General features: G+C 69.1%; 54 protein-coding genes (2 of these 54 cut by a window edge). 30 read left to right on the forward strand and 24 right to left on the reverse strand.

Features of this window, described 5'->3' with window-relative positions; translation table 11 throughout:
• Both etfA and etfB read left to right on the forward strand, forming a co-directional pair.
• On the forward strand, positions 1-710 hold the 3' portion of the coding sequence (gene etfA, locus PVZ77_RS02890; protein WP_273805393.1) for an electron transfer flavoprotein subunit alpha. The gene continues 526 nt to the left of window position 1, outside the view; the window shows 710 of its 1,236 coding nt (coding positions 527-1,236); its start codon lies beyond the left edge, outside the window; its stop codon occupies positions 708-710.
• Positions 700-1,500, forward strand: coding sequence for an electron transfer flavoprotein subunit beta (gene etfB / locus PVZ77_RS02895; protein WP_443218021.1), 801 nt, complete (start codon positions 700-702; stop codon positions 1,498-1,500). The genes etfA and etfB overlap by 11 nt, the downstream gene beginning before the upstream one ends.
• 320 nt (positions 1,501-1,820) lie before the next feature.
• On the opposite strand, the gene polA is transcribed toward etfB, so the two are convergent.
• A complete protein-coding gene (polA, locus tag PVZ77_RS02900; protein ID WP_273805392.1) occupies positions 1,821-4,568 on the reverse strand; it encodes a DNA polymerase I in 2,748 nt (915 codons plus the stop codon).
• 254 nt (positions 4,569-4,822) lie between these two features.
• Here polA and PVZ77_RS02905 point away from each other — a divergent pair, with 254 nt between their 5' ends.
• Both PVZ77_RS02905 and PVZ77_RS02910 read left to right on the forward strand, forming a co-directional pair.
• A complete protein-coding gene (locus PVZ77_RS02905; protein ID WP_027597317.1) occupies positions 4,823-5,113 on the forward strand; it encodes a DUF2782 domain-containing protein in 291 nt (96 codons plus the stop codon).
• 62 nt (positions 5,114-5,175) lie between these two features.
• Complete coding sequence (locus PVZ77_RS02910) at positions 5,176-6,129, forward strand: homoserine kinase (RefSeq protein ID WP_273805391.1); 954 nt, start codon at positions 5,176-5,178, stop codon at positions 6,127-6,129.
• A 31-nt stretch (positions 6,130-6,160) separates the two neighbouring features.
• Here the strand turns inward: PVZ77_RS02910 and PVZ77_RS02915 are convergent, their stop codons facing one another.
• From PVZ77_RS02915 to PVZ77_RS02960, 10 genes are all read right to left on the reverse strand, one after another.
• Entirely contained in the window at positions 6,161-6,493 is a 333-nt protein-coding gene (locus PVZ77_RS02915) for a hypothetical protein (RefSeq protein ID WP_273805390.1), read from the reverse strand.
• Complete coding sequence (locus PVZ77_RS02920) at positions 6,490-7,410, reverse strand: hypothetical protein (RefSeq protein WP_273805389.1); 921 nt, start codon at positions 7,408-7,410, stop codon at positions 6,490-6,492. The genes PVZ77_RS02915 and PVZ77_RS02920 overlap by 4 nt, the downstream gene beginning before the upstream one ends.
• A gap of 23 nt (positions 7,411-7,433) precedes the next feature.
• On the reverse strand, positions 7,434-7,880 hold the full coding sequence (locus PVZ77_RS02925) for a curli fiber surface-exposed nucleator CsgB (RefSeq protein WP_273805388.1): 447 nt from the start codon (positions 7,878-7,880) through the stop codon (positions 7,434-7,436).
• Positions 7,881-7,988: 108 nt separating this feature from the next.
• Positions 7,989-8,828 carry a CsgG/HfaB family protein gene (locus PVZ77_RS02930; RefSeq protein ID WP_017641598.1) on the reverse strand — a complete coding sequence of 280 codons (840 nt, stop codon included), beginning with the start codon at positions 8,826-8,828 and terminating at the stop codon, positions 7,989-7,991.
• A gap of 15 nt (positions 8,829-8,843) precedes the next feature.
• A complete protein-coding gene (locus tag PVZ77_RS02935) occupies positions 8,844-9,251 on the reverse strand; it encodes a curli assembly protein CsgF (RefSeq protein ID WP_273805387.1) in 408 nt (135 codons plus the stop codon).
• Complete coding sequence (gene csgE, locus PVZ77_RS02940; RefSeq protein WP_133860331.1) at positions 9,248-9,631, reverse strand: curli production assembly/transport protein CsgE; 384 nt, start codon at positions 9,629-9,631, stop codon at positions 9,248-9,250. Before csgE ends, PVZ77_RS02935 begins: the two co-directional genes overlap by 4 nt.
• Positions 9,628-10,248: a helix-turn-helix transcriptional regulator gene (locus PVZ77_RS02945; protein WP_273805386.1), complete on the reverse strand. Its 621-nt coding sequence runs from the start codon at positions 10,246-10,248 to the stop codon at positions 9,628-9,630. The genes csgE and PVZ77_RS02945 overlap by 4 nt, the downstream gene beginning before the upstream one ends.
• Positions 10,249-10,475: 227 nt before the next feature.
• The gene (locus PVZ77_RS02950) at positions 10,476-11,486 is read right to left on the reverse strand and encodes an SIS domain-containing protein (RefSeq protein WP_273805812.1); all 1,011 of its coding nucleotides are present in this window, start codon (positions 11,484-11,486) and stop codon (positions 10,476-10,478) included.
• A 114-nt stretch (positions 11,487-11,600) separates the two neighbouring features.
• On the reverse strand, positions 11,601-13,037 hold the full coding sequence (locus PVZ77_RS02955) for a sigma-54-dependent transcriptional regulator (RefSeq protein WP_273805385.1): 1,437 nt from the start codon (positions 13,035-13,037) through the stop codon (positions 11,601-11,603).
• A gap of 31 nt (positions 13,038-13,068) precedes the next feature.
• On the reverse strand, positions 13,069-14,883 hold the full coding sequence (locus PVZ77_RS02960) for a sensor histidine kinase (protein ID WP_133860335.1): 1,815 nt from the start codon (positions 14,881-14,883) through the stop codon (positions 13,069-13,071).
• A 198-nt stretch (positions 14,884-15,081) separates the two neighbouring features.
• Here PVZ77_RS02960 and PVZ77_RS02965 point away from each other — a divergent pair, with 198 nt between their 5' ends.
• The 4 genes from PVZ77_RS02965 to PVZ77_RS02980 all read left to right on the forward strand — a co-directional run bounded on the left by PVZ77_RS02965 (position 15,082) and on the right by PVZ77_RS02980 (position 17,549).
• The gene (locus tag PVZ77_RS02965; RefSeq protein WP_273805384.1) at positions 15,082-15,279 is read left to right on the forward strand and encodes a hypothetical protein; all 198 of its coding nucleotides are present in this window, start codon (positions 15,082-15,084) and stop codon (positions 15,277-15,279) included.
• 70 nt (positions 15,280-15,349) lie between these two features.
• Positions 15,350-15,598: a hypothetical protein gene (locus PVZ77_RS02970; RefSeq protein ID WP_273805383.1), complete on the forward strand. Its 249-nt coding sequence runs from the start codon at positions 15,350-15,352 to the stop codon at positions 15,596-15,598.
• A 108-nt stretch (positions 15,599-15,706) separates the two neighbouring features.
• A complete protein-coding gene (gene hglS, locus PVZ77_RS02975) occupies positions 15,707-17,038 on the forward strand; it encodes a 2-oxoadipate dioxygenase/decarboxylase HglS (protein ID WP_273805382.1) in 1,332 nt (443 codons plus the stop codon).
• A 61-nt stretch (positions 17,039-17,099) separates the two neighbouring features.
• Positions 17,100-17,549, forward strand: coding sequence for an Lrp/AsnC family transcriptional regulator (locus PVZ77_RS02980; protein WP_273805381.1), 450 nt, complete (start codon positions 17,100-17,102; stop codon positions 17,547-17,549).
• Between the two features lie 46 nt (positions 17,550-17,595).
• Here PVZ77_RS02980 and PVZ77_RS02985 read toward each other — a convergent pair whose 3' ends face one another.
• The 3 genes from PVZ77_RS02985 to PVZ77_RS02995 all read right to left on the reverse strand — a co-directional run bounded on the left by PVZ77_RS02985 (position 17,596) and on the right by PVZ77_RS02995 (position 19,715).
• The gene (locus PVZ77_RS02985; protein WP_273805380.1) at positions 17,596-18,129 is read right to left on the reverse strand and encodes a DUF924 family protein; all 534 of its coding nucleotides are present in this window, start codon (positions 18,127-18,129) and stop codon (positions 17,596-17,598) included.
• A 39-nt stretch (positions 18,130-18,168) separates the two neighbouring features.
• On the reverse strand, positions 18,169-18,927 hold the full coding sequence (locus PVZ77_RS02990; protein WP_273805379.1) for an SDR family oxidoreductase: 759 nt from the start codon (positions 18,925-18,927) through the stop codon (positions 18,169-18,171).
• Between the two features lie 158 nt (positions 18,928-19,085).
• The gene (locus tag PVZ77_RS02995) at positions 19,086-19,715 is read right to left on the reverse strand and encodes a glutathione S-transferase family protein (RefSeq protein WP_273805378.1); all 630 of its coding nucleotides are present in this window, start codon (positions 19,713-19,715) and stop codon (positions 19,086-19,088) included.
• A gap of 76 nt (positions 19,716-19,791) precedes the next feature.
• Between PVZ77_RS02995 and PVZ77_RS03000 the strand changes: the two genes are divergently transcribed.
• Entirely contained in the window at positions 19,792-20,382 is a 591-nt protein-coding gene (locus tag PVZ77_RS03000) for a TetR/AcrR family transcriptional regulator (protein WP_273805377.1), read from the forward strand.
• Between the two features lie 37 nt (positions 20,383-20,419).
• A complete protein-coding gene (locus PVZ77_RS03005) occupies positions 20,420-20,908 on the forward strand; it encodes a GNAT family N-acetyltransferase (RefSeq protein ID WP_273805376.1) in 489 nt (162 codons plus the stop codon).
• Here PVZ77_RS03005 and PVZ77_RS03010 read toward each other — a convergent pair.
• The gene (locus PVZ77_RS03010; RefSeq protein WP_273805375.1) at positions 20,905-21,801 is read right to left on the reverse strand and encodes an alpha/beta hydrolase; all 897 of its coding nucleotides are present in this window, start codon (positions 21,799-21,801) and stop codon (positions 20,905-20,907) included. The two genes, PVZ77_RS03005 and PVZ77_RS03010, sit on opposite strands and share 4 nt — an antisense overlap.
• 97 nt (positions 21,802-21,898) lie before the next feature.
• Between PVZ77_RS03010 and PVZ77_RS03015 the strand changes: the two genes are divergently transcribed.
• Positions 21,899-22,546 (forward strand): HAD hydrolase-like protein, encoded by a 648-nt coding sequence (locus PVZ77_RS03015; RefSeq protein WP_273805374.1) that lies wholly within the window; start codon positions 21,899-21,901, stop codon positions 22,544-22,546.
• Positions 22,547-22,601: 55 nt separating this feature from the next.
• Here PVZ77_RS03015 and PVZ77_RS03020 read toward each other — a convergent pair whose 3' ends face one another.
• Positions 22,602-22,937 carry an I78 family peptidase inhibitor gene (locus PVZ77_RS03020; RefSeq protein WP_027598593.1) on the reverse strand — a complete coding sequence of 112 codons (336 nt, stop codon included), beginning with the start codon at positions 22,935-22,937 and terminating at the stop codon, positions 22,602-22,604.
• 392 nt (positions 22,938-23,329) lie between these two features.
• Here PVZ77_RS03020 and PVZ77_RS03025 point away from each other — a divergent pair, with 392 nt between their 5' ends.
• From PVZ77_RS03025 to PVZ77_RS03035, 3 genes are read left to right on the forward strand one after another with little or no spacing between them, the layout of a single operon-like run.
• Positions 23,330-24,793: an alginate export family protein gene (locus PVZ77_RS03025; RefSeq protein WP_273805373.1), complete on the forward strand. Its 1,464-nt coding sequence runs from the start codon at positions 23,330-23,332 to the stop codon at positions 24,791-24,793.
• 10 nt (positions 24,794-24,803) lie between these two features.
• The gene (gene mhpT / locus PVZ77_RS03030; RefSeq protein ID WP_273805372.1) at positions 24,804-26,036 is read left to right on the forward strand and encodes a 3-(3-hydroxy-phenyl)propionate transporter MhpT; all 1,233 of its coding nucleotides are present in this window, start codon (positions 24,804-24,806) and stop codon (positions 26,034-26,036) included.
• Positions 26,029-27,270 (forward strand): thiolase family protein, encoded by a 1,242-nt coding sequence (locus PVZ77_RS03035; RefSeq protein WP_273805371.1) that lies wholly within the window; start codon positions 26,029-26,031, stop codon positions 27,268-27,270. Before mhpT ends, PVZ77_RS03035 begins: the two co-directional genes overlap by 8 nt.
• A gap of 182 nt (positions 27,271-27,452) precedes the next feature.
• On the opposite strand, the gene PVZ77_RS03040 is transcribed toward PVZ77_RS03035, so the two are convergent.
• The 5 genes from PVZ77_RS03040 to PVZ77_RS03060 all read right to left on the reverse strand — a co-directional run bounded on the left by PVZ77_RS03040 (position 27,453) and on the right by PVZ77_RS03060 (position 31,238).
• Complete coding sequence (locus PVZ77_RS03040) at positions 27,453-28,847, reverse strand: sensor histidine kinase (protein ID WP_273805370.1); 1,395 nt, start codon at positions 28,845-28,847, stop codon at positions 27,453-27,455.
• A complete protein-coding gene (locus PVZ77_RS03045; protein WP_273805369.1) occupies positions 28,844-29,521 on the reverse strand; it encodes a response regulator transcription factor in 678 nt (225 codons plus the stop codon). Before PVZ77_RS03045 ends, PVZ77_RS03040 begins: the two co-directional genes overlap by 4 nt.
• Before the next feature lie 58 nt (positions 29,522-29,579).
• The gene (locus PVZ77_RS03050; RefSeq protein WP_273805368.1) at positions 29,580-30,131 is read right to left on the reverse strand and encodes a chorismate mutase; all 552 of its coding nucleotides are present in this window, start codon (positions 30,129-30,131) and stop codon (positions 29,580-29,582) included.
• Between the two features lie 544 nt (positions 30,132-30,675).
• On the reverse strand, positions 30,676-30,966 hold the full coding sequence (zapA, locus tag PVZ77_RS03055) for a cell division protein ZapA (RefSeq protein ID WP_273805367.1): 291 nt from the start codon (positions 30,964-30,966) through the stop codon (positions 30,676-30,678).
• A complete protein-coding gene (locus PVZ77_RS03060; RefSeq protein WP_273805366.1) occupies positions 30,963-31,238 on the reverse strand; it encodes a hypothetical protein in 276 nt (91 codons plus the stop codon). Before PVZ77_RS03060 ends, zapA begins: the two co-directional genes overlap by 4 nt.
• A 300-nt stretch (positions 31,239-31,538) precedes the next feature.
• Between PVZ77_RS03060 and arnB the strand changes: the two genes are divergently transcribed.
• The 9 genes from arnB to PVZ77_RS03105 are packed head-to-tail and all read left to right on the forward strand — an operon-like array spanning position 31,539 to position 42,012.
• On the forward strand, positions 31,539-32,687 hold the full coding sequence (gene arnB / locus PVZ77_RS03065; protein ID WP_273805811.1) for a UDP-4-amino-4-deoxy-L-arabinose aminotransferase: 1,149 nt from the start codon (positions 31,539-31,541) through the stop codon (positions 32,685-32,687).
• Entirely contained in the window at positions 32,684-33,673 is a 990-nt protein-coding gene (gene arnC, locus PVZ77_RS03070) for an undecaprenyl-phosphate 4-deoxy-4-formamido-L-arabinose transferase (protein WP_068384540.1), read from the forward strand. Before arnB ends, arnC begins: the two co-directional genes overlap by 4 nt.
• Positions 33,674-33,687: 14 nt before the next feature.
• Positions 33,688-35,667: a bifunctional UDP-4-amino-4-deoxy-L-arabinose formyltransferase/UDP-glucuronic acid oxidase ArnA gene (gene arnA / locus PVZ77_RS03075; RefSeq protein WP_443218022.1), complete on the forward strand. Its 1,980-nt coding sequence runs from the start codon at positions 33,688-33,690 to the stop codon at positions 35,665-35,667.
• 11 nt (positions 35,668-35,678) lie between these two features.
• Positions 35,679-36,560, forward strand: a complete 882-nt coding sequence (gene arnD / locus PVZ77_RS03080) for a 4-deoxy-4-formamido-L-arabinose-phosphoundecaprenol deformylase (protein WP_273805809.1) — start codon at positions 35,679-35,681, stop codon at positions 36,558-36,560.
• The gene (gene arnT, locus PVZ77_RS03085; protein ID WP_273805365.1) at positions 36,557-38,200 is read left to right on the forward strand and encodes a lipid IV(A) 4-amino-4-deoxy-L-arabinosyltransferase; all 1,644 of its coding nucleotides are present in this window, start codon (positions 36,557-36,559) and stop codon (positions 38,198-38,200) included. The genes arnD and arnT overlap by 4 nt, the downstream gene beginning before the upstream one ends.
• A complete protein-coding gene (locus PVZ77_RS03090; protein WP_160922093.1) occupies positions 38,197-38,538 on the forward strand; it encodes an EamA family transporter in 342 nt (113 codons plus the stop codon). Before arnT ends, PVZ77_RS03090 begins: the two co-directional genes overlap by 4 nt.
• On the forward strand, positions 38,535-38,936 hold the full coding sequence (gene arnF, locus PVZ77_RS03095; RefSeq protein ID WP_273805364.1) for a 4-amino-4-deoxy-L-arabinose-phosphoundecaprenol flippase subunit ArnF: 402 nt from the start codon (positions 38,535-38,537) through the stop codon (positions 38,934-38,936). The genes PVZ77_RS03090 and arnF overlap by 4 nt, the downstream gene beginning before the upstream one ends.
• Entirely contained in the window at positions 38,933-40,330 is a 1,398-nt protein-coding gene (locus PVZ77_RS03100; protein WP_133860355.1) for a UDP-glucose dehydrogenase family protein, read from the forward strand. Before arnF ends, PVZ77_RS03100 begins: the two co-directional genes overlap by 4 nt.
• Complete coding sequence (locus PVZ77_RS03105; protein ID WP_273805363.1) at positions 40,330-42,012, forward strand: glycosyltransferase family 39 protein; 1,683 nt, start codon at positions 40,330-40,332, stop codon at positions 42,010-42,012. The genes PVZ77_RS03100 and PVZ77_RS03105 overlap by 1 nt, the downstream gene beginning before the upstream one ends.
• Before the next feature lie 20 nt (positions 42,013-42,032).
• On the opposite strand, the gene PVZ77_RS03110 is transcribed toward PVZ77_RS03105, so the two are convergent.
• The 3 genes from PVZ77_RS03110 to PVZ77_RS03120 all read right to left on the reverse strand — a co-directional run bounded on the left by PVZ77_RS03110 (position 42,033) and on the right by PVZ77_RS03120 (position 45,501).
• Positions 42,033-42,899 carry a hypothetical protein gene (locus PVZ77_RS03110; RefSeq protein ID WP_273805362.1) on the reverse strand — a complete coding sequence of 289 codons (867 nt, stop codon included), beginning with the start codon at positions 42,897-42,899 and terminating at the stop codon, positions 42,033-42,035.
• Positions 42,900-43,000: 101 nt separating this feature from the next.
• Positions 43,001-44,182 (reverse strand): M20 aminoacylase family protein, encoded by a 1,182-nt coding sequence (locus tag PVZ77_RS03115; RefSeq protein ID WP_273805361.1) that lies wholly within the window; start codon positions 44,180-44,182, stop codon positions 43,001-43,003.
• Positions 44,183-44,193: 11 nt separating this feature from the next.
• Positions 44,194-45,501: an MFS transporter gene (locus tag PVZ77_RS03120; protein ID WP_273805360.1), complete on the reverse strand. Its 1,308-nt coding sequence runs from the start codon at positions 45,499-45,501 to the stop codon at positions 44,194-44,196.
• 266 nt (positions 45,502-45,767) lie between these two features.
• Between PVZ77_RS03120 and PVZ77_RS03125 the strand changes: the two genes are divergently transcribed.
• The 7 genes from PVZ77_RS03125 to PVZ77_RS03155 form a co-directional block, all read left to right on the forward strand.
• A complete protein-coding gene (locus PVZ77_RS03125) occupies positions 45,768-46,739 on the forward strand; it encodes a PstS family phosphate ABC transporter substrate-binding protein (protein ID WP_273805359.1) in 972 nt (323 codons plus the stop codon).
• 94 nt (positions 46,740-46,833) lie between these two features.
• Positions 46,834-49,119, forward strand: coding sequence for an ABC transporter permease subunit (locus PVZ77_RS03130; protein ID WP_273805358.1), 2,286 nt, complete (start codon positions 46,834-46,836; stop codon positions 49,117-49,119).
• The gene (gene pstA, locus PVZ77_RS03135) at positions 49,106-50,818 is read left to right on the forward strand and encodes a phosphate ABC transporter permease PstA (protein WP_273805357.1); all 1,713 of its coding nucleotides are present in this window, start codon (positions 49,106-49,108) and stop codon (positions 50,816-50,818) included. The genes PVZ77_RS03130 and pstA overlap by 14 nt, the downstream gene beginning before the upstream one ends.
• 15 nt (positions 50,819-50,833) lie before the next feature.
• The gene (gene pstB, locus PVZ77_RS03140) at positions 50,834-51,661 is read left to right on the forward strand and encodes a phosphate ABC transporter ATP-binding protein PstB (protein WP_133860362.1); all 828 of its coding nucleotides are present in this window, start codon (positions 50,834-50,836) and stop codon (positions 51,659-51,661) included.
• 58 nt (positions 51,662-51,719) lie between these two features.
• Complete coding sequence (gene phoU / locus PVZ77_RS03145; RefSeq protein ID WP_007161478.1) at positions 51,720-52,445, forward strand: phosphate signaling complex protein PhoU; 726 nt, start codon at positions 51,720-51,722, stop codon at positions 52,443-52,445.
• Between the two features lie 72 nt (positions 52,446-52,517).
• Entirely contained in the window at positions 52,518-53,438 is a 921-nt protein-coding gene (locus PVZ77_RS03150; RefSeq protein ID WP_273805356.1) for a response regulator, read from the forward strand.
• A gap of 76 nt (positions 53,439-53,514) precedes the next feature.
• A protein-coding gene (locus PVZ77_RS03155; RefSeq protein WP_273805808.1) for a peptidoglycan DD-metalloendopeptidase family protein crosses the window boundary here: on the forward strand, positions 53,515-54,330 show its 5' portion. It continues 81 nt past the right edge of the window; only the first 816 of its 897 coding nucleotides appear in the window; its start codon is at positions 53,515-53,517; its stop codon lies off the right edge, out of view.

A 54,330-nucleotide genomic window follows, 5' to 3' on the forward strand; every position in this document is an offset into this window, starting at 1 on the left:
TGCAGCCGCGTCACTGGCTGCTGCCCGACAGCCGCAGTGGTGGCGGCGAACTGGGCCGGCGCCTGGGAGCCGCCTTGCATGAGCGGCCGGCCACCCGTGTCTGGCAGGTCAAGGACGGCCTGGTCACCGGCCGCGCCGGTGCCGGTCGCCAGGATCTGCAGCAGCCGCTGCCGCGCCTGGTCCTGGCTCTGCCGGAATGCGCGGAGCCGGTCGGCGAAACCCGTCACGAGGTCCTGCCGGTAACCCTGAGCGGCAATATCGCCCGGCATCTGCCGCGTATCGAGGACCTCGGTCCGGTCGCTGTCGATCCCATGCAGATTCCCCTGGCCGAGGCCGAATTCATCCTTTCCGGTGGCAACGGCATCCGCGACTGGGATCTATTCCACAGCACCGCCGCGCTGCTGGGTGCCACCGAGGGCGCCTCGCGGGTGGCGGTGGACGACGGCCATATGCCGCGCAACCGCCAGGTCGGCGCCACCGGTACCTGGGTCACCGCCCGGGTCTATCTGGCCGTGGGCATCTCCGGCGCCGTGCAGCACCTGCAGGGCATCGCCAGCTGCGACAAGGTCATCGCCATAAACACCAATCCGGGTTGCGACATGGTCAAGCGCGCCGATCTGTCGGTGATCGGCAACGGTGACGCCATCCTGGCTGCCCTGGCGCGGCTGGTCGAACAACAGCGAGCAGGGGAGTTGCAGGATGTCGCCTGAGCAGAAGCTGCCGTCGCTGGACGGCGTCAAAATCGTGGCCCTGGTGTCCGTTGGCGCCCATCCCACCTCCGGGCGGGCCCGGCGGGCGGAACAGGATGCCCGAGCCGTCGAACTCGGCCTACGCCTGGTGGGCGACAAGCTGCGCGTCCTGCACGCCGGTGATCCCGCCGAAGAGGCCCTGCGCGGCTATCTGGGCATGGGCGTGCCGGCCCTCCACGTACTGGAACAACCGGCGGGTGCCGATGCCCTGCCGGCCCTCGGCGATACCCTGCGCGAGGTCGGTGCCGGCCTGGTACTGACCGGCAGCCAGGCGGAAACCGGCGAGGGTTCGGGTCTGCTGCCCTATCTGCTGGCCGAGACCCTCGGTTGGCCTTTGGTGGTCGGCCTTGCCGCGGTGGAAGCCGTGGAAGGTGGCCAGGCGACCGTGCTCCAGGCCCTGCCGCGCGGTCAGCGACGGCGGCTGCGGGTGCGCCTGCCCTTTGTCGCCAGCGTCGACAGCGCCGCCCCCGCGCCGCGACAAAGCGCCTTCGGCCCGGCCCGGCGGGGCGAGCTGCAGGTCGAGACCATCGAGGTGGTGCAGGACAGTCTGTTCGAAGACGGCGAATTGCAACCGGCCAAGGCACGCCCCAAGCGCCTCAAGGTGATCAAGGCCAAGACCGCCGCCGACCGCTTCAAGGCCGCCACGGCCAAGGCCTCCGGCGATGGCGGCCAGGTGCTCAAGGACCTGACTCCCGAAGCCGCAGCGGCCGCCATCTTCAAGGTATTGCGCGAGGAAGGCGTGGTGCGCTGAGGCTGTGACCCCCTTTCCCTCGGTGAGAGGACCGGGGTGAGGGTGCCCTTGGCACCTGAGTTTCAAGTGGAAAAGGCTGCGCCGTTTTCCACGCTACGGTGCCGAAGCCACACTCCAAACCATTCCCTCTCCCTCTGGGAGAGGGCGGGGTGAGGGAAACCCCCGGCACCTAAGCCTAAGGTGGAAAAGGCTGCGCCGTTTTCCACACTACGGTGCCTATATCGCGGCCATGGCCGTTCGCCGATGCGGTCGCTCCTATAGGTACCTCGAACCGCTGTAGGAGCGGCCCATGGCCGCAATCAAGCTCAGGCGGGCGATCGTCAGTGCGCCTCATCCCAATTGCCACCCACCCCAGACTCCACCAGCAGCGGCACGTCCAGTTCGCCGGCGCCGCTCATCAGCGGTAGCAGGCCTTCGCGCAGGCGCTCCACCTGGTCCTCACGTACCTCCAGCACCAGTTCGTCGTGTACCTGCAGGATCACCCGGGCGTCCAGGTCCGGTGTGGACTGTAGCCAGGCGTCCACGGCGATCATGGCGCGCTTGATGATGTCCGCCGCGGTGCCCTGCATGGGCGCGTTGATCGCTGCCCGCTCGGCTGCCCGCCGCAGACCCTGGTTCTTGGAGTGGATGTCCGGCAGGTATAGTCGACGCCCATAGAGGGTCTCCACGTAGCCCTGGTCCACCACCTGGGCGCGGGTGCGCTCCATGTAGGCCAGCACGCCGGGATAGCGCTGGAAATAGCGATCGATATAGGCCTGGGCCTCGGCCCGGCCGACGCCGATCTGCTTGGCCAGGCCGAAGGCGCTCATGCCATAGATCAGGCCGAAGTTGATGGCCTTGGCGCGGCGGCGATCCTCGTTGCTGACCTCTTCCAGCGGCACCCCCATCACCTCGGCAGCCGTGGCGCGGTGCACGTCCAGGTCGTTCTGGAAGGCATGCAGCAGGCCTTCGTCCTGGGCCAGGTGAGCCATGATGCGCAGCTCGATCTGCGAATAGTCCGCCGCCAGCAGGCGATAGCCTTTTGGCGCGACGAAGGCCTGGCGGATGCGCCGGCCCTCGGCGGTACGGATCGGGATGTTCTGCAGATTCGGGTCGCTGGAAGACAGCCGGCCGGTCGCCGTCACCGCCTGGTGGTAGCTGGTATGGATACGGCCGGTACGCGGATTGATCTGCTGCGGCAGCTTGTCGGTGTAGGTGCTCTTGAGCTTGCTCATCTGCCGGTACTGCATCAGCACTTTGGGCAGCGGGAAATCCTGGTCGGCCAGTTCCTGCAGCACCGCCTCGGCGGTGGAGGGCTGGCCGGAGGCGGTCTTGCTGACCACCGGCAGACCCAGCTTGACGAAGAGGATCTCGCCCAGCTGCTTGGGCGAGCCCAGGTTGAATTCCTGGCCGGCCAGTTCATAGGCCTCCTTTTCCAGGGCGATCATCTTCTCTCCCAGCTCTCGGCTCTGCACCCCGAGCAGCGCCGAATCCACCAGGGCGCCGTTGCGCTCGATGCGCGCCAGCGCCGGCACCAGCGGCATCTCGATGTCGCGCAGGACCCCGGCCAGGCCGGGCACGGCTTCCAGCCTGGGCCAGAGCGTCTCGTGCAGGCGCAGGGTGACGTCGGCATCCTCGGCGGCATAGGGTCCGGCCTGCTCGATGGCGATCTGGTCGAAGGTCAGCTGCTTGGCGCCCTTGCCGGCGATGTCCTCGAACCGGATGGTGCTGTGGCCCAGGTACTTGAGCGCCAGACTGTCCATGTCGTGACGGGTGGCGGTGGCGTCCAGCACATAGGATTCGAGCATGGTGTCGAAGGCGATGCCCTGGATCGTGATGTCGTAGCGGGTCAGCACATTGAGATCGTACTTGCCGTGCTGCATGACCTTGAGCTTGGCCGGGTCTTCCAGCAGCGGCTTCAGCGCGGCCAGCACCGGCTCCAGCGCGAGCTGGGTCGGCGCGCCCATGTAGCTGTGGGCCAGGGGCACATAGGCGGCCTGGCCCGGCGCCACGGCAAAGGACAGCCCCACCAGTTCGGCGCGCTGGGCATCGATGCTGGTGGTCTCGGTATCGAAGGCGAATTGTTCGGCGGTCTGCAGGCGCGCCAGCCAGGCGTCGAAGTCGGCCTGTTCCAGCACGGTGTCGTAGTGGGTTTCCACCTGGGTGGTGGCGGCATCCTCGGCCAGCGGCAGGGGGGCGCCCTGGCGCTTGGTGTCGCGGATCAGGTCATCCAGCCAGGATTTGAATTCCAGCTCCTGGTAGAGCGCCATCAGGGCTTCCACATGGGGCTCGCCGACGGTGAGCTCGTCGAAGGTCAGCTCCAGCGGCACGTCCAGCTTGATGGTGGCCAGCTGGTAGGACAGATAGGCCTGCTCGCGATGTTGGTCCAGCTTGGCGGCCAGCGACTTGGCGCCGCGCAGGGGCAGGGCGGCTACCGCGTCGAGGTTGGCGTAGAGGGTATCCAGGCCGCCACCGATGCCGTTGAGCAGGCCGGCGGCGGTCTTCTCGCCCACCCCGGGCACCCCGGGGATGTTGTCGATCTTGTCGCCCATCAGCGCCAGGTAGTCGATGATCAGCTCGGGGCCCACGCCGAACTTGGTCCTGACCCCTTCCACGTCCAGCACGCTGCCGCTCATGGTGTTGACCAGGGTGACATAGGGGCAGACCAGCTGGGCCATGTCCTTGTCGCCGGTGGAGATCACCACCGGCCGCTCGGCGCTGGCGCAATGACGGGCGAGGGTGCCGATGACGTCGTCGGCTTCCACCCCTTCGACGGCCAGCAGCGGCAGGCCCAGCGCGCGGATGCAGGCGTGCAGCGGCTCGACCTGGCCGCGCAGGTCGTCGGGCATGGCCGGGCGCTGGGCCTTGTAGTCGGCGAAGAGCTCGTCGCGGAAGGTCGGCCCCTTGGCGTCGAAGACCACCGCGAAGAGGCTGTCCGGATACTGGCGGCGCAACGAGAGCAGCATGTTGAGCACGCCCTTCACCGCGCCGGTCGGCTTGCCGGTGGAGGTCATCAGCGGCGGCAGGGCATGGAAGGCGCGATAGAGATAGGAGGAACCGTCCACCAGGACGAGAGGGGCGTGGCTCATGGTCTGGACCTTTGTCGTGGCGTGTGCGGCGTCTGTCCGGCTAGTCTCGACGACTGCAAAACCGGGTTCTAGGCTCTGTACGAAAGGTGTCTGCGCTCGGTGATGCTTCGTTGAAAAAGCCTTCGGAATGCTCATTTACCACTCGTAAACTCCGCTTCCTCAGTCTTTTTCGCCTCGCCTGACCTTCGCTCGACGACTTTTCGTACAAAGCCTAGAATCGACCACTCGCTCCGTTCAAAAGGTCAAAGGTTACCATGGGTGCTCGTCGCTTCCTCTTCGCCGCGTTGCTGCTGGCGCCGCTGGTCCAGGCCGCGGAACCGCTGCCACCGGGGGAAAAGCCCCTGCCTGACGAGATCAAGGTGATCCGCTACCAGGCCGGTGACCAGACCATCGAGGAGACGCGCATCCGCGGGGTGCTGCAATCCACCCGGGTCATCCCCAAGCATGGCGCGCCCTACGAGCTGGTGCCCGCCGATGGCAGCAGCACCGCCGCCAACGACAAGCCGACCCTGCACGTCCCCAGCTGGCGCCTGTTCAGCTGGTAGGCGCAAGGCGCCTGGACCGGTAAACTGCGCGCCGCTCGCACATTCCTCCGCCAGGCCCTGTCATGTCCGTCTTCACGCCCCTCGATCGTCCCACCCTCGAAGCCTTTCTCGCGCCCTATGGCCTGGGGCGGCTGCGGGATTTCCGGGGCATCGCCGAGGGCTCGGAAAACACCAACTACTTCATCAGCCTGGAAGGCGGCGAATTCGTGCTGACCCTGGTGGAGCGCGGTCCGGTGGCGGAGATGCCGTTCTTCATCGAATTGCTCGACGTCCTCCACGACGCCGATCTGCCGGTGCCCTATGCGGTACGCACCCAGGATGACCAGGCCCTGCGCGAACTGGCCGGCAAGCCGGCGCTGCTGCAACCGCGCCTGGCCGGCCGCCACGAGCGTGCGCCCAATCCCCATCATTGCGGCGAAGTCGGCCACCTGCTGGGCCATCTGCACCGGGCCACCGCCGGCGAGCGGCGCATCGAGCGCGCCAGTGATCGCGGCCTGGCCTGGATGCTGGCCGAAGGCGAGCGCCTGGCGCCGACCCTGGACGCGACCGCCCGACCGCTGCTGGAGCGCACCCTGGGGGAAATCCGCAACCTGCTGGCCGAGCAGCCACCGTTGCCCGAAGCCAACCTGCACGGCGATCTGTTCCGCGACAACGTGATGTTCGACGGCCCCCGGCTGTCGGGCGTCATCGACTTCTACAACGCCAGTTCCGGCTGGATGCTCTATGACCTCGCCATCACGGTGAACGACTGGTGCTCCACCGAGAGCGGCGCGCTGGACCTGCCGCGCGCCCGGGCGCTGCTGGCGGCCTATGCCGCCGATCGCCACTTCACGCCGCGCGAAGCCGAGCTGTGGCCGGTGCTCCTGCGCGTCGCCTGCGTGCGTTTCTGGCTGTCACGGCTGATCGCCGCCCAGGCCTTTGCCGGCCAGGACGTGCTGATCCATGATCCGGCCGAATTCCAGCAACGCCTGGCGGAGCGGCAGCAGACCCCGCTGGAACTGCCGCTGACCCTGTAGCCACGGTTCCACGTGGAACCTCTGCGCTGAGCTACAGCTGCAGGCGTCGCTCGATGACGGGCTGCGCCTGGCCCTGTCGCTGCCAACTCAGCTTCGCCTCGACCAGACTGCCCGGTGCGGCGCCCAGGCGCGTGGTGACCGGGCAGCCGTCACCCCTGGCCTCGCCGGCCTGACGGGTGCGGGCGACGCCCCCCGGCCCGTGCAATTCGATGATGAGTTCGTAGCGCAGGGACGTGTCTTCGCCGGTAAAGCACAGCTGTACCTGAGCGCCCGCCGGTTGTGGCTGAACTTCCAGGCGGGCGCTGGCCGCGGCGCCGCCCGCCAGGGGCAGGAGGGCCGCGAGCAGCCAGGCGGCACGTTTCATCGCTGGTTGATGGTGGCGCTGTTGCCGAAGCCGCTCTGCGAGATCTGCGCGCTGTCGTTGAAGCCGTTGAAGTTGGCCGAGGTCTGCAGGATGCTCGCGCGGTTGCTGTCGCCGACCTGGCTGATGCTGGCCGTGCTGATGGCGCTGGTGACGTCGAGGCGCGCCTCGTTGCCGTTGCCGCTCTGGACGATGCTGGTCTGGTTGCTGTCGCCCTGGACGGTGACGCTGGCCAGGTTGTCGTCGCCGGTGGAGCTGCCGCTGAAGCGATTGCCGCGGCCGGCCTGGTCGACGTTCAGGGTGTTGCGACTGCCATCCTGGGTGAAGGTCAGTTCGTTGAACTTGCCGGAGGAGAGCACCGTGGCGACATTGGCCTGGCCACGCTGGGTCAGCTCCACGGTGTCGACCGAGTAGCCCTGCTGGGTCAGGTCGATGCGGTTGTCGGTGCCGGACTGGGCGAGGGTCGCCGTCACGGCATCGCCGCTCTGGTCGACGCGCACCTGGTTGTTGTCGCCGTTCTGCTCTAGGGTCAGCTGGGCACTGGAGGCCGACTGGACCAGGGTACCGCTGTTGCTACCCACGGAGGTGATGGTGGCCTGGTTGCCGAAGCCGTCCTGGGCCAGGCTATGGACGCTGCTGCCGCCTTCCTGGCGCAGGGTCGCCACATTGCCCTGGGCGTAGCCGTAGATATCGCCGCCCTGGGTGATGGTGGCGCTGCTGGCGCCGGTCTGGACCACGCTGATCGCGTTGCCTTCGCCCTGCAGTTGATAGAGGGCCGCGCTGTTGCCGGCGCCGCTCTGGTCCAGGGTGAGGGTGCCGCTGTTGCCGTCCTGCTGGACGATGGCGGTGCTGTTCTGGGCGAGGGCGTTGGTGGCCACGAGGGCCAGCGTCAGGGCGGCCAGGGGCCTGAGTAGAAACATCTGTCTGATCTCCATGAGTGCCATCAGCGGTACTGACGTATCACCGTGTTCTGGTTGCTTCCGTACTGGACGATGCGGCTGGACAGGCCCGATCCGTGCTGTTCGATGCGGGCGTTGCCCTGGACGCCGACTTGCAGGATGTCGGCCTGGTTGCCGCTGCCGACCTGCTCGATGCTTGCGACGTTGCCGTAGCCGCCCTGGAGGATGACCGCGCTCAGCTCCGTGCCGTCCTGCAGGATGCGGGCTTCCTGGGCGGCGCCGCTCTGGGCGACCTGAGCGCGTAGCGCGGTGCCACGCTGGTCGATGAGCGCCTGGTTGCCTACGCCGAGCTGGCGGATGGCTGCATCGCGCCCGGCTGCGGGCGCCTGACCCAGGTCGCCGGTCTCCATGAGATCGGCGGCCGACGCCAGGGCGTCCAGGCCGAATGTCAGGGCAAGGACCATGGCCAGGCCGCGGGTTGGGCTGCGCATCTCTGTCACCGTCATTGCCTAAGATTCTCCGCTTGGCATTGTCCGGAGCCGCCTGGCGCATCGCTATCGCTCCAGGGAGCGAATCCCGCGGGGCCGGCGGCTTAATCCCTAGCGCCGGGTCGGCTCCAGGTACTTGGTCAGCGCCGGGTCCCGCGGATCGCGGCCGTCGGCCACCAGCCACAGGCGCCGCTCCACGCCCTGGGCGACCAGATGGGCGACCGCCGCCTCGATGGCCGAGAGCACGCAGAGCTGCGCCGGCTCGTTGGTGGTGTAGCCGGACTCGGCTTCGAGCAGCTTCTTGAATTCGATGAACTTGAAGACGCCGGCCTGGCGCCCGATGGAATAGATGGTCTTGGAGGTCATGACATTGGCCAGCACCCGACCGCTGCGGGTATCGATGGCACGCAGATTGACCGTGACCTGATCCACCCGGTACTCCTCGGACAGGCCGATGCCCAGGTAGCGGGCTCCCTCGCCGCCGCTGCGGACGTTGGTGTCGTAGGCCACCACGCCGCCTTCGAGCAGCAGGTTGGCCGCCTGCAGCGACGGCAGCGCCTGCTGCAGATTCTCCGGCAGGTCCGGCTTGTTCTGGGTGGCACGGATGATCTTGCGCTCGGTCAGCAGATTCTGCAGGCCCTCGCGTTCGAGCACCACGAACCAGCCACTGGCCTGCAGGGCGTCCACCAGCATGCTGCCGGCGCCCTGGGTCACGGCGGTGGAAAAGGAGCTGGCCGGATTGGGCTTGTACTGCCCGGTCTGGTCGCGGAAGCCGTAGACGGCGGCCACCAGCGGGCCCTTGGGCGGCGGCAGCGCCAGCAGGTCATAGTAGGTGGAGGCGCGCGGCGTCAGGGTCGGGGCGGCGTTCTGTTCGGCGGGCATGGGGTCGCGCACGCAACCGGTCAGGACGAGGGCGGCGGTCAGGGCCGCCGCCAGGGAAAAGGCGTTCATGGCAGGCATCCGTGCTCAGGGTTGGTTGAAGCCGTTGACGGAGATTTCCGAAATCTCCCCGGTCCCGCGGTCGGTGATCTGCACGGTCAGGCTGCCGGAGTCGTCGACGATGTTGACGATGAACTGGTCGGTGGACAGCGTGCCCGAGTTGCCGTCCTTGATGTCGGTCAGCACCTGGGACAGCAGCCGCGATTCCAGCTGGCTGGTGAAGCGTTCCAGGGGCGACTGGCTGCTGGCGCTGCTGCGCAGGTCGGGATCCTTGTGGCGATCCTGGGCGGTGGCGTTGTTCAGCAGGTAGGTGCCATTGAGCGGATTGCCGCCAAAGGACGGATTCACCGGCGAGTAGACCAGCTCGGTCGCCATGGCCGGGGCGACGCCCAGGGTGCAGAGCAGGGGCAGGGCCTTCCAGGCGTGCGCGTTCATAACTCGTCCTTATCCATGTCGAAAGTATCCTGCAGCAGATTTTCCAGGCGCCGGCGGGTGATGCCCTCGTGGACCTGGTCCGCCGCGGCGTAGGCGGCATCCTTCAGTTCGCTGTTGTTGGGCGGAATGAACTGCCGGTAGAGCAGCCGCTGCTCGTACTCCACCCAGACCAGGCTGCCCCAGCGCGCCGAGGGCCGTTCGCGCACCACCAGGTTGAAGTCCAGGTCGGTGGTATCGGTCAGGCGGTCGGCGAAATGGCGATAGAAGTCATGGCCGAAGCGGGAGATGGTGTTGTCCACCAGCAGTCCCTGGATCAGCTCGCCCTCGGCCCGCAGCGGTCCGGCCAGCAGCAGGCCGAGCAGCAGCCAGGCCGCCTTCATCCCGACAGGTCCTGCCCGGCATGGAAGCGCAGCGCCGCCTCGGCGCGATTGGCCGCACCGGTCTTGCGCAGCAGGTTGTGCATGTGGCTCTTGACCGTATGGGTGCTCAGGCACAGCGCCTCGCCGATGGCGGCGTTGGACAGCCCGCGACCGACCAGCCGGAGGATCTCCCGCTCGCGCCGGGTCAGGCCGTCGGCGGCGATGCTGGGGCGCTCGCGGGAGCGCCGCAGCAGGTGGGCCAGGATGGCGCGGGGCAGCCAGTCCTCGCCGGCCAGCAGTGCGCCCAGACCCTGCAGCAGCTGGTCGCGGCTGGCCTGGGGGGCGAACACGCCCTGGATGGCGGGAAAGCGTTCGACCCAGGGCAGGGCCTGTTCGAGGCTGGCGTTGAGAAAGGCCACCGTGACCGCCGGCGCCAGGCTTTCCAGCCAGCGCTCCAGCGGCGCCTCGGGCACGCTGCCGAGATCGACCAGTACCAGGCTGGTCCCGCCGGCCGCTTCCAGCTCGCGGGCGCAGCTGAGCTCGATGCCGTGGCGTTCTTCGAGAAAGGGTTTGAGCAGTTCTGCCAGGAGGACGTTTCTCGTCGTCAGGCAGACCTTGCTCGCAGGTATCGCGCGCATGTCCATATGGGCTGTCTCATCATCCGTTGCGCGAACGCTGAGACAAATCGCCGGGAGCGACAAGAAAAAACTGACCGATTTCCAGCGACTTACCGGCTCTGTGGACCGCTTGGCAGATTACCCGTCGACCAGCCGTCGGCGACTAGCTCCAAAGACTTAGCTCTCTGGATGGAGCGGGTAATCCAGGCGCTCTGCAAGCGGCAGCGCCTGGACGAGCGATCACCGCCTCAGCGGGTGAGGGTGACCTTGCGCAGGTGGCGCGGCTGGTCCGGATCCTGGCCCCGGGCCTCGGCCAGCAGTGCGACCAGGCGATAGAAGCTCTGGATCGCCAGCAGGCCGTCCAGGTCCGGATGACCGGCGACGGCGAGGGGCAGGTCGCGCTCGGCGATCTCGTCCGGCGCGGCCAGCAGCACCCGTGCACCGCGTCCGCGCAGGTCCCGCGCCAGTTGCAGCAGACCGGCCTGCTCGGGGCCGCGCAGGGCGAAGATCAGCAGCGGATAGCCACGCTCCACCAGCGCCAGGGGACCGTGCTGCAATTCCGCGCCGCTGAAGGCCTCGCCCTGCAGCGCCGAGGTTTCCTTGAGCTTGAGCGCGGCCTCCTGGGCAATGGCGAAGCCCGGCCCGCGGCCGACCACCATGCAGCGCTCGGCGTCGCGCAGGACGGTCAGGGCCGGCGCCCAGCTCAGTTCGGCCGCGCGATCCAGGGCTTCCGGCAGGGCCAAGCCCGCCGCCAGCAGCGTCTCGTCCTGCTGCCAGTGGGCGATCAGCCGGGCGGCGGCGGCCAGGGTGGCGATGAAGCTCTTGGTGGCGGCGACGCTGCGCTCGGGACCGGCCTGTACGCCGATGGCATGGCGGCAGGCCAGGGCCAGCGGCGAGTCGATCTCGTTGACCAGGGCTGCGGTACGGGCGCCGTAGCGATCCAGGGCGGACAGCGTCTCGATCAGATCGGGACTGCGTCCGGACTGGGAAAAGCCCAAGGCGAGCTGGCCTTCGACGCGCAGCGGCGCCTGGCGCAGGGTCACCAGCGAAGGCGGCAGGGACAGCACCGGCAGCCCCAGGTGGGCCATCGCCAGGTAGGCGAAATAACTGGCCGCATGGTCCGAGCTGCCACGCGCCACGGTCAGCGCCAGTTGCGGCGGATTGGCCCTGAGGTCGTCGGCCAGCGCCGCCAGGGCCTGGTCGATGGTCGCCAGTTGGCGAGCGACCGCCGCGCCACTGGCGGCAGCTTCTGCGAGCATGAGCGAGGTCAAGAGGGTCTCCTTGCGCGAATGCCTGTTGCACGCCGCCTGTTGCACGACGCCTGAGTCCCTCACTCTGCCACTCGCGATCAGGCGCGACCAGCCGACCTTGGCCTAGTCGCCTTCGTCCGCTGCGCCGCCAGTGAACTGCAGGTCGTGCTTGCGCAGCTTGTCGGACAGCGTCTTGCGCGGCAGGCCGAGGGCTTCGGCCAGGCTGCGCAGGGAGGCATGGGGCCGGGCCAATTCGCGCTGGATGAGTTCGCGCTCGAAGGCCTCGACCTGTTCGCCCAGCCCAGCGGCCAGGGCTGACGCCGCCGGCGCCGCCATCACCGGGGCCGCGGCCACGGGCGGCGCGGCCATGGGCGCCAGGGGCGCATAGGCGCTGTTGTCCAGCGCCAGCTCCAGCCCCAGGGCGAAGCGCTCGGCGGCGTTCTGCAATTCGCGCACGTTGCCCGGCCAGCTGTGGGCGATGAGGGCCGCGCGCTGCTCGGCATCGGCTTCGCGCAGGGGGGTGCCATGGCGCTGGGCGGCGGCCAGAGCGAAGTGGCGGAACAGCGGCAGGATGTCTTCGCTGCGCTCGCGCAGGGCGGGAATGCGCAGGGTGGCGACATTGAGCCGGTAGTAGAGGTCGGCGCGGAAGCGGCCCTGGTCGGCGGCCTGGCGCAAGTCTTCCTTGGTGGCGGCGACCACCCGGATATCCAGCGGGATCTGCTGGTTGGAGCCGAGTCGCTCGACCTTGCGCTCCTGCAGCAGGCGCAGCAGCTTGACCTGGACATCCAGGCTCATGCTCTCGATCTCGTCGAGAAAGAGGGTGCCGCCGCTGGCGTATTCGAACTTGCCGATGCGTCTTTTCTGGGCGCCGGTGAAGGCGCCCTGTTCATGGCCGAAGAGTTCGCTCTCCACCACGGATTCGGCCAGGGCCCCGGCGTTGATGGCGACGAAGGGGCCGTCGCGACGATTCGACAGATCGTGCAGGGCGCGGGCCACCACCTCCTTGCCGGCGCCAGTCTCGCCATGGATCAGCACATCGGCCTGGGTCGCGGCGAGGGCGCCGATCTGATCGCGCAGCCGCGCCATGCCCGGGGTCTGGCCGATCAGCCGGGTCTGCAGTTCATGGCGCTCGGCGAGGGCCAGGCGCAGGCTGCGGTTCTCCAGCACCAGATGGCGGGCGCCCAGGGCGCGGCGCACGCTGTCGATCAGGGCGTCGTTGGCGAAGGGCTTTTCCAGGAAGTCATAGGCCCCGGCGCGCATGGCCTGCACCGCCAGGGGCACGTCGCCGTGGCCGGTGATCAGCACCACCGGCAATTCGGCGTCACGCTGGTGCAACTGGGCCAGCAACTCCAGGCCATCGATGCCGGGCATGCGGATGTCGCTGACCACCACGCCGGGCCAGTCGCGCACGGCCGCCAGCTCCAGCTCGCGGGCGTCGGCCAGGGTCGTCACCTTGAAACCGGCCAGGTCCAGGGTCTGGCTCAGCGCCAGGCGCAGGTGGGCGTCGTCGTCGATCAGCAGGATCTGGCTGGCGGGATCGAAGGGGGGCAGGGCACTCATGACTGGGACCTAAAAGTGGAGGGCGGGACGGTCAACCGCGGACTTCTTCCTGGGGCACCGAGGCGACCCCCGGCTTGCCGTGCAGCAGATAGAGACGTACCTCGGCGCCACCGTCGCCATGGTTGGACAGGTGCAGGTGGCCACCGAGGGTTCGCAACAGGTTATCGCAGATCGCCAGGCCCAGGCCGAGGCCCTGGGCGGTGGCCTTGGTGGTGAAGAAGGGTTCGTGGGCGCGGGCCAGGGCCTCGCTGGAAAAGCCCGGACCGTTGTCTCTCAGGATCAGGGTCACGCCGCGCTCGTCGATGCTCGTGGTCAGCCACAGCCGGCGGGTGCTGGTCTTTTCCGCCAGGGCGTCGAGGGCATTGCTCAGCAGGTTGCTGATGATCTGGCGCAGGCGGGTTTCGCCGGCCTGCACCCACAGCGGCGCATCGGGCAGGTCGCGGATCAGCTCCACCTGCATGGCCCGGCGCCGCGCGGCGACCAGCGCCAGGGCGTCTTCCAGGGCGCCCTGCAGAACCACGCTCTCCGGCGCACGGCGGGCGCCACGGGCATAGGCCTTGAGGTGGGCGATGATGTTGGCCATCCGCGTGGTCAGCTCGCCGATCAGCTTGAGATTGCCGCGGGCGTCGTCCAGCCGATCGTGGTCGAGCAGCACTACGGCGTTTTCCGTGTAGCTGCGGATGGCCGCCAGCGGCTGGTTGAGTTCGTGGCTGATGCTGGCCGACATGGTTCCCAGCGCCGACAGCTTGCCGGCCTGCACGGCTTCGTCCTGGGCGCGCATGAGTTCGCGCTGGGCCTGCTCGCGGTCGTGCACCTCCTGCTGCAGCCGCGCGTTGAGCGTCTGCAGGTCGCGGGTGCGCTCCTCCACGTTCAGCTCCAGATCACGCTTGGCCCGGGCATCCAGCGCCAGGCGCTCGATGAAGTGGCGCCGTCTCAGGGTCATAACCACCAGCAGCAGGAGCAGCGCCAGCAGGGTCGCCGCGCCGACATAGAGGGCACTGCGCACCTGCCGCTCGACCATCTCCCGTGGTGCCAGGATCTGTGCGTTCCAGCCGACCTCGTCGAGGTTGCGGGTCTGGGTCAGCCAGTCCCCGGGCACCAGGGTCAGGGGCGCTGGATTGGTGGTGGGGTAGGGCCGGTTGGCATTGACCTGCTCGCGCTGGCGCTCGTCCAGCGGATGGGTGGCGCGAAAGCGCCAGGCGTCATGGGAGGTAAGGATGACCACGCCCAGGTCATCGGTGACCAGCAACTGCTCGGGCGCATTGCCCCAGAGCTTTTCCGCGCTGTCCAGGTCGACCTTGACCACCACCACGCCAATGGCCCGGGTGCCATCGCGCACGGCGGCGGCGAAATAGTAGCCGCGCTTGCTGGAAGTGGTGCCGAGACCGAAGAAGCGGCCCGGCTGGCCCTGCATGGCCGCCTTGTAATAGGGCCGGAAGGAGAAGTCGCGACCGACGAAGCTGTCCGCCTGGCGATAGTTGGAACTGGCCAGGCAGGTGCCGTCGTCCTGCATCAGGTAGATGACGTCCGCCCCGGTGCGCTGACGGATGTCTTCCAGCATCTGGCTGGCGGCGTCCTGCGCCGTGCTGTCGCCCTGGCCTTCCAGGGCATGGCGCAGCACCGGCAGATCGCCCAGCAGGTCCGGCAGCACCTCGTAGCGCCGCAGCGTGCCCAGCAGGTTGGCGACATAGAGATCCAGGGTCTGGCCGTTCTGCTCGCCCAGTTGCGCCTCGTAATAGTGCTGGGCCGCGTAGCGCAGCGGAATCAGCAGCAGCGTCAGACCCAGCGCCAGCAGCAGCAGGCTGCTCCAGCGGGGGCGCTTGGGAAGGTGAGGACTCTTGGGCATGCGCGGCTACGATCAGGGGGCGTCCCGGCATTATGCCCAAGCCGGGACCCCGGCGAAGGGGTCGCCAGACCGTTAACGCCTTGGCAGTCGACTGAAATATCTTGTTACCAATGGTCCCGGCTGTGGACTAGGACACGGTTTTGCCGGGCAAAAGGCGGCTAACTGAACCTGCAATCAGCCACCGAAGGAGTGACTTCCATGAAAAGCACCACCCTCTGCCTGACCCTCGCCGGCCTGCTGGCCACCTCTGCCGCCTTCGCCCAGACGGCACCCGCCGATCCGGCATCTCCGCCTGCCGCGACGGGCAGCCCGGCCAAGACCGGCAAGCAGGCCGCCACCCACCACAAGAAGGTGGCGCACAAGAAGGTCCACAAGGCCAGCACCAGCGGCAGCTGATCCACGGCGCGGCACCTCCCTGCGCGGGAGGTGCCTAAAGGGGAGTGAATCCGTCCAGAGGAGTCCTCCCATGCGCACGTCCCCCCTGCTTCCCGCCCTGATCCTGGGCCTCAGCCTGTCCGGCGCCGCCCTGGCCCAGACCAGCCCGACCAACCCCCCGGCCACCCCTGCGCGGCCCGATCCCACCAGCACCCACGGTATGGAAAAGGCGCCCAGCACCGGCGTCGGCGCGGCCGACAACGGCTCCAGTGGCGGTTCGGGCAGTGCTACCGGCACCGATCACGTGAAGAAGCCCAAGACCCAGCACAAGGCTCACTGAGGCATCCCGCCCATTCCCCCGGGGAATGATCCAATGAGCAAAGATCGCTTGAGCAGCCTGCGCGGGCATGTCGAAATCGGCTTCTAGCCTGAGCCAGGAGCCGCTCCCATGACCGCCGCGTCGCTGCTTTCCCCGGATCTGATCCGCACCCGCTTTTCCCAGGCCATGTCGGCGATGTACCGCCAGGAGGTTCCCCAGTACGGCACCCTGCTGGAACTGGTCGCCGAGGTGAACGCCGGACAACCGGGCTTCGCCGGCGACTCCGCGGAGCGCCTGGATCTGGAGCGCCATGGTGCCATTCGCGTCGGCACGGCCGCCGAGCTGGCCACCTTGCGTCGTCTGTTCGCCGTGATGGGCATGCAGCCGGTCGGCTACTACGACCTCAGCGTGGCCGGGGTGCCGGTGCATTCCACCGCCTTCCGCCCGGTAGCACCGGCCGCCCTGCAGATCAATCCCTTCCGCGTCTTCACCTCGCTGCTGCGCCTGGAGCTGATCGAGGACGCCGAGCTGCGCCAGCTGGCCGAAGGGGTGCTGAACGAGCGCCGCATCTTTACCCTGGGTACGCTGGAACTGATCGAGCGCGCCGAGGCCCAGGGCGGGCTGACCGATGCCGAGGCGGATGCCTTCGTCCAGGAAGCCCTGGAGACCTTTCGCTGGCACCGCGAGGCCAATGTCGACGCCAGCCTCTACCACCGCCTGCACGATGCCCACCGCCTGATCGCCGACGTAGTCTGCTTCAAGGGTCCGCACATCAACCACCTGACCCCGCGCACCCTCGACATCGACGCCGTCCAGTCCCGGATGCCCGCCCGCGGCATCGCGCCCAAGGAAACCATCGAGGGGCCGCCTCGTCGCCAGTGCCCCATCCTGCTGCGCCAGACCAGCTTCAAGGCGCTGGAAGAACCCATCCTCTTCCAGGGCGAGGTCCAGGGTTCGCACACGGCGCGCTTCGGCGAGATCGAGCAGCGCGGCATCGCCCTCACGCCGGCCGGTCGCCAGCGCTACGATGAACTCCTGCAGGAGGTCCGCCAGCGCAGCAAGGCGGCTGGCAGTGACTATGCAACCGTGCTGGCCGAGGTGTTCCAGGCGCTGCCCGACAACTGGGACGAGCTGCGCCGTCAGGGGCTGGCCTGGTTCCGCTATCGCGCTGCGCCCGGCAGCCAGGCGGAGACCGCTAACCGCGATCCCGAGACCCTGATCGCCGCCGGCCAGCTCCTCGCCGATCCCATCACCTACGAAGACTTCCTGCCGGTCAGCGCCGCGGGCATCTTCCAGTCCAACCTGGGGGCCGGCAGCCAGCAGGAATACCAGAGCGGCGGCAATCGCGCCGCCTTCGAAGCCGCCCTGGGTGCGCCGGTGCTCGACGAGATGGCGCTGTACGAACGCCAGCAGCAGGAATCCCTGGACACCGCCCTGGCTGCCCTCGGCCGCCCCGCCTAGAATGGCGGCTCCCGCGTCGGCGGCCCCAGGCCCCGACGCCCGCCCCCGGCAGGCAGCCACGATGTTCACCAAACTCGATCCGACCGACTGGCAGCTCATCCACCTGCTGCAGCAGAACGCCCGCGCCTCCAACGCCACCCTGGCCCGCCAGCTGGGCCTGGCGCGTACCACCGTGGTCACCCGTCTGGCGCGCCTGGAGCGCGACGGCATCATCCAGGGCTACGGCCTGCGCCTGGGCTCCGAGCTGGAACAGGCCGCCGTGCGCGCTTACTGCGCCATCAGCGTCCTGCCGCGCAGCACCGCCGGTGTCATCCGCGCCCTGGAAAAGATGGTCGAGGTCGAGGAAGTCTCCTCGGTCAGCGGCCAGTTCGACTACCTGGCCTTCCTGCGCTGCACCACCCACGAAAAGCTCGACGATCTGCTCGACCGCATCGGCAACCTCGACGGGGTCAAGCAGACGCAGACGTCGATCATCCTGAATCGGAAGATCGATCGGCGTTTGGGTACTTGATAGCCTGGCCTTCTTGGAGCTCACCAGAAGTACCTTTACTGATTGTTTAAAAGCCGCCACCTGCGTTTAACCATGCCTGTTCGTCCGGAGTGTTGAGCCGGCCTAAGACATGATTTCGGTGCGGAAAACGACCGAAGCGAACGATCACCTCAAGATGAGCCTCCGCATAGTGCCGGTAGTGCTCGATCCCCAGCGCCTCGAACAAGGCGAGCGAGCGCTGCTGATCGGCCAGGACTTCGGAGTGCTCGAACGGCAGATAGAAAAAGGCGCGCGCCTCGGCTTCGACCTGCTGATCCAGACCGGCGTCGATCGCCTGTCGCGCATGCTGCAGGGCCAGGCCGTCGGTGGCGAAGGCGTGGCCGCTGTGGCGGAAGATATTGCGCGGGATCTGGTCGAGCAGCAGGCACAGGGCCAGGGCGCCTTCGGCGCCGTCGATCCAGTCATCGCACTCACGGCGGCTGGCAGCGAAGTGCATGACCTCGAAACGCGAGCGGCACTCGGCGTCGAAGGCAGGGCCGCCGTTGAACCACTGGCGCCGGCCGGCGGCGCGCCAGAAGGAGACGACTTCGGCTGGATTCATTTCCTGCTCCCTTTCTGATCGGGTTCTACGCGGAACCCCTCAGCCCCGGCCCACATAGGGCATCTTGGTCGCCATCACCGTGAGGGTCTGGACGTTGGCGTCCAGCGGCAGGCTGGCCATGTAGCGGACGGCGTCGGCGACGTGCCTGACATCCATGCGCGGCTCCACGGCGGTGCTGCCATCGGCCTGGAGCACGCCGTTGGCCATGCGCTCGGTCATCTCGGTGACGGCGTTGCCGATGTCGATCTGGCCGCAGGCGATATCGAAGGCGCGGCCGTCGAGGGCCAGGGCCTTGGTCAGCCCGGCCACGGCATGCTTGGTGGCGGTATAGGGCGCGCTGAAGGGCCTGGGCGTGTGCGCCGAGATGGAGCCATTGTTGATGATGCGTCCGCCACGGGGTGTCTGCTCGCGCATCAGGGCGAAGGCCGCGCGGCTGCAGAGAAAGACGCCGGTGAGGTTGGTGTTGACCGCCCGGTGCCAGGCGTCCAGTTCCAGCTCGTCGATGGGCACCGCCGGGGCGCCGACGCCGGCATTGTTGAACAGCAGGTCCAGGCGACCGTAGGTGTCGCGGATGCGGGCGAACAGCGCCTCGACGCTGGCGGCATCGGTGACGTCGCAGGGTACCGCCAGGGCTTCGCCGCCCTGTTGCCGGGCTTCTTCGGCGAGCGCCTCCAGGGGTTCAGTACGGCGCGCGGCGAGGACCACGCGGAAGCCGTCCTGCAGCAGACCGAGGGCGACGGCGCGGCCGATACCCTGGGAGGCACCGGTGACGAGGGCGATGGGGTGGACGGTGGTCATGGGCGGTCCTTGGGCGGGGAAGGAGCTTCCAAGGCTAGCAGGTAGGGAGCGGGTGGTGGGCGCCCCCTCACCCTGGCCCTCTCCCGCAGGGAGAGGGGATGGCTACGGTGTGTTGGGGAGGTAGGTGGTCCCTGGTAGCTCCAGTGGCTGTCGTGGGCTCAACGGAGCTTGGAGTCCGTCGCCACCAGGATCGCCTGGCCGGAGGGGCGCGCGCGTAGGCGGTCGAGATAGGCGGCGAGGCGGGGCCAGGTCGTCTGCCAGTGGAGGTCGGGCAGGGGCTCCAGGTAGTCGAGCATGGGCCCCAGCAGGGCATCGGGCAGGCTGAATTCGGCGCCGCAGAGAAAGCTCTGGTTGCCCAGCTGGCGATCGAGTACGGCCAGGGTCGCGTCGACGTCGGCCAGGGCGCGCTGCTGCTCTTCCAGCGTCTGGAAGGGGGCGGGTCGTGGCCCGGCGATCCGTAGCAGATAGCGACGGACCAGGCGGGCATCCACGGTGGTGAGCAGGGCGCTGCTCCAGGCATCCTGCTCCGGGTTGCCGCCGCGCTCCGGCGAGAGCCGACGATCGAGATGGCGGCAGATGGCGAGGGTTTCGAAGATCCGCTGGTCACCGTCTAGCAGCACCGGCACCTGGCCGAAGGGGTGCAGCGCCAGATGGGCCTCGCTGCGCCAGGCGATGGCCTGGCCGTCAGGGGCGAGGCCACAGGGCAGCTCCAGGCCCTGTTCCAGGGCATGGAGGCGCACACTGCGCACCAGGGTGCTGAAGGCGGGACCGAAGAGATAGGGCGTCATGCTGCAGGCTCCTTGCAAAGAAGGCCGCATGCTGGCAAAGGAGACCTTATGTTCAAGAACATAATCCGGAGTAGCCATGGCCTGGCCCCTTGATCAGCGCGAGCGGACCCGCCAGCGCATCCTCGACAGCGCCGCCCGCCTGTTCGCCCTCCGGGGCTTCGATGCGGTCGGACTCGATGACCTGATGGCCGACGCCGGTCTCACCCGCGGCGCCTTCTATCACCACTTCCGCACCAAGACCGAGGTCTATGACCAGGCCATCGCCCATGCCGCGCGGATCGGCAGTGCCCGGCTCGACGGTCTCGGTAGCGAAGGCCTCGGGCGGCTGGTCGAGCATTACCTGAGTTGCGAGCATGCCGAAGGCGAAGCGCTGCGCTGTCCGCTGGCCTTTCTGGCAGCCGACGTCACCCATCGGGAGGCCGCCATCCGTGGCAGCTATACCCGCTTCTTCGCGCGCTTCGTCACCCGGCTGGAGCGGGATCTGTCGGGGCCGCCGGCGCGGCGGCGCGCCCGGGCACTGCAGCTGGCCGTCACCCTGATCGGTGGTGTGGCCCTGGCGCGGGCGCTGGATGACGAGGACCTGGCCGAGGAACTCCTGGCGGCCTGTCGCCAGGGGGCCCAGGGCCTGCTGGACGAGGGCGGTGATTTGGCAGCGGCGGCCGGCTAGGCGACACTGGCGGCTCCTTCGTCCGCCGGAGTCATCCATGCAGATTCGCCCCCTCGCCGCCGCCGATTTCGAGCAGGTCTGGCCACTGATCCAGCAGGTCGCCCAGGCCCGGGAGACCTACGCCTACGACCCGGACATGACCCGCGACGACGCCTGGCGCCTCTGGGTAGAGCTCCCGCGGGCGACCTTCGTCGCCGAGCGCGACGGTCAGCTGCTCGGCAGCTACTACCTCAAGGCCAATGCCATGGGGCCGGGCGATCACGTCTGCAACTGCGGCTACATGGTCGCCCCCGCCGCCCGTGGCCAGGGCGTGGCCGGCGCCCTCTGCGAGCACTCCGTGCAGGTAGCTCGCGAACTGGGCTTCCAGGCCATGCAATTCAACTCGGTGGTGGCCAGCAACCAAGTGGCGGTGCGGCTCTGGCAGAAGCATGGCTTCGAGATCGTCGGCACCCTGCCCAGGGCCTATCGCCATGCCAGCCTGGGGCTGGTGGATTGCCTGGTGATGTATCGCTGGCTGGCGGACTAGCGCCACTCGCTCAGCACGGCCTGCAGCGAGGCCGGCAGCATGGGGCCGTGGCCCAGGCCTTCGAGAACCTCGTAGCGCACCCGGATGCCGGGGAGCTGGCCGAGGCGGTCGGCCAGGCGCCGGGTGGCATCGGTGGGGACCTCGCTCTGGAAATGCGCGGGCAGTTCGCGTTCGGCGCCGCCCTGCAGCAGCACCAGGCGGGCCGGATGGGCCTTGAAGCGCTCCTTCAGTTGCTGGTCGTCTTGCGGCAGCACGGTGGGACTCCACCACAGCGAGGGGCTCACGGCGTAGCCCTGGGCGAAGGCGTCCGGGCGGGTGAGCAGGGCGTGGAGGACGAAGAGACCGCCCAGGGAGTGACCCCAGAGTGCGCGCTGGCCCTGATCCAGGGGCAACTGCCGGGCCACCGCCGGTTCCAGGCACTCCAGCAGCCAGGCGAGAAAGACGTCGGCGCCGCCGGTGGCCATCTCGCGAAAGCGTTCGCTGGTAGGCGCGGACGGCGTGTAGTCGTAAGCCCGGCCGGGGCCGTCGATGCGCTTGCCGCCCGTGTAACCCACCGCGACCAGCACGGGCGGCTTGGGCCGCTTGGCCAGGGTATCGAGCAACTCGGCGTTCAGCCCGCCCAGGGCGGCGTTGCCGTCGAGCAGATAGAGCACCGGATAGCCGGCGGCCGGTGCCGGGGTGGCGGGTCGGGCAATCCACACCTGGTAGTGGCGGGCGCCGTCGACGGAATCCAGCTGGAGTTCGCTGAAGGCATAGCCGTGGCCCGGCTGCTGGAGCACCTGGGCGTCCATGGGCTGATCGATGGGACGGGCCTGGCCGGAAGCGGCGAGGGCGAGCAACAGCGGCAGGGCCAGCCAGGCGCTGTGACGGACGGAACGGGGCAAAAGCGACATCAGCGAACAAGACTCATTTCCAATGGAGCGGTCGAGCCTACCGATCTCTGTTCCCGCTCGCCATACTGGCCAGGATTTCCCGTTGCCAGGACATCCCATGCATCACCCCCATCTGCTGTTCGATCTCGATGGCACCCTCACCGATTCGCGCCTGGGCATCACCCGGGCGATCCAGGCGGCGTTGCGCGCCGAGGGGATCGAGGAACCCGATCTGCGCAGGCTGGAGGTCTTTATCGGCCCGCCGCTGCTGCAGAGTTTCATGACCCATTACGGCTTCGACGAGGCGCGGGCCTGGCGTGCGGTGGAGGCCTATCGAGGGTATTTCCGCGCCACCGGTCTCTATGAGAACGAGCTCTATGCGGGCATCCGCGAGTTGCTGGCCGAGTTGCAGGCGGCCGGGCGGCGGCTCTATCTGGTGACGGCCAAGCCGCGGGTGTTCGCCGTGGAGATCCTCCGGCACTTCGCCCTGACGGAATGCTTTACCGCGGTGCATGGCAGCGAGCTGGATGGTACCCGCGCCGACAAGACCGAACTGCTGCGTTTCGTGCTGGAAACCGAAGGCCTGGCGCAGGAGACCTGCCTGATGCTGGGTGACCGCGAGCACGACCTGATCGCCGCCCGTGCCAACGGCGTGGCGGCGGTGGCCCTGGGCTATGGCTTCGGCAGCCGGGAAGAGCTGGAGCGCCATGGCCCGGCCTTTCACTTCCACAGCGTAGCGGCCCTGCGCCAGGGCTTCGGCCTCTAGCCGGGCGCACCGACCTGCGCGGCAGCGGCCGGCAGGTCGTGGGGCGCGCCGGGGATCAGCCGCAGGTGGCGGTCTGCACCACCAGGCTGGCGCTGGTGGTGATGGTCAGGCGCTGGGAATTGAAGTCCATGGTCATGGGGTCCTGCGGACGGACCACCCGGACGACCTGGGCACCGGCGCGCTGCCGGCCTTCTTCGGCCAGGGCCGGGGAGAGGGCCTTGCCGACCAGATCCTGGACCGCATCGGAGTTGCAACGGCCACTGCTGCTGACGGCGCCGCTCGGGGCCGAGGAGGCCGCCGCCGGGCTGCTCTGGGTTTCATGCGAGCCGCAACCGGCCAGCAGGGTGAAGAGCGCGGCGCCAGCCAGCAGGAGGGGAGTCTTGGAGCTCATGAGTTCGCCTTTTCGATCGTGAGAGAAGGAACCTTAACCCGTACGGGCCTCCTCATGGACCCCTCAAGGGCGGGCATTGTTACAAAGCGCGATACAGAAGACGTTGAGAGCCCTGGCGAACCAGTCGTCCTGCAGGAATAAAGTTAATAAAGATAACGTTCGGTAATCGGCCAGATTCAGCCTGGATGGCTTGATCCATTTCTGCCATGGACCATCATCGAACCAGGGCCAACCGCCCCCCGGTGACGACAACAACAACAAAGGGACACCCGCCATGTCAGCTCGCTATCCAACCACCCTCCCTCCTGACCGCTACCCGATCCGTGCCCGCTAGGCCCTGATCCGCGCGCCCCGGCGGCGCCTTCCGCTTCCCCAGTCAGGACGGTCATCTCATGTCTTTTTCGCGCTCGCTTCCGGCCCGCGCACGGGCCCGCTCGTGCCTCGCCTTTACCACGCTCGCCTCCTTGCTCGCCAGCCAGGGCCTTCTCGCCGCGCCTTCCACCACCCTGGAAAGCGCCCGGCCCAAGCCGCTCAACAGCCTGGAGACGGCGCGTCCCCTGCCGCCCGGACCGCCGCGCTGGGCCGAGGACTATCGCTTCCTCGACGATCCGGCCAAGCGCACCGATCCCTTCGACGGGTTGCGCTACCAGCGCCTCGGCGATTCGGCCTGGCTGCAGACCGGCGGCGAGGCGCGCTATCGCTTCGACAGCATCCGCAACCCGGTCTTTGGCCGGCGCGGAGTGGCTACCGACCACTACATCCAGCAGCGCCTGCAGCTGCACGCCGACCTGCACCTGTTCGACGACGCCGTGCGCACCTTCGTCCAGCTGGAAAACACCCGTGCCTGGAACAAGGCGCTTTATGGCCCCTACGACCAGAGTCGCACCGAGCTGCACCAGGCCTTCATCGACCTCAACACGCCACTGGCCGGCGGCACGCTGATGACCCGCATCGGTCGCCAGGAGCTGAGCTACGGCAATCAGGCCTTCGTCACCTACCGCGACGCCCGCAACATCCGCCTCAACTTCGACGGCCTGCGCCTGGCCTGGACCCGCCCGGACGGCTACCGGCTGGACGCCTTCGGCCTGAGGCCCGTGGTGACCGGCGAAGACAGCTTCGACGACGGCTCCAACAATGCGGTCAAGTTCTATGGCCTCTACGGCACCCTGCCGCTGGCCGGACCGCTCAAGCTGGATGTCTACGGCTTCGGCCTGGAGACCGACCAGCGCACCCTGGATGGCCTGACCGGCGCGGAAAAGCGCTACACCGCCGGCTTCCGCCTGTTCGGCAACGCCGGTCTCTGGGACTGGAGCTGGGACCTGGCCGGGCAGGGCGGGCATCTGGCCGGCGCCCGGATCCGCGCCTGGGGCCTGAGCAGCGAAACCGGCTATCGCCTGGGCGGCGCCTGGAAGCCGCGGCTGGCCCTGCGGGTGGACGCCGCCAGTGGCGATCACGGCCCGGGCGACGACCGCGTCGGCACCTTCGATCCGCTCTATCCGAAGAACGGCTTCTATGGCGATTCCGGCCTCACCACCCTAGCCAACCTCTATCTGGTCGGCCCGCTGCTGACCCTGGCGCCGCGCCCGACCCTGCAGCTGGAAAGCGGGCTGTTCGGCGTCTGGCGGCAGAGCACCGCAGACGGAGTCTACCTGCCGGGCATGACCACGGTGCCGGGCACCGCCGCCAGCTCGGCGCGCAAGGCCGGCACCCTCTGGCGCAACAACCTGCGCTGGATGCCCACCGCCAACCTGACCCTGGACCTGGAATACAGCTACTTCCAGGCCGGCGCCGCCGTGCGTCAGGCCGACGGCGACGACACCAGCTTCCTGATGGCCGCCACCACCTTCCGCTTCTGAGGAGTCCACCATGCGCCTGCTCTCGACCGTTCCGCCCGGGGCCCGCCTGACCCTGCTGCTGTGCTTTATCGTCGCCCTGCTGGAGGGCATGGACCTCCAGGCCATGGGCATCGCCGCCCCGGCCATGGCCAAGGCCTTCGGCTTCCAGCCGGGGCAGATGGGCCTAGTGTTCAGCGCCAGCATCCTCGGCCTGCTGCCCGGCGCCTTCATCGGCGGCTGGTGCGCCGATCGCATCGGCCGCAAGAAGGTGCTGATCGCCTGCGTGCTGATCTTCGGGGTCTTCTCGGTGGCCACCGCCCATGTCTGGAGCCTGGAGAGCCTGCTGCTGGCGCGGCTGCTCACCGGCATCGGCCTGGGCGGCGCCCTGCCCAACCTGATCGCCCTGTCCGCCGAATCGGTGGACGAGCGCGCCCGGGCGACGGCGGTCAGCCTGATGTACTGCGGCGTGCCCCTGGGTGGCGCCCTGGCGGCGGTGGTGGGGCTGCTGGACGTCGGCCGCTGGCAGACGGTGTTCTATGTCGGTGGCCTGGCGCCGCTGCTGGTGGCGCCGCTGCTCGGGCGCTACCTGGCGGAGACCGCCGGCTTTCTGCGCCATCGAAGCGGGCCTCAGGCGGGCGGACCGCGCGGGGCCTGGCTGGGCGCCATCCCGCTGTCGACCACCCTGCTGCTGTGGCTCGGCTACTTCTTCACCCTCACGGTGATGTACATGCTGCTCAACTGGCTGCCCTCGCTGCTGGTGGGCCAGGGCTTCAGCCGCGGCCAGGCGGTGGGGGTGCAGATCCTCTTCAACCTGGGCGGCGGCATCGGCTCGGTGCTGTTCGGCCTGCTCATGGATCGCTGGCGGCCACGGCTGACGGTGCTGGCCATCTACCTGGGCATCCTGCTGGGTCTGGCCGGGCTGGGTCTGGCCAAGGCCTATCCATTGGTGGCCCTGGCCGGCTTCGCCGCCGGACTGTTCGTGGTCGGTGGCCAACTGGTGCTCTATGCCCTGGCGCCGCAGCTCTATCCGGCGGCGGTGCGGGCAACCGGGACCGGTGCGGCCGTGGCGGTCGGCCGCCTGGGCGCCATGGCCGGACCGCTGCTGGCGGGCCAGGTCCTGGCCGTGGGCGGTGGCGCGGCGACCCTGGTGGTGGCCACCACCCCGGCGGTGCTGGTGGCGGCGGGCGCGGTGCTGGCCCTGCTGCAGCGGCGGACGGCGGCGCCGGCGGCTGCAGCCCGCGCCGAGGCGCCTGGTCATGCGTAACGGCATGGGGGCGCTCTACGACGATGTCCTGCTGCTGGATGGCGTGCGCACGCCCTGGACCGATCTGAATGGCGCCCTGGGGCAGGTATCGCCCACCGACCTGGGCATCGCCGTGGCCCGGGCACTGCTGGCGCGCGGGCATGAGGCCGGGGCGGTGGATTCCGTGCTCGCCGGCTCGGTGGCCCAGGCCAGCTTCGATGCCTATCTGCTGCCACGCCATATCGGCCTCTATGCCGGGGTGCCCGAGGCGGTGCCGGCGCTGCAGGTGCAGCGGGTCTGCGGCACCGGCCTGGAGCTGCTGCGCCAGGCGGGCGATCAGTTGCAGAGCGGCCAGGCCAGCCGGGTGCTGTGCGTGGCGGCCGAGTCCATGACCCGCAATCCCATCGCCGCCTACACCCATCGCAGCGGCTTTCGCCTCGGCGCGCCGGTGGAATTCCACGACTTTCTCTGGGAGGCCCTCAAGGACCCGGCGGCCGGACTGGACATGATCGCCACCGCCGAGCGCTTGGCGCAGCGCCACGGCATCGCCCGCGCGGCCGTGGATGCCTGGGCGCTGCGCAGTTTCGAGCGCGCCCTGGCGGCCCAGCGCCAGGGCTGGTTCGCGGAAGAGATCGTGCCGGTGGCGGCGGCGCGCTTCGAGGCCGAGGGCCTGGCGCCGCGGGCGTTGCGCCTGCCGCGGGGCTGCGTGGTGGTCGAGCATGACAGCCATCCACGGGAAACCTCGCGGGAGGCCCTGGCACGGCTGACGCCGGAGCATCCGGGCGGGGTCCAGACCGCCGGCAACAGCTGCGCGGTGGCCGACGGCGCCGCCGCCGTGCTGCTGACGCGAGGCGCGGACGCCGCGTCGGCACGGGCACTGGCCTGGGTGCGCGGCAGTTGCGTGGTAGGCGTGCCGCCGGACGTCATGGGCAGCGGCCCGGTGCCGGCCATCCAGGGCCTGCTCGACCGCGCCGGCCTGGCGCTGAAGGCCATCGACCGCCTGGAGATCAACGAAGCCCAGGGCGCCCAGCTGCTGGCGGTGCAGCGCGCCCTGGAGCTGGATCCGGCGCGACTCAATGTCCACGGCGGCGCCATCGCCATGGGACACCCGCTGGCCGCCACCGGCCTGCGCCTGGCCATCACCCTGGCGCGTCAGTTGCGCGCCGAGGGGCTCAGGTATGGCGTGGCGGCCGTGTGCATCGGGGGTGGGCAGGGGATGGCGGTGCTGCTGGAAAATCCGGGGTGGCGGGGATAGGGCAGAACACCGGGATTTAGCGCCGTGCCGGGCAGCCCCCTCTCCATGGGGAGAGGGGTGGGGTGTGGGGTAGGACAGGGCTCTGGCGTGTTAGGCTTCGCTGCGCTCAACCCAACCTACGAGGGTATAAGGGCGCCGGATTACTCCCTCTCCCTCGGGGAAAGGGTAGCTTTCCACCCAACCTACGAAGCCTCCGCCGGCGGTACGACCAGGGGTGGGAAATGGATGGCCACGCGCAGGCCGTGGCCGCCTGCCGCGGTCGCCAGTTCGATGCCGGCGTCGTGGGCGATGGCGATGTCGCGGACGATGGCCAGGCCCAGTCCCGTGCCATGAATACCGCGGTCGAGGCGATAGAAACGCTCGAAGATGCGTTCGCGCTCCGCCTCGGGAATGCCCGGGCCGTCGTCTTCCACCTCCAGCACCGTCGCCCCGGCCTGGCCGCGCAGCCGCACCGTGACCTGACCGCCGCGCGGAGTGTATCTGAGGGCGTTGTCGACCAGGTTGTCGAGCAGGTCGCGCAGCTGGAAGGCGTTGCCCTGCACGGTCTGCGGCTCCAGTTCGTAGCCCAGGTCGATGCCGTGGCCATCGGCCTGGGATAGCTGGCTGGGCATGGCTGCGCCGATCAGCTCGTCCAGCCGCAAGGGCTCGCGCGGCGGGCTTTCCAGCCGCGCGGTGGCGGCGCGGGCCAGGGTCAGCAACTGGTTGGTCTGGCGGGTCATGCGCTCGGTGGCGGCCTGGAGTTGCGCCAGGGCCGCGGCGCTTTCGGCATCGCCGGCATGGCGCTGGCGCAGCCACTGGGTCAGGGTGCTGATGCCGGCCAGCGGGGTGCGCAACTGGTGGGCCATGTCGTCGAGAAAGGCGCGCTGGTTGCGTGCGCCCTCGCGGATGCGCAGCAGCAGACCGTTGAGCGCGGTGACGAAGGTGCCTAGTTCGCGGGGCGCACCCTCTTCGCGCAGCGGCGCCAGGTCATCGTAGTGGCGGCTGTCGAGCTGACGCTCCAGCCGTTCCAGGGGTTTGAGGCCCCGGCGTACCGCCCAGAGCAGCTGGGCGGCGATCAGCAGGGCGACCAGGATCTGCACCGCCACCAGGGTCAGCACCATGCGCTGCAGGGCGGCGGTGTGGCGACTCAGGGTCTGGGCCACGCTGGCCACCACCGGTTGCCCGGCCACTACGCCCAGGCGGCCGACCATGAACACCGAGCGATCGTTGATGCGGGTGCGCAGGGCGGTGGTATGGCCGTCGCGCATCTCGTCGGTGATCTCCTGGACTGGCATCGCGGCATCGCCGAACAGCAGCTGGCCGTCGAGGCTGCGCACCGCCAGCCAGACGTGGTCGTGACTGTTGTGGCGCAGCAGGTAGTCGGCTTCCGTCGGCAGCCACAGGCGGCCGTTGCCATCCACTTCCAGCTGTTCGAGCAGCAGGATCGCCGCATCGGTGAGATCACCGTCCAGGGCGCTGAACGCCGGTTTGCGGGCGAACTGGTAGCTGACCACGGCGCCGCCGAGATTGACCAGCAGCACCGGCAGCACCAGCCATTTCAGCAGCCGCCGGCGCAGGCTGGGCGCGGTGGCGGTCATGGCGCGGCTTCTTCCAGGCGATAGCCGAAGCCGCGCACGGTACGGATGCTGACCCCGGAGTCGGCCAGTTTCAACCGTAGCCGCGAGACATAGACCTCCACGGCGTTGTGGGTCAGGTCCTCGCTGCCCCAGGGGGCCAGGGCGTCGATGATCTGCTGCTTGGAGACCACCTTGCCGGCCTGGCGCAGCAGGTGTTCGAGCACCGCCCACTCGCGGGCCGAGAGATCCAGCGGGGTGTCGCCGAGGCGCGCCTGGTGGGCGGCGGTGTCCAGGCGCAGGGCGCCGAGAGTGAGTTCGGCGCTGTTCTGGCCACCGGCGCGACGGACCAGCGCCTTGATCCGCGCCACCAGCTCGGGCACGGCGAAGGGCTTGACCAGGTAGTCGTCAGCGCCCACCTCGAAGCCATGTACCCGGTCGTCGATGGCGTCACGGGCGGTGAGCAGCAGCACCGGCTGATCGCTGCCACGCTGGCGTAGGCGGCGGACCACCTCGAAGCCGTCCAGGCCACCGGGCAGGCCGATGTCCAGCACCACCACGGCGAAGCGGGTGGTGCGCAGCCAGGCGTCGGCCTCGGCGCCGTTGCGCAGGAGATCGACCTGCATGCCATGGCCTTCCAGGACGCGGCGGATACCGTCGGCCAGGGTGGCGTCATCTTCGACGAGCAGGATGTGCATGTAGGGTCCTTGGATTCAACGCGCTTCGGTCGCCGTGCCGCCGATTATGCACAGGCTCTCAGCGCGGCAGGGTGCAGAAATCGCCCAGTGCCCGCACCAGGGCCAGGCGGTGGAGATCATCTGGGCGTGCGGCAGCGAGATGGGTGGCAAGGGCGCGCTCCAGCTGCGCCGGGCAGTCCGCGGCGGCGCGCAATTCGCCGGTGGCGGCGAGACCGCCGAGCAGCCTGGCCTGGAGTTCGTTCAGCTGGGCCCTGAGCGCCGCTAGGTCCGTCGTGCTGGCGGGCAGCGGCTGTTCGTTGCGCCGCCAGGCCTGCAGCAGGCCGTATTGCACCAGCTTGTTGGCTTCCATCTGGGCGGCGAAAAAGGTCTGGGCGCTGGCCGGGGAGACGGCTGCGCCGGGCGCGGCCTGGGCGACGTCCTGCAGCACCTGGCGTTCGCGGACTTCGTCCAGCACCGGCTTGCCGCTGTCGTGCTTGCTGCGGGCGACCTGATCGGCCATCGTCAGGCGCTGGGCCATGGCGTCCAGCAGGGCCGGCAGCGGCGCCGGCGCGGCCTGGGCGCCGAGGGCGATACTCAAGAGCGGCAGGGCGAGCCAGCGAACACCCGACATGACGGACCTCCAGGGCAAGGGGAAAGGGCCCCGAAGCTCGCACGGGGTCGCGGGGCGGTCAAGATGAGCGGAGCAGGGCGGTTGCCTGGTAATGAGGTGGAGGGGGCGGAGCGGCGGGCTTTCGTAGGTCGGGTTGAGACGGCTCCTCCGTCGAAGCCCAACACGGCGGAGTCGAGTGGATGCCGGTGGCTTCGCGCGAAGCGGCGCCCTCACCCCAACTCTCTCCCTGAAGGAGAGGGGGCGGAGCGGCGGGCTTTCGTAGGTTGGGTTGAGACTCCTTCGTCGAAGCCCAACACGGCGGAGTCGAGCGGATGCCGATGGCTTCGCGCGGAGCGGCGCCCTCATTCCAGCTCTCTCCCTGAGGGAGAGGGGGCGGAGCGGCGGGCTTTCGTAGGTTGGGTTGAGACGGCTCCTCCGTCGAAGCCCAACACGGCGGGGTCGAGCGGATGCCGATGGCTTCGCGCGGAGCGGCGCCCTCACCCCGGCCCTCTCCCTGAGGGAGAGGGGGCGGAGCGGCGCGGGTGCCGTACCTCTGTGGATGAGGCTAGGCCTCCTGCGTCGCCCGTACCTCGGCGGTCAGGGCCTGGAGGCGGGCGTCGAGGGCGGTCAGGGCGCCGGCGTCGGCGGCGGTGTCCAGGCTCAGGCGCAGGGCGGCCAGGACCAGCAGCTCGATGGCATCACCGCGGCGGCGATCGCCCTGGATGGCGACCAGTTCGTCGCGCAGGCGGGCGGCGGCCTGTTGCAGGGCGGCGCGGTCGCCTTCGGCCACCTTGAAGCGGTAGCGGCGACCGAGCACCTCCACCTCGTCGTCGGCGCCCGCGTTGGCGGTCTTCACTCGACGCTGGCCGCGTGGCGCTGCTCGGTATCAGCGGCCACCGCCTGCTCGACGGACTGCGCGGAGAGCAGGGCCAGCAGGCCTTCCACGCGCTGGCGGGTGCTGGCGCCGTGTTCTTCCTGCTCCAGCAGACTCAGTTGCAGGGTGTCGTTTTCCTCGCGCGCGGCCAGCAGGGCCTGCTCCAGTTCCTGGGTACGGGCGGTCAGGCGCTGGTTGCGCTGCAGCAGGTCGCGGATGGCGGTTTCCAGTTCGCTCAGGGTGTTGTCCAGCATGGGCGCGGTCGTCTCTCGTGTCAGGTTCGGGACTGCCAAGGGGGCAGGGGTCACCATTCTAGGCCTCTCACCGACCACCGGCACCCCATTCGTAACAGGCTAAGCCCTTGTTTTGCCAAGAGGTTCACGGGGGTGGCCAGCGAGCTGACCGGCTGTCAGGCAGTTGTCAGGTTGCGCTAAGGGGGCCGTAAGGCAAGACGCCTTAGCCTGGGCTCATCGCGTCGGCTGTCCTGTCCCGGCGCCCCTCGCTTCGGATGAGCCGCCATGACCGATCTGTCCCAGAGCACCGCCCCGCGCCAGCTGGACGAGCCTTTCCTGCCGTTCTCCCGGCCCAGCATCGGCGCCGAGGAAGTGGCCGCGGTGAGCCGGGTGCTGACCTCGGGCTGGATCACCACCGGCCCCCAGGCCAACCTGCTGGAAGAGCGCTTCGCCGATTCCGTGGGCGCCGCCCATGCGGTGGCCCTGTGCTCGGCCACCGCCGCCATGCACGTGACCCTGCTGGCGCTGGACATCGGCCCGGGCGACGAGGTGATCACCCCCTCGCTCACCTGGGTCTCCACCGCCAACATGATCACCCTGATCGGCGCCACCCCGGTATTCGTCGACGTCGACCGCGACACCCTGATGGTTTCCGCCGAGCAAGTGGCCGCCGCCATCACCCCGCGCACCAAGGCCATCGTGCCGGTGCACTACGCCGGCGCCAGCTGCGACCTGACCCCGCTGCGCGCCCTGGCCCGCGAGCATGGCGTGGCGCTGATCGAAGACGCCGCCCACGCCGCCGGCACCCGCTACCAGGGCGAGCCCATCGGCCAGCGCGGCACCGCCATCTTCAGCTTTCACGCCATCAAGAATCTGACCTGCGCCGAAGGCGGCATGCTGGTGACCGACGACGCCACCTTGGCCGAGCGGGTACGGCGCTTGAAATTCCATGGCCTGGCGGTGGATGCCTTCGACCGTCATGCCCTGGGTCGCAAGCCCCAGGCCCAGGTGCAGGAGCCCGGCTTCAAGTACAACCTCTCGGACATCCACGCCGCCCTGGCGCTGGTGCAGCTGGATCGCCTGGGCGACATCAACAGCCGCCGCCGGCTGCTGGCCCAGGCCTACACCCAGCGCCTGGCGGCGCTGCCGGTCGCGCCCCTGGCACTGCCCGACTACGCCCAGACCCACGCCTGGCACCTCTACATCCTGCGCATCTGTCCCGAGCGCTGCGGGATGGAGCGCGAGGCCTTCATGGCCGGCCTCAAGGCGCGCGGCATCGGTACCGGCATCCATTTCACCGCCACCCACCTGCATCCCTGGTACCGCGAGCGCTGGCCGGAGCTGGCGCTGCCCAACAGCGAATGGAATTCGGCACGGCTGTGCTCCATCCCGCTGTTCCCCGACATGACCCTCGCCGACGTCGACCGCGTGGTCGGCGCCATCGAAGACCTGCTGGAGAAAGGCGCATGAAGCCCTATGCCATCGACCGGGTATCCGTGGTGATCCCCGTCTACAACGAAGAAGCCAGCCTGCCGGAACTGCTGCGCCGCACCCGCGCCGCCTGCCGCCTGCTGGATTGCCAGGTGGAGATCATCCTGGTCGACGACGGCAGCCGCGACCGCAGTGCCGAACTGCTGCAGCAGGCCGCCAGCGAGCCGGACAGTCCCGTCGTGGCGGTGCTGCTCAATCGCAACTACGGCCAGCACTCGGCGATCCTCGCCGGCTTCGAGCAGGCCCGTGGCGATCTGATCATCACCCTGGACGCCGATCTGCAGAATCCGCCGGAAGAGATCCCGCGCCTGGTGCACACCGCCGCCCAGGGCTACGACGTGGTCGGCACCGTGCGCCAGCAGCGCCAGGATTCCTACCTGCGCACCCTGCCGTCGCGGCTGATCAACCGTGCCGTGCAGCGCTCCACCGGCGTCGCCATGCGCGACTACGGCTGCATGCTGCGCGCCTATCGTCGCCAGGTGGTGCAGTCGATGCTGGCCTGCCACGAGCGCAGCACCTTCATCCCGATCCTGGCCAACAGCTTCGCCCGCCACACCACCGAGATCGAGGTGGCCCACGCCGAGCGCGAACACGGGGATTCCAAGTACGGCTTCCTCAAGCTGATCAACCTGATGTTCGACCTGCTGACCTGCATGACCACCACCCCGCTGCGCATGCTCAGCCTGTTCGGGGGCGGCCTGGCCATCTTCGGCTTCCTCTTCGCCGCGCTGCTGCTGGTGCTGCGCGTCACCCACGGCGCCGAGTGGGCGGCCGATGGCGTGTTCTCGCTGTTCGCCGTGCTGTTCATCTTCACCGGCGCCCAGTTCGTCGGCCTCGGTCTGCTCGGCGAGTACCTCGGCCGGGTGTACCACGACGTCCGTGCCCGACCCCGGTTCCACGTGGAACAAGTGATCCGCGCCGCCACCCTTTCTCCTTCGCCGGCGCCGCTGCGCCAGGTCCAGTAACAGGAAAGCCCCTGATGAAAACCGCCATCGTCTTCGCCTACCACGACATCGGCTGCGCCGGCCTCGCCGCGCTGATCCAGGCCGGCTATCCCATCGCCGCCGTCTTCACCCACCCGGATGACCCGAGCGAGAACCGCTTCTTCGGTTCGGTGGCCCAGCTCTGCGCCCGCCACGGCATCCCGGTGCACGCCCCGGAAGACGTCAACCACCCGATCTGGGTCGAGCGCATCCGCGCCCTGGAGCCGGACTTCATCTTCTCCTTCTATTACCGCAACCTGCTGTCGGGCGACGTCCTCGCCTGCGCCAAGCGCGGTGCCTACAACCTGCACGGTTCGCTGCTGCCGCGCTATCGCGGTCGCGCCCCGGCCAACTGGGTGCTGGTCAACGGCGAGACCGAGACCGGCGTGACCCTGCACCGCATGGTCCAGCGCGCCGACGCCGGCGCCATCGTCGCCCAGCAGCGCGTCGCCATCGCCGCCGACGACACCGCTCTGACCCTGCACGCCAAGCTGCGCGAAGCCAGCCAGACACTCCTGCGCGACAGCCTGCCGGCCCTGGCCGAAGGCCGCCTGACCGAACGCGAGCAGGACGAGAGCCAGGCCACCATCTTTGGCCGCCGCAGCGCCGCCGATGGCGAGCTGGAGTGGAGCCGTCCGGCCGTGGAACTGGGCAACCTGGTGCGCGCCGTGACCCAACCCTATCCGGGCGCCTTCGGCTGGATCGGTGACCGCAAGCTGATCGTCTGGAGCGCCCAGGCGCGCCAGGAAAGCCATGGCCAGGCCCCCGGCAGCGTGCTGAGCCTGGAGCCGCTGCGCATCGCCTGTGGCGAGGGCGTCCTGGAAATCCAGGCCGGCCAGCTGGGCGACAACGGCCTGTACCTGTCCGGTCCGCAACTGGCCCGCGAAGCCGGCCTGGTGGCCGGTGCCCGCCTGCACCGCCAGGATCGCCGCGCCAAGCGCCGCACCCGGGTGCTGATCCTGGGCGTCAACGGCTTCATCGGCAACCACCTCTCCGAGCGCCTGCTGGCCGACGGCGAGTACGAGGTCTATGGCCTGGACATCGGCTCCGACGCCATCGAGCGGCTCAAGGCCGATCCGAATTTCCACTATGTGGAAGGCGACATCTCCATCCACACCGAGTGGCTGGAATACCATATCAAGAAGTGCGACGTGGTGCTGCCGCTGGTGGCCATCGCCACCCCCATCGAATACACCCGCAATCCGCTGCGCGTGTTCGAACTGGACTTCGAGGAAAACCTCAAGATCGTTCGCCACTGCGTGAAGTACGGAAAGCGCGTGATCTTCCCGTCCACCTCCGAGGTGTACGGCATGTGCCAGGACGAGCGCTTCGACGAAGACCGCTCCAACCTGGTGGTCGGCCCGATCAACAAGCAGCGCTGGATCTACTCGGTCTCCAAGCAGCTGCTTGACCGGGTCATCTGGGCCTACGGCGCCAAGGGCCTGAAATTCACCCTGTTCCGCCCGTTCAACTGGATGGGTCCGCGCCTGGATCGCCTGGACTCCGCGCGCATCGGCAGCTCCCGCGCCATCACCCAGCTGATCCTCAACTTGGTGGAAGGCACCCCGATCAAGCTGGTCGACGGCGGCGCCCAGAAGCGCTGCTTCACCGACGTCGACGACGGCATCGAGGCGCTGTTCCGCATCATCGAGAACCAGGGCGGTCGCTGCGACGGCCAGATCGTCAACATCGGCAATCCGGACAACGAAGCGAGCATCCGCGAGCTGGCCGAAGAGCTGCTGGTCCAGTTCGAGGCCCATCCGCTGCGCCATGAATTCCCGCCCTTCGCCGGCTTCCGCGAGGTGGAGAGCAAGAGCTTCTATGGCGACGGCTACCAGGACGTGGCCCACCGCAAGCCCAGCGTGGAAAACGCCCGCCGCCTGATCGACTGGCAGCCGACCACCGCCATGGCCGCCACCGTCGGCAAGACGCTGGACTTCTTCCTGCGCGAAGCCATGGCGCAGCGGGAGGCCTGATGAACACCCTGATCCCGGCCAGCCTGCGCATCGACGTGGACACCTATCGCGGCACCCGCGAAGGGGTACCGCGACTGCTCGACCTGCTGGACGAAGCCGGGGTCAAGGCCACCTTCTTCTTCAGCGTCGGGCCGGACAACATGGGGCGCCACCTCTGGCGCCTGGTGAAGCCCACCTTCCTGTGGAAGATGCTCCGCTCGAAGGCCGCCAGCCTCTATGGCTGGGACATCCTGCTGGCCGGCACCGCCTGGCCGGGTCGCCCCATCGGCCGCGACCTCGGCCACCTGATGCGCGAGACCCGCGCCCGCGGCCACGAGGTCGGGCTGCACGCCTGGGACCACCACGCCTGGCAGGCCCATACCGGCAGCTGGAGCCTGGAGCGCCTGGGTGCGGAATTCGGCCGTGGCCTGCAGGCCCTGGAAGACATCCTCGGTGCCAAGGTGGACTGCTCCGCCGCCGCCGGCTGGCGCGCCGATCCGCGCGTGGTGCTGGCCAAGGAAGCTTTCGGCCTCAGGTACAACAGCGATTGCCGCGGCAGTGCGCTGTTCCGCCCGCGCCTGGGCAACGGCAGCCACGGCACCCCCCAGGTGCCGGTGGACATGCCGACCTTCGACGAGGTGGTCGGCCCGGAGCTGGCCGCCGGTGACTGGAACAGCTATCTGCTCAAGCGCTTCCGTCCCGGGGCGCTCAATGTCTACACCCTGCACGCCGAGGTGGAAGGCATCGCCTTCGCCGAGGACTTCCGCGCCCTGCTCAAGGCGGCGCGGGAGGAGGGCATCCTGTTCCTGACCCTGGGCGACCGCCTGCCCGCCGATCCGCGCCAGTTGCCCGCCGGCAACCTGGTGCGTGGCAGCCTGGCCGGACGCCAGGGCTGGCTGGGCGTGCAGGCATGAGTCGGCGGCGCCTGTGGATGCTGCTGCCGCTGGCGCTGCTGGCCTATGCCTTGCCGCTGGCCTGGCGCGGCCTGTGGATTCCGGACGAGTCGCGCTATGCGCAGATCGCCCAGGAACTCTGGCGGCGTGGCGACTGGGTGGTGCCGCACTTCCTTGGCTTGCCCTATTTCGAGAAGCCCATCGGCGGCTACTGGACCCAGGCCATCGCCCAGGCCTGGCTCGGTGATTCGCTGCTGAGCGTACGCCTGGTGCCGCTGCTGGCCAGTCTCGCCACCGCCGCCCTGGTGGCGCGCCTGACCCGGCTGATCTGGCAGGACCGCCCGCTGGCGCTGCTTGCCGGGGTGGTCTATCTCTCCTGCGTGGCCGTGGCGGGTCTGGCCACCTACGTCACCCTCGACGCCCAGTTCGCCTTCTGGATGGCCCTGGCGCTGCTCGCCCTCTGGCAGGCCCACGCCGCCGAGACCCGCGGCGCGGCCCTGGGCCAGTGGGCGCTGCTGGGCCTGGCCTGCGGCTGCGGTCTGTTGACCAAGGGCTTTCTCGCCCTGGTGCTGCCGGTGCTGGTGGCCGTGCCCTTCTTCCTCCTGCAGCGGCGCCTGGGCGAGTTGCTCTGCCGCGGTCCGCTGGCGGTGCTGGTGGCGATCCTGGTGGTGGCGCCCTGGGCGCTGCTGGTGGCTCGGCGCGATGCGGATTTCTGGAATTTCTTCTTCTGGCACGAGCACATCCAGCGTTTCGCCGGCCAGGACGCCCAGCACGAGCGGCCGTTCTGGTTCTATGGCCCGGTGCTGCTGCTGGCCATCCTGCCCTGGGCCGGCCTCCTGCCGCGTACCCTGGGCCGGACCTGGCAGGAGCGCCGCCATGCTGGTACCGCCTTCCTCGGCATCGCCGTGGTCGGCCAGCTGCTGTTCTTCAGCTTCAGCCGCGGCAAGCTGCCCACCTACCTGCTGCCGACCCTGGCCGCCCTGGTGCCGCTGCTGGCGCGCACCCTGCTGGAGGCGGGCCGCCGCGGCGCCACCGGCGCCCTGCGCCTGAACGGCCTGTGCAATCTGCTGCTGGGCCTGGCCGGCCTTGCCGCCCTGCTGATCTATGGCGGCCGCCTCTACGAGAGCGGCGAAGGCCTGACCCGTGCCCTGGCCTTGCTGGCGCCCCTGGCGCTGTTGCTGGCCGGCCTGGCCGCGCTGGTCTGGCCGCGGCGCACCCTGCTGGCACCGGCCCTGGCGCTTTGGGTGCTGCTGCCGCTGCTGTCCATCGCCCTGCCCAACGGCCTGGTCGACAACAAGCTGCCGAGCAGCTTCATCCAGGCCCAGCTCGGCCACTTCAAGAATGCCGGCCTGCTGGTCAGCAACGACCTCGGCGTGGCCGCCAGCCTGGCCTGGGCCACCCACCGCGACGACGTGGTGCTGGTGGGCGGTCCGGGCGAGCTCAAGTACGGCTTCGCCCGCGAGCCGGCCAGTGGTCGCCTGATCGAAGAGCGTGACCTGGCCGCCTGGCTCGCCGCCCATCGCGACCAGGGTCCGGTGGCCATCCTCTTGCGGGTCGACGGTCCCGGCGATCGCCAGCTGCTCGACAGCCTGCCCGAGCCCGGCGAGAGCATCGCCAGCGAGCGCCTGGTGCTGCTGGTCTATCCGAGGCCGACACCATGACGGCCCTCGACGGCCTGCTGATCGCCGTGGTGATCGGCCTCACCTGCGCCGGCCAACTGGGCCAGAAGCGCGCGGTGGCCGCCGGCAATGCCCTGGCCGCACGACTGCGCTCGCCCTGGCTGTGGGGCGCCCTGGTCTGCCTGGGCCTGGCCCTGCTGGTCTGGTGCGCGGTGCTGCAGCGGGTGCCGGTGGGCGTCGCCTATCCCTTGCTCTCGCTCAACACCCTGGCGGTGACCCTGCTGGCCCGGCTGGTGTTTGGCGAGAGGGTGGATGCCCGTGCCTGGTGCGGCTGCCTGTGCATCGTCGCCGGCGCCGCGCTGCTGGGAGGCCAGCTATGAACGGCCTGTTCCCGCTCGGCCTGAGCATCCTGCTCACCACCCTCGCGCAACTGTCCCTGCGCGCCGCCCTGGTGCGGTTGCCGGCGATGGCCACGTGGCTGAGCACGCCGTCGGCGCTGTCTGGCGCGGCCGGTCTGCTGCTGGCCCTGGGCATCCTCTGCTACGGCCTGTCGCTGCTGGCCTGGCTGGCGGCCCTGGCGCGCCTGCCGCTGGGTCGCGCCTATGCGGCGCTCGGCCTCTCCTACGTCTTCGTCCACCTCGGCGCGGCCTGGCTGCCAGGCGCCGCCGAATCCTTCACCCCCTGGAAAACCCTGGGCGTCGCGCTGGTCGTGGCCGGCGTCGCCCTCGTCGGCGGGCCCCGCGCCAGCGCCGCTCCCACCCTGAGGAATACCCTATGAACATCAGCGTTTTCGGCATCGGCTACGTGGGTCTGGTGCAGGCCGCCGTGCTGGCGGAAGTCGGCCACCAGGTGGTGTGCATGGACATCGACCGCGCCAAGATCGACAAGCTCAAGCGCGGCGAGGTGACCCTCTACGAGCCGGGTCTGGAAGAGCTGGTGCGCAGCAACCTGGCCGCCGGCCGCCTGGTGTTCACCCACGAGGCCGCCGAGGCCGTGGCCCATGGCGCCGTGCAGTTCATCGCCGTCGGTACCCCGCCGGCCGCCGATGGCTCGGCCGATCTGTCCGCCGTCTTCGCCGTGGCCGAGACCATCGCCCGCCTGCGGCGCGAGCCGCTGATCGGCCAGCCGGTCTCCCGCGATCCGCTGCTGGTGGTGAACAAGTCCACCGTGCCGGTGGGCACCGGCGACCGGGTCCGCGCGCTGATCCACGAGGTGCTCGCCGAAGAGGGCCGCACCCTGCACGTGGAGGTGGTCTCCAACCCGGAATTCCTCAAGGAAGGCGCCGCCATCGCCGACTGCAAGAAGCCCGATCGCATCGTGGTGGGCACCGACTCGCCGGTGGCCCGCGACGTGATGCGCGAACTCTATGCGCCCTTCAACCGCAACCATGACCGCATCCAGTGCATGGACCTGCGCAGCGCCGAGCTGGCCAAGTACGCCGCCAACAGCCTCCTGGCGGTCAAGATCAGCTTCATCAACCAGATCGCCGAACTGGCCGAGCACGTCGGCGCCGACATCGAGGCGGTGCGCCAGGCCATCGGCGCCGATCCGCGCATCGGCCACCACTTCATCTACCCGGGCTGCGGCTACGGCGGCTCCTGCTTCCCCAAGGACCTGCAGGCGCTGATCCGCACCGGCGAGGAAAACGCCGTGGAACTGGATCTGCTGCGCGCCGTGGAAGCCATCAACGTGCGCCAGAAGACCAAGCTGTTCGAGCGCATCAACACCTACTTCGACGGTGACCTGCGCGGCCGCACCTTCGCTCTCTGGGGACTGGCCTTCAAGCCCAACACCGACGACATGCGCGATGCGCCCAGCCGGGTGCTGATGGAAGCCCTCTGGGAGGCCGGCGCCAAGGTGCGCGCCTTTGATCCGGTGGCCATGGCCGAGGCCCAGCGTCTCTATGGCCACGACGAGCGCCTGGCGCTGATGGGCACCCCCGAGGCCGCCCTGGCCGGGGCCGATGCCCTGGTCATCTGCACCGAGTGGCAGCAGTTCAAGGCGCCGGATTTCGATCTGATCGCCCGCCAGCTCAACCAGCCGGTGATCTTCGACGGGCGCAACCTGTTCGATCCCGAGCGCATGGAGCGCCGCGGCATCGAATACTTCGCCATCGGGCGTGGCGCCGCCCTGGGCGGTCCCCAGGTCGCCCGCCGCGTGGATGCCGCCTGATGGTCTCGCCCATGCCCCTGACCCCACGCAGCGCGCCCCTCTTCGCGCTGCCGGCGGCCAGTCGCCTGCGCCGCGAAAGCCTGCTGCTCGGGGTGGTCGCCACCCTGATGTTCACCCTCGGCATCTGGAACCAGGCGCCCCAGGGCTTCGACGGTCGCTGGGCGGTCTTCCTCGGCGAGATGTTTCGCCATGGCCCGTCCTTTTTCGCCACCACCTACGGCCAGCCCTATCCGGACTATCCCGGCACCGCCACCTGGCTGAGCTGGCTGGCCGCGCGGGTGATCGGCGCGCCCAACCACCTGGCCAACGTGCTGCCCACCGCCCTGGCCTCGGCCGCGGTGCTGGCGCTGACCTATCGCCTGCTGGCCGACACCCGCCGCGCCTGGGCGCTGCTCACGGTGCTGCTGGTGGCCCTGACCCCGCAATGGCTGGAAAAGGCCCGCGCGGTCTGCCTGGACCAGCTGGTCGCCCTGGTGGTGCTGCTCTGCTTTTACCTGCTCCATAGCGCCGACCGCGACGGCCGCCCGCTGCGCCGCCTGCTGGTACTGCCGCTGTTCGCCCTGGGCTTCGCCATCCGCGGCCCGCTGGGGCTGATCGAGCCCTGTGGCGTGGTCTGCCTCTACTGGCTGGTGGTCGCCTGGGGCGAGCCGGCGCGCCGCACCCTTGCCCTGCAGCGGCTGCTGGGCTACGGCCTGGCCGGTCTGGCCTTGCTCGCCCTCGGCTGGTGGACGCTGATCGAGCTGGCCCATCACGAGGGCGGGGCGGACTTCGCCGCCGAGGTCTGGCACATGCAGGTCACCGGCCGGCTGGACGAAAGCGGCAAGCCCTTCTGGTTCTATCTGCAGCTGGGGCTGTATCGCTATCTACCCGTGCTGCCCCTGGCGCTGCTGGTGCTGCTGGCCGACCGCCGTCGGCTGCCGGCCTGGCCGCACACCGCCCAGCGCCGCCTGTTGCTGGGTCTCGCCGGTAGCGGCCTGCTGATCCTGGTCGGGCTGTCCATCCCGCACTTCAAGCGCGCCTACTATGTGGTGCCCATGGTGCCCTTCCTGGCCGCCATCGCCGCCCATGGCCTCCTGCGCGCCGAGGGCTGGTTCCGCCGGGTCGCGCCGCTCTACACGGCGCTGGTGCTGGCCCTGCCGGGGCTGGCCCTGGTGGCCATGCTGGTCTGTCGGCACCTCTGGCAGCGCCACGGCTACTGGCCGGAGGTCTCCCTGGCGTTGCTGGTACCGGTCTTCGTCGCCCTGCAGATCGCCGCCCTGGTCAGCAGGCGCCGGCTGCACGGCCACCGCCGCCTGCTCACGCTGAGCGCCCTGGCGCTGGCCGCCCAGTGGCTGATGCTGGTCACGGTGGTGGAGCCGGCCCAGGACCTGCAGTACGACACCCGCGGCTTCGTCCAGCAGGTGGAGGGTCTGCGTCAGCAGCAGCCGGGTCCCCTGGTGTTCTTCGGTCTCGGCCAGGACAGCTGGGCGATCCGCTACATGATGAACCTGGACCACGACGAGCAGCCGATCTTCATCGCCCGGCCGCAGGTCGCGGACCTGGCGCACCTGCCGTCCGGCGCCTGGATCATCCTCGCCCGCGACGATCGCGAGCTGCTGGCGGGCACCCCGCTGGCCGACCTCACCCCGGTGCTGGGTCGCCGCCTCAACGGCAACCCCTGCCTGGTGTATCGCCTGCCCTGAGGCCTCCTGAGCCGCTCGCCCTAGCGATCGGCTCCGGTGTCCCGCGACAACTCCAGGATGCGGTTGCGCCCCTGCTCGGCGACCAGGTAATGACCGTCGCCGCGGCGGATCAGGGTCTGCGCCGAGCGCAGGTGCGAGAGCACCGTGACCAGGCGGCCATTGGGCTGCACCAGCAGCACCCGGGCGCCGTGAGTGGCGTCTTCGGTGATCCACAGGCCGTCGGCCGAGCACTGCACGAAGCCCGGCGCGTCGAGACCCGCGGCGACCAGGGTATCGCTACCCCCGGGCTGCCACTGCTTGACCCAGCCCTTAGCCTTTTCGGTATAGAACAGCCGGCCATCCGGGCAGCGCGCCACCCCTTCGCCTTCTTCCAGGCCGTCGCGCAGCACCGCCAGGCGGCGTTGCCGCGGGTCGTAGCTGAGCAGGCGACCGCGCGGCAGGTCCTCGATGGCGTAGAGGGTCTGGCCATCGGTGGCGACGCCCTCGACGTCGTTGCCGTCGAACAGGGCCTGGCGCTGGCCATCGCGCAGGAGAAACACCGGCAGCGGCCCGCCTTCCTGGCTGACCACCAGGCCGCCCTGGAACATGACCAGGCCATCGGGCTTGGACAGCTCGCCCAGCACCGGCTGGCGTTCGCCGCTGGGCAGCAGCCGCAGCAGGCTGCCGCGGCGACTGGAGAATTCCTGGGTCACGAACAGGCTGCCATCGGCATCCAGGGCCAGGGCGCTGACCATGGGGATGTCGGCGGCGAATTCCCGATAGCGCCAGCCCTCGGCCGCACTGACCGGATGGAAATGTCGCCAGGCCGGATAGGCGAAGCCCGCGGCCAGCACGGCGACGCCCAGCGCCAGACCCTGGCGCCAGCCCAGGCGCGGAACACGTCGCATGGCGACCTCTCGAGGTTGGGGGATGACCCTGCAGTCTAGCGGCTCGCGCGTGAAGATTCCGTCGCCGGCATCCCGGGTGAGGATGCCGGCGGGAAGCGGCCTCAGGCGGTGAGGAAGGCCTCGGTCAGCTTGACCCAGTAGCGCGCGCCCACCGGCAGCAGGGCGTCGTTGAAGTCGTAGGCCGCGTTGTGCAGGTTGGCGCTCGGGCCATTGCCGACGAACAGGTAGCAACCGGGCACCTGCTGCAGCATGTAGGCGAAGTCCTCGCTGGCCGGGATGGGCGCGAAGGGGTGCAGGGCGTCGGCGCCGAAGTGCTCGACCGCCACCTGGCGGGCGAAGGCAGTGGGACCGTCGTGGTTGACCAGCACCGGATAGCCGCGCTGGTAGTCCAGTTCGGCCGTGGCACCGAAGCTTTCCGCCTGGGCGCGCACCAGGGCGCCGATACGCTGCTCCAGCAGGTCGCGGGTGCTGTCCTGGAAGGCGCGGATGGTGAGCTTCATCTCCACCGCATCGGGGATGACGTTGGAGGCCTCGCCGCCGTGGATGCTGCCCACGGTGATCACCGCGGTGTCCAGCGGCGCCACGTTGCGCGAGACCACGGTCTGCAGCGCCATCACCGTGGCCGCGCTGGCGACGATGGGGTCGACCGCCTTGTCCGGCACCGCGCCGTGACCACCCTGGCCCCGGATGCGCAGCAGGGCGGTATCGGACGAGGCCATGGCGGCGCCGTCGACGAAGCAGAACTTGCCGGTGGGCACGCCGGGCATGTTGTGCAGGCCGAACACCTGGTCGCAGGGGAACAGCTCGAACAGGCCGTCCTGCATCATCTTCAGGGCACCGCCCAGGCCTTCCTCGGCCGGCTGGAAGATCAGGTGCAGGGTGCCGTCGAAGGCGCGGGTCTCGGCCAGGCAGCGGGCGGCGGTGAGCAGGGTGGTGGTGTGGCCGTCGTGACCACAGGCGTGCATGCGGCCTGGGTGCTGGCTCGCGTAGTCGAGGCCGGTGGTTTCCAGGATCGGCAGGGCGTCCATGTCGGCGCGGATGCCCAGCACCTTGCTGCCGTTGCCGGCGCGCAGGGTGCCGACCACCCCGGTGCCGCCCAGGCCGCGATGGACCTCGTAGCCCCAGCCCGCGAGGGCGGCGGCCACCAGGTCGCTGGTGCGCTGCTCCTGGTAACCCAGTTCGGGATGGCGGTGGATGTCGCGGCGCAGGGCGACCATTTCCGGCAGGTAGCCGGCGATATGACGGGCGGTGGCGTCTTGATCCGCAGCGGTGGCGAGGCTCATGGCGATCTCTCTCAGTCCAGGTGGCGTTCGGGATAGCTCAGCAGTGCCAGCCATCCTATCAGCAGCATGACGATCAGGTACCAGGCCGGGGCGAGCGGGCTGCCGGTGGCCTCGATCAGCCAGGTGGCGATGAACTGGGCGGTGCCGCCGAACAGGGTCACCGCCAGGGCGTAGGTCATGGCCAGGCCCGTGGCACGCACCGGCCGTGGCAGGCCGGCGAGGATCAGCAGCAGCCCGGCGGTCATGTTGACGCTCATGGCGGTGATCACCACGAAGCGGGCGGCGAAGGCGAGGCCCTGGGTGGTGGGATCGTTCAGCCAGACGAAGGCCGGGTAGATGCCCAGCAGGGCCACCGCCAGGCTGACCAGGGCCACCGGCTTGTAGCGCCCGAAGCGATCCAGCAGCAGCCCGGCGGCCAGGGCGGCGGCCATCTGCACGGCGCTGGAGGCCACCCCGGCCAGGTAGGCGCTGGTGGCCGGCAGGCCGACGATGCGGGTCATGTAGGTGGGCATGTAGAACTGCATCAGGTAGGTCAGCAGGGTGGCCGACATCACGATCAGCAGGCCTAGGCCGAAGCGCCGCGGATGCTCGCGCAGAAAGGCGCGCACCGGACCGCCCTCGACCGTGCCGGCGCCGCTCCAAGTCTCGTCCACCTGGCGACGGATATAGAGGCCGACCGGAATGATCAGCAGCCCGACCAGGAAGGGGATGCGCCAGCCCCAGGCGTGCAGCGCTGCCTCGCTCAGGCTACGGGTGAGCAGGGCGCCCAGCGCGGCGCCGAGCAGGGCACTGCCGCCCTGGCTGATCACCTGCCAGCTGACATGGAAACCGCGCCGGCCCGGACTGGCCGATTCCAGCAGCAGGGTGGTGGCGGCGCCGATCTCGCCACCGGCCGAGAAGCCCTGCAGCAGGCGCCCCAAGAGCAGGATCAGCGGCGCGGCGATGCCGATCTGGGCGTGGGTCGGGGTGAAGGCGATCAGGGCGCTGCCCAGGCCCATCAGGGTAATGGTCAGCAGCATGGCCTGCTTGCGCCCATGGCGATCGGCATAGGCGCCCAGCACCATGCTGCCCAGCGGGCGCATGACGAAGCCGACGCCAAAGACGCCGACCGCCATCAGCAGGGAGCCATAGGGGGTGTCCGAAGGAAAATAGAGCTGGCCGATGATGGCGGCGAAAAAGCTGAAGACGGTGAAGTCGAACATCTCCAGGCCGTTGCCGAGACTGGCCGCGGCGATCAGCTTGGCGCGCGAGGGCGTGGCGTCCGCGCTGGCGGGAGCCGCGTCGGCGGGGGAGGAGGACGTCGGAAGAGCCTGGGCCATGGTGCGTTCCTCTGCACTGAGATGAATGCTTAGCTATGCAAATGATGGTCCGGCCCGCGGATGCCGCCTGCCTGGGCGGTCGTGGCGGAGCCAGGGGCCGGACGTGCGCCAGGCTGGTGCAGCCCTGGCCCTCTTGCAGCCTAGTCGAACCTGCCGGCGCGGCTGGCGCTGGCTCATAAATCCGTCACAATGCGCGCCTAGAGTGCCAGGTCGCGTCTGAGCGTCGTCGGCCCAGGCCTGTCTCCCATCCCCGCGAGGAATCCGGCATGGACATCAAAGGTCCGCTGACCGCTGTGGCGCTCGCCCTGGCGCTAGGTGGCACGACCGCTCGGGCCGAGGGCGTCGACCCGGCCATCCCCGCCTACCACAAGGTCAGCGGAATCTCCGGCAATCTGTCGAGCGTGGGCTCCGACACCCTGGCCAACCTGGTCACGCGCTGGGCCGAGAGCTACAAGCGCCAGTATCCCAATCTCAATATCCAGATCCAGGCGGCCGGCTCGTCCACCGCGCCGCCGGCGCTCACCGAGGGCACCGCCGGCATCGGCCCGATGAGTCGCAAGATGAAGGACGCCGAACTCCAGGCCTTCGAGCAGCGCTTCGGCTACCAGCCCACCGCGGTGCCGGTGGCCATCGATGCCCTGGCGATCTTCGTCAACAAGGACAATCCGCTGCGCCAGCTGACCCTGGAACAGGTCGACGCGATCTTTTCCAGCACCCGGCTCTGCGGCGGTCCGCACGAACTCAAGACCTGGGGCGACCTGGGCCTGACCGGCGACTGGGCCAAGCGCCCGATCCAGCGCTTCGGCCGCAATTCGGTGTCGGGCACCTACGGCTACTTCAAGGAAGCGGCGCTGTGCCGTGGCGACTTCCGCGCCAACGTCAACGAACAGCCGGGCTCGGCCTCGGTGGTCCAGGCCATCAGTCAGTCCCTGGGTGGCATCGGCTACTCCGGCATCGGCTACCAGACCGCCAGCGTCCACACCCTGGCGCTGGCGCGCCAGGGCACCACCGACTTCGTCGCGGACAACCAGGAGAACACCCTGTCCGGGCGCTATCCCCTGGCGCGCTATCTCTACGTCTATGTGAACAAGGCGCCCAATCGCCCGCTCAACCCCCTGGAAGGAGAATTCCTGCGGCTGATCCTCTCGCGCAGCGGCCAGGAGGCCGTGGTCAAGGATGGCTATATCCCCTTGCCGGCAGCGGTGGTGCAACAGGCCCTGAAGACCCTGGGCTACTGAGTGCCCAGCGCCCTGCGCCCGCGCCGGGCGTAGCGCCTCTGGCCGTCAATTCGCTGTAACCTTTCTGTCACACGACGTGATTAGGCTCTGCGCCATGATATCCCCGGTACCCCCGTCCCCGCCCGATCCTCGCGGCCCTGCTCGGCTGGACTTCAACACGCCTGCACTACGCCGGCGGCGGCGCTGGCGGGCCCTGCAGGATCGCCTGATACGGGGCTCGGTGCTGGCCGGTGGGCTGGCCGTGCTGGCCACCATCACCCTGATCTTCTTCTATCTGGCCTATGTGGTGCTGCCGCTGCTGCGTGGTGCCAGTCTGGAGGCCCAGCCGCTGCCCCAGCCCGACTGGCTGGCGGCCGCCGGGGCGCCGCTGCTACTGGGCATCGACGAGCAGAATCGCCTCGGCCTGTATATTTCCCGGGCCGGCGAGGCCACCTTCTTCACCCTGGCCGACGGCCAGCCGGTCATGCGCGAGCGTCTGCCGCTGCCGCCCGGTGTCACCATCAGCAGCCAGGCCCAGGACGCCCCCCGCGGCCTGATCGCCCTGGGCCTGTCCGATGGCCGCGTGCTGGTGGCGCACAGGCGCTATGTCTCCCGCTATCCTCAGGGCACCCTGGTCATCACCCCCGAACTGGACTTTCCCTACGGGCGCGAGCCGCTGGACCTGGGCGCCTCTCGCACGGTCCTGGAGCGGGTCGCCATCGCCGGTGACGAGGACCTGCTGGTGCTGGCCGGCGCCCAGGGCAATCGGGTGACGGCCCTGCGCCTGGCCGGGCTGGCCGCGCCGGTGACCGGTGACGCGGCCGTTCCCGTCCGTACCTCGCTCACCCTCGGGCCGCTCAATGCCGCGGCCAAGGCGCTCTACCTCGATCCCCGCGGCCACTGGCTCTATGCCCTCAACGGCCGCGCCCAGGCGGATGTCTTCGACCTGCGCGACGGCAGTCTCAATGGCCACTACAAGCTGCTCGACGCGGCCGACGACGAGGTCACCGCCAGCGCCCAGCTGCTGGGCGGCGTGTCCCTGCTGGTGGGTACCGCCAAGGGCGGCATCGGCCAGTGGTTCATGGTCCGCGGCCAGGACGGCGAACCGGTGCTGAGGCACATCCGCAGCTTCCAGCTGGGCACCGCGCCCATCGTCCAGCTGGTGCCGGAGCAGCGGCGCAAGGGTTTCGTGGCGCTGGATGCCACGGGCGAACTGGGGGTCTTCCACAGCACCGCCGGGCGTACCCTGCTGCGCGAGCGGATCGCCCCCGCCACCGGGGTGCTGGCGCTGTCGCCGCGCGCCGATCGGCTGCTGCTGGAGGAAGATGGCCGGCTGCTCGGCTTCCGCCTGGACAATCCGCACCCGGAAGTCTCCTGGTCGGCGCTGTGGGGCAAGGTCTGGTACGAGAATTACGAAGCGCCGGCGCGGGTCTGGCAGTCCAGCGCCGCCACCGCGGACTTCGAACCCAAGCTGAGCCTGGCGCCGCTGACCTTCGGCACTCTCAAGGCGGCCTTCTACGCCATGCTGTTCGCCGCCCCCCTGGCCATCGCCGCGGCGGTCTATACCGCCTACTTCATGGCGCCGCGCATGAGGCGTACGGTCAAGCCGGTCATCGAGCTGATGGAGGCCCTGCCCACGGTGATCCTCGGCTTCTTCGCCGGGCTGTTTCTCGCGCCCTTCGTGGAAAATCACCTGCCGGGACTGTTCAGCCTGCTGCTGCTCCTGCCGCTGGCCATCCTCGCCGCGGGTTTCGGCTGGTCGCGCCTGCCGCTGAGTCTGCGCGAGCGCATCCCGGAAGGCTGGGAAAGCCTGCTGCTCCTGCCGGTGGTGCTGCTGACCATCGCCCTGGCGCTGTGGCTCAGTCCCTGGTTGGAAACCCTGCTGTTCGCCGGCGACCTGCGCCTCTGGCTGAGCCAGACCCTGGGCCTCGCCTACGACCAGCGCAACGCCCTGATCATCGGCCTGGCCATGGGCTTCGCCGTCATCCCCAACATCTTCTCCATCGCCGAAGACGCCATCTACAGCGTGCCGCGCAGCCTGACCCTGGGCTCCCTGGCGCTGGGCGCCACCCCCTGGCAGACGCTGGTGCGGGTGGTGCTGCTGACCGCCAGCCCAGGGATTTTCTCGGCGCTGATGATCGGCCTGGGCCGCGCCGTCGGCGAGACCATGATCGTGCTCATGGCCACCGGCAACACCCCGATCATGGATGCCAACCTGTTCGAGGGCATGCGCACCCTGGCGGCCAACATCGCCGTGGAGATGCCCGAATCCGAGGTGGGCGGCACCCATTACCGACTGCTGTTCCTGGCCGCGCTGGTGCTGCTCAGCTTCACCTTCCTGATGAACACCCTGGCCGAACTGATCCGCCAGCGGCTGAGGAAAAAATATGCGGCCCTCTAGCGCCGGCGCGCCGCAGGGGCAGGGCACCAGGCAGCGACGCTCCCTGGGCGTCTGGCTGCGTGGCGGCGCGCCCGGGGTCTGGCTCAGCGCCGGCGCCGTGGCCATCGCCGTGCTCATGACCCTGGGCCTGATCGGCATCCTTGCCGTGCGCGGCCTGGCGCATTTCTGGCCGGCCGAGGTGGTACAGGCGCGCTACACGCCGCCAGGCCTGGAACCGCGCCTGGTGCTCGGCCAGGTGGTGGAGCAGGAGACGATACCGGCCGAGCGGCTGCGCAGCGCCGGGGTGACCCTGCCGGCGGACAGCGGTGAAACCCTGACCCGCGAACTCTTCAAGCTGGGCAATCGCGACCTCTATGGCAGCGACTTCGTCTGGCTGGTCGGCGACTGGCTGCGCGATCGCCAGACCCCGGCCGACGCCCTGGTGCTGGAGCGCCGCGAATGGGGCAACTTCTACGGCTATGCGCTGGAGGTGCGCGAAGAGGGACGCCAGGTGGCCAAGGGCGCTGCGGCGGTGCCCGAGCTGCAGCGCCGTCTGCTGCGCACCCGCGACCTGAGCGAGCAGCTGGAGCGCCTGGAAAAGCAGGACATCGGCAGCGTCAACTACGCCCTGGAGCGGCTGCGCCTGGAGGGTCGCGGCCTGGAGCTGGACGGCCGCCTCGACGCCACCGCCCAGGCGGATCTCGCCGCCCGCCGCGCCGAACTCGAAGCCCGTTACGGCGAGTTGGAGGACCAACTGGCCAGCCTGCGCCAGGAGCGTCGCCGTGACAGCGTGGTGCTGCGCGACGTCGAGGGCCGCACCCTGGAACTCAATCTCGCGCGCATCGTGCGTGCCTACCAGCCCAACGCCATGGGCCTGGGCGCCAAGCTCGGCTTCTATGGCAGCAAGCTGTGGGAATTCCTCAGCGCCGATCCGCGCGAGGCCAACACCGAGGGCGGCGTCTTCCCGGCCATCTTCGGCACCGTGATGATGACCCTGCTGATGGCGGTGATCGTCACCCCCTTCGGCGTCATCGCCGCCATCTACCTGCGTGAATACGCCCGCCAGGGTCCGCTGACCCGCACTATCCGCATCGCCGTCAACAACCTCGCCGGGGTGCCGGCCATCGTCTATGGCGTCTTCGGCCTGGGCTTCTTCGTCTATGTGCTGGGCGGCTCCCTGGACCAGCTGTTCTTCCAGGCCAGCCTGCCCACGCCGACCTTTGGCACCCCGGGGCTGCTGTGGGCTTCGCTGACCCTGGCGATCCTCGCCGTGCCGGTGGTGATCGTCGCCACCGAAGAGGGCCTGGCGCGCATTCCCCGCAGCATCCGCGAGGGCTCCCTGGCGCTGGGCGCGACCCAGGCGGAGACGCTGTGGAAGGTGGTGCTGCCGCTGGCCAGCCCGGCGCTGATGACCGGGCTCATCCTCGCCGTGGCCCGCGCCGCCGGCGAGGTGGCGCCGCTGATGCTGGTGGGGGTGGTCAAGCTGGCGCCCTCGCTGCCGCTGGACGGCAACTACCCCTATCTGCACCTTGATCAGAAGATCATGCACCTGGGCTTCCACATCTATGACGTCGGCTTCCAGAGCCCCAACGTGGAAGCTGCCCGCCCGCTGGTCTATGCCACCGCGCTGCTGCTGGTGCTGGTGATCGCCGGGCTGAACCTGTCCGCCGTGTTCCTGCGCAACCGGCTGCGCGAAAAGTATCGGTTGCTGGAAGACTAGCGCCGAGGAGACCCCATGCCTTCCGATTCCTCCATCTTCAGAACCGCCGCCGCCTACGCGGCCAGCGCCCAGCCTGCGGCGAGCGAAGGTGGCGTGGCCCTGTCGGTGCCGCGGCTCAATCTGTTCTACGGCAAGAAGCAGGTGCTGCAGGACATCGCCCTGGAGATCCCGCGCCAGCGGGTCACCGCCTTCATCGGCCCCAGCGGTTGCGGCAAGTCGACCCTGCTGCGCTGCTTCAATCGCCTGAACGACCTGGTGGAAGACTGCCGCATCGACGGCGAGATCCTGCTCGACGGCCAGAACATCTATGCCCGCGGCACCGAGATCGCCGAGTTGCGGCGGCGGGTGGGCATGGTGTTCCAGAAGCCCAATCCCTTCCCCAAGAGCATCTACGAGAACGTGGTCTACGGCCTGCGCATCCAGGGCATCAAGCAGAAGCGGGTGCTCGACGAGGCGGTGGAGTGGGCGCTGCACGGCGCGGCGCTGTGGGAGGAGGTCAAGGACCGCCTGCACGAGTCGGCCCTGGGTCTCTCCGGCGGCCAGCAGCAGCGCCTGGTGATCGCCCGCACCATCGCCGTGCAGCCCGATGTGCTGCTGCTCGACGAACCCTGCTCGGCGCTGGACCCCATCTCCACCCTCAAGGTGGAAGAGCTGATCCACGAACTGAAACAGCGCTACACCATCGTCATCGTCACCCACAACATGCAGCAGGCGGCGCGGGTGTCCGACTACACCGCCTTCATGTACATGGGCCAGTTGGTCGAACACGGCGACACCGACACCCTCTTCACCAATCCGGCGAAGCGGCAGACCGAAGACTACATCACCGGCCGCTACGGCTAGTTCCAGGCAGGCCGGTGCCCCACCCGGCGACTCGCTCCTCTCAGGCAGGACTGACAGCATGATCAACAAAGAAGGCCACACGCAGCACATCTCCCAGCAATACAACGTCGAACTGGAAGAGGTCCGCAGCCACCTGCTGGCCATGGGCGGCCTGGTGGAAAAGCAGGTCAGCGACGCCGTGCGCGCGGTGATCGACGCCGATGCCGGCCTGGCGCGCCAGGTGCGCACCATCGACGACCAGATCGACATCATGGAACGCGGCATCGACGAGGAATGCCTGCGCATCCTGGCCCGTCGGCAGCCCGCGGCCTCCGACCTGCGCCTGATCATCAGCATCTCCAAGTCGGTGATCGACCTGGAGCGCATCGGCGACGAGGCCTCCAAGATCGCCCGCCGCGCCATCGAGCTGACCGAGGACGGCGAGGCCCCGCGCGGCTACGTCGAGGTCCGCCACATCGGTGAACAGGTGCGCAAGATGGTCCATCAGGCGCTGGACGCCTTCGCCCGCTTCGACGCCGAACTGGCGCTCTCGGTGGCCCAGTACGACAAGCTGATCGACCGCGAATACAAGTCCGCGCTGCGCGAACTGGCCACCTACATGATGGAAGACCCGCGCTCCATCTCGCGGGTACTGAGCATCATCTGGGTGCTGCGCTCCCTGGAGCGGGTCGGCGACCACGCGCGCAACATCGCCGAACTGGTGATCTACCTGGTGCAGGGCACCGACGTACGGCACATGGGCCTCAAGCGCATGGCCGAAGAGGTCAATCGGTCGCGCGAATGATCCGCCCGGTCACTCCCCGGGTGGCGTCCCGGACCTGCCTGCTATGCTGGAAGACTTGGCATGGAGTGACCGATGAGCAAGTTGAACGTACTGGTGGTGGATGATGCGCCCTTCATTCGCGATCTGATCAAGAAGGGCCTGCGCAACCTGTTTCCCGGGCTGGTGGTGGACGAGGCGGCCGATGGTCGCCGCGCCCAGACGCTGCTCGGCAAGCAGCGCTTCGACCTCATCCTCTGCGACTGGGAAATGCCCGGCATGACCGGTCTGGAACTGCTGAGCTGGTTTCGTGCCCAGCCGGACCACAAGGGCGTGCCCTTCATCATGGTCACCAGCCGCGGCGACAAGGAAAACGTCGTCCAGGCCATTCAGGCCGGCGTGTCCGACTACATGGGCAAGCCGTTCTCCAACGAACAGCTGGCGGCCAAGGTCAAGAAGGCCCTGCAGCGCACCGGCAAGCTCGCCGAGCTGCAGGCCGGCGCCCAGCCACGCCCGGCGACCGGCTTCGCCAATGATTCCCTCGGCGCCCTGACCGCCGGCCGCAGCGACGTGGTCCAGCCCGTCGCCGCCCCGGTGGCGGCTCCGGCCGCCAGCTCCAGTGCCGCCCTGCTCACCGGCGGCGCGCCGCCGTCACCCGCCCGCGGCAAGCCCGCCGCCAATTTCGGCCAGGGCCAGCTGCGCCTGCCCAACGCCAGCATGGCCTGCCTGATCAAGGCCATCAGCATCAAGGAGGCCCTGCTGGTGGTCCGCCGTGGCGATCCGCTGCCGCAGATCCTGGAAACCGCCGTGCTCGACCTGGAGCAGGGCGAAGACGGTGGCGACGTGGCGCGCCTCAATGGCTACCTGCATTCCCTCAGCGCGGTGGAAGCGACCCCGGCCAGCGAGTGGGTGCAGGTCAACTTCCGCTTCATCGACCGTGACCCGGCCAAGCTCGACTACCTGTCGCGACTGATCGCCAAGGGCACCGCCCAACGGCACTACGTGCCGGGCGCCTAGGGCGGGCGGCGCCATGCTGGGGCTGGCACGGAGACTGCTTCGCGCTGAGACACCGCGGATTTCTGACGCCTTGCCCATGCCCCTTGCCTGTCGCCTGCTGCTGTCACTCGCCCTCTCGGGACCCGCCCTGGCGGCACCCATCTACAAGTACGTCGATGCCAACGGCGTGGTCACCTACACCGACAAGGCGCAAAAGGGCGCCAAGGTGATGACCTTCAGTGACGACCCCATCGAGCGGCTCGACCAGCGGGTCAAGCTGCAGCCGCGGCACTATGCCGGCGGCACGGTGCTGGAGGTGCGCAACGACAGCTTCCTGCCGGTGACCGTCACCCTGCGCCTCTCGGCGCTGCAGAATGTCAGCGGGGTGGGCGAGGCGCCCATCCGCAAGGTCCTGCCGGCGCGCAGCCTGACGCGCCTGGCGACCCTGATCGCGCCCGATCCGGGCCGTCCGCAACGCTATACCCCACAGCTCACCACCCTGATGGGCAGTGCCACCCCGGTCTTCGCCTCCGGTTTCGCCTATCCGCTGCCCTGGCTGGGCGGACCCTTCAACGTCACCCAGGGCGCCGGCGGTGGTTTCAGCCACAACACGCCCAAGAGTCGCTATGCGGTGGACATCGCCATGCCCGAGGGCACGCCCATCGTGGTCTCGCGCGCCGGTCAGGTGGTGGAGGTGGAGAACGACCAGGATGGGCGCGGCAATCACCCCTCCGGCAACTTCGTCCGTATCCTCCACGACGACGGCACCATGAGTGTCTACCTGCACCTGCAGCGGGGTTCGATCAAGGTCGCCGAAGGCCAGTGGGTGCGCCCGGGTCAGGCGCTGGCCTCTTCGGGCAACACCGGGCGCAGCACCGGGCCGCACCTGCACTTCGTGGTTCAGCGCAACACC

It is taken from the genome of Pseudomonas sp. SHLD1 (assembly GCF_028640935.1).
In the GTDB taxonomy this organism is placed as follows: domain Bacteria; phylum Pseudomonadota; class Gammaproteobacteria; order Pseudomonadales; family Pseudomonadaceae; genus Chryseomonas; species Chryseomonas aestiva.

Bases quoted from the DNA above. Each gene is read 5' to 3' on its own strand.
- etfB (WP_443218021.1), top strand. From the start codon at position 700: ATGTCGCCTGAGCAGAAGCTGCCGTCGCTGGACGGCGTCAAAATCGTG.
- polA (WP_273805392.1), bottom strand. From the start codon at position 4,568: ATGAGCCACGCCCCTCTCGTCCTGGTGGACGGTTCCTCCTATCTCTAT.
- PVZ77_RS02905 (WP_027597317.1), top strand. From the start codon at position 4,823: ATGGGTGCTCGTCGCTTCCTCTTCGCCGCGTTGCTGCTGGCGCCGCTG.
- PVZ77_RS02910 (WP_273805391.1), top strand. From the start codon at position 5,176: ATGTCCGTCTTCACGCCCCTCGATCGTCCCACCCTCGAAGCCTTTCTC.
- PVZ77_RS02915 (WP_273805390.1), bottom strand. From the start codon at position 6,493: ATGAAACGTGCCGCCTGGCTGCTCGCGGCCCTCCTGCCCCTGGCGGGC.
- PVZ77_RS02920 (WP_273805389.1), bottom strand. From the start codon at position 7,410: ATGTTTCTACTCAGGCCCCTGGCCGCCCTGACGCTGGCCCTCGTGGCC.
- PVZ77_RS02925 (WP_273805388.1), bottom strand. From the start codon at position 7,880: ATGCGCAGCCCAACCCGCGGCCTGGCCATGGTCCTTGCCCTGACATTC.
- PVZ77_RS02930 (WP_017641598.1), bottom strand. From the start codon at position 8,828: ATGAACGCCTTTTCCCTGGCGGCGGCCCTGACCGCCGCCCTCGTCCTG.
- PVZ77_RS02935 (WP_273805387.1), bottom strand. From the start codon at position 9,251: ATGAACGCGCACGCCTGGAAGGCCCTGCCCCTGCTCTGCACCCTGGGC.
- csgE (WP_133860331.1), bottom strand. From the start codon at position 9,631: ATGAAGGCGGCCTGGCTGCTGCTCGGCCTGCTGCTGGCCGGACCGCTG.
- PVZ77_RS02945 (WP_273805386.1), bottom strand. From the start codon at position 10,248: ATGCGCGCGATACCTGCGAGCAAGGTCTGCCTGACGACGAGAAACGTC.
- PVZ77_RS02950 (WP_273805812.1), bottom strand. From the start codon at position 11,486: ATGCTCGCAGAAGCTGCCGCCAGTGGCGCGGCGGTCGCTCGCCAACTG.
- PVZ77_RS02955 (WP_273805385.1), bottom strand. From the start codon at position 13,037: ATGAGTGCCCTGCCCCCCTTCGATCCCGCCAGCCAGATCCTGCTGATC.
- PVZ77_RS02960 (WP_133860335.1), bottom strand. From the start codon at position 14,883: ATGCCCAAGAGTCCTCACCTTCCCAAGCGCCCCCGCTGGAGCAGCCTG.
- PVZ77_RS02965 (WP_273805384.1), top strand. From the start codon at position 15,082: ATGAAAAGCACCACCCTCTGCCTGACCCTCGCCGGCCTGCTGGCCACC.
- PVZ77_RS02970 (WP_273805383.1), top strand. From the start codon at position 15,350: ATGCGCACGTCCCCCCTGCTTCCCGCCCTGATCCTGGGCCTCAGCCTG.
- hglS (WP_273805382.1), top strand. From the start codon at position 15,707: ATGACCGCCGCGTCGCTGCTTTCCCCGGATCTGATCCGCACCCGCTTT.
- PVZ77_RS02980 (WP_273805381.1), top strand. From the start codon at position 17,100: ATGTTCACCAAACTCGATCCGACCGACTGGCAGCTCATCCACCTGCTG.
- PVZ77_RS02985 (WP_273805380.1), bottom strand. From the start codon at position 18,129: ATGAATCCAGCCGAAGTCGTCTCCTTCTGGCGCGCCGCCGGCCGGCGC.
- PVZ77_RS02990 (WP_273805379.1), bottom strand. From the start codon at position 18,927: ATGACCACCGTCCACCCCATCGCCCTCGTCACCGGTGCCTCCCAGGGT.
- PVZ77_RS02995 (WP_273805378.1), bottom strand. From the start codon at position 19,715: ATGACGCCCTATCTCTTCGGTCCCGCCTTCAGCACCCTGGTGCGCAGT.
- PVZ77_RS03000 (WP_273805377.1), top strand. From the start codon at position 19,792: ATGGCCTGGCCCCTTGATCAGCGCGAGCGGACCCGCCAGCGCATCCTC.
- PVZ77_RS03005 (WP_273805376.1), top strand. From the start codon at position 20,420: ATGCAGATTCGCCCCCTCGCCGCCGCCGATTTCGAGCAGGTCTGGCCA.
- PVZ77_RS03010 (WP_273805375.1), bottom strand. From the start codon at position 21,801: ATGTCGCTTTTGCCCCGTTCCGTCCGTCACAGCGCCTGGCTGGCCCTG.
- PVZ77_RS03015 (WP_273805374.1), top strand. From the start codon at position 21,899: ATGCATCACCCCCATCTGCTGTTCGATCTCGATGGCACCCTCACCGAT.
- PVZ77_RS03020 (WP_027598593.1), bottom strand. From the start codon at position 22,937: ATGAGCTCCAAGACTCCCCTCCTGCTGGCTGGCGCCGCGCTCTTCACC.
- PVZ77_RS03025 (WP_273805373.1), top strand. From the start codon at position 23,330: ATGTCTTTTTCGCGCTCGCTTCCGGCCCGCGCACGGGCCCGCTCGTGC.
- mhpT (WP_273805372.1), top strand. From the start codon at position 24,804: ATGCGCCTGCTCTCGACCGTTCCGCCCGGGGCCCGCCTGACCCTGCTG.
- PVZ77_RS03035 (WP_273805371.1), top strand. From the start codon at position 26,029: ATGCGTAACGGCATGGGGGCGCTCTACGACGATGTCCTGCTGCTGGAT.
- PVZ77_RS03040 (WP_273805370.1), bottom strand. From the start codon at position 28,847: ATGACCGCCACCGCGCCCAGCCTGCGCCGGCGGCTGCTGAAATGGCTG.
- PVZ77_RS03045 (WP_273805369.1), bottom strand. From the start codon at position 29,521: ATGCACATCCTGCTCGTCGAAGATGACGCCACCCTGGCCGACGGTATC.
- PVZ77_RS03050 (WP_273805368.1), bottom strand. From the start codon at position 30,131: ATGTCGGGTGTTCGCTGGCTCGCCCTGCCGCTCTTGAGTATCGCCCTC.
- PVZ77_RS03060 (WP_273805366.1), bottom strand. From the start codon at position 31,238: ATGCTGGACAACACCCTGAGCGAACTGGAAACCGCCATCCGCGACCTG.
- arnC (WP_068384540.1), top strand. From the start codon at position 32,684: ATGAAGCCCTATGCCATCGACCGGGTATCCGTGGTGATCCCCGTCTAC.
- arnA (WP_443218022.1), top strand. From the start codon at position 33,688: ATGAAAACCGCCATCGTCTTCGCCTACCACGACATCGGCTGCGCCGGC.
- arnT (WP_273805365.1), top strand. From the start codon at position 36,557: ATGAGTCGGCGGCGCCTGTGGATGCTGCTGCCGCTGGCGCTGCTGGCC.
- PVZ77_RS03090 (WP_160922093.1), top strand. From the start codon at position 38,197: ATGACGGCCCTCGACGGCCTGCTGATCGCCGTGGTGATCGGCCTCACC.
- arnF (WP_273805364.1), top strand. From the start codon at position 38,535: ATGAACGGCCTGTTCCCGCTCGGCCTGAGCATCCTGCTCACCACCCTC.
- PVZ77_RS03100 (WP_133860355.1), top strand. From the start codon at position 38,933: ATGAACATCAGCGTTTTCGGCATCGGCTACGTGGGTCTGGTGCAGGCC.
- PVZ77_RS03105 (WP_273805363.1), top strand. From the start codon at position 40,330: ATGGTCTCGCCCATGCCCCTGACCCCACGCAGCGCGCCCCTCTTCGCG.
- PVZ77_RS03110 (WP_273805362.1), bottom strand. From the start codon at position 42,899: ATGCGACGTGTTCCGCGCCTGGGCTGGCGCCAGGGTCTGGCGCTGGGC.
- PVZ77_RS03115 (WP_273805361.1), bottom strand. From the start codon at position 44,182: ATGAGCCTCGCCACCGCTGCGGATCAAGACGCCACCGCCCGTCATATC.
- PVZ77_RS03120 (WP_273805360.1), bottom strand. From the start codon at position 45,501: ATGGCCCAGGCTCTTCCGACGTCCTCCTCCCCCGCCGACGCGGCTCCC.
- PVZ77_RS03125 (WP_273805359.1), top strand. From the start codon at position 45,768: ATGGACATCAAAGGTCCGCTGACCGCTGTGGCGCTCGCCCTGGCGCTA.
- PVZ77_RS03130 (WP_273805358.1), top strand. From the start codon at position 46,834: ATGATATCCCCGGTACCCCCGTCCCCGCCCGATCCTCGCGGCCCTGCT.
- pstA (WP_273805357.1), top strand. From the start codon at position 49,106: ATGCGGCCCTCTAGCGCCGGCGCGCCGCAGGGGCAGGGCACCAGGCAG.
- pstB (WP_133860362.1), top strand. From the start codon at position 50,834: ATGCCTTCCGATTCCTCCATCTTCAGAACCGCCGCCGCCTACGCGGCC.
- phoU (WP_007161478.1), top strand. From the start codon at position 51,720: ATGATCAACAAAGAAGGCCACACGCAGCACATCTCCCAGCAATACAAC.
- PVZ77_RS03150 (WP_273805356.1), top strand. From the start codon at position 52,518: ATGAGCAAGTTGAACGTACTGGTGGTGGATGATGCGCCCTTCATTCGC.